The following is a 55724-nucleotide window of genomic DNA, read 5'->3' as shown; positions in this document are numbered from 1 at the left end:
CTGCACCTGCTGACGGACGGGTACTGGCTTTGGTATTCGGACCTGGCGCACTACGTCGAGCACTACCACGTGGCGCTTGACCCGCGGTTCATCACGCACGCGCAGGCCAACGGCTGGACGGTCCCGCAGCTCGATGACGCCGACCTGCTCGCGTTGCAGGCGGTTCTTCTCGGCGACGATGTGAACTGAGCCAATCACCTACGAGCCGGTCGTGTGTCCCTCTGCCGAGACCTCGATGAGCGACCGGGGGCCTGGCCGAGCAGCGGGAAGGACCAGCAGACGGAGCGCCCGGGCGAGACCACGCTCTTCCGGCGCCGGCACCTGGTCTTCACCGCCCACCTGCCCGACGCCCTGGCGGAGGCCGTCGCCCGGGCCGAGCAGGACGACCCGGATCGCGCGCCGGTGGTGTGGCTGCCGGCAGCCGACGCGGCCGGGCTCCATCCCTACCTGGCCATCGGCACCGTCCTCGACCAGACCGTCCGGCCCGACACCTCCGCCGTCGGCGGCGGCCCGGTGCTGCTCCCGGCGATGACCGACGCGTCCTACCAGTGGCGCTGACCCCTTGTGCCGAGTCGCGGTAGTTGGCACCGAACGGCGCCGACCACCTGGTGCTCGACATCGGACGGGACACGCTTGTTGTCACTGGCGGGACACGGCTCTTGTCACCGCGGGCCGATGGTGATGACGCTGCCTGAAATTTGAATTTCCCCACCCCGCGCTGAGTGGGGGGACAGACCTGCTGGTCTTGGTTCCCCAGCGGACGCCTGGCTAGGCCCTCCACTCGGGAAGCTGCGATGGGACCCCAAGTAGCTCTGCGGAGTGTTCCGACTCCGTGGCATCCGGACACGGAGCCTCCGCAAAAACCCGTTGGGCGGACCGCAGCGACCACTGCTAATCTTCCGGAGGCCGTGCAAGAGAACGAGGAGGTGGTACCCGTGAACGTATTCACATGGGTGCTCTCCTCCGGGGTCACGGTCGGGCGATAGGTCGTCCGGGAGCGCCGTCTCTTAGCACTCCCGAAAGGCACGACCATGCACTTCACTTCTGAACAGCGCCTCGACGACGGCGTCCTCGAACGCGAGTTCATCCTCGGTGAGATCCCCGGCATCCTGTGGACGCCCGGATCCGCATCCGCACCGGCGCCGCTGATCCTGCTCGGCCACCCTCCCCTCGGGCTGCGCAAGATGTACCCCCGACTGGTGGCGCGGGCCCGGCACGCTGCGGCGGAGGGTTTCGCGACGGCCACCATCGAGCTCCCCGGGAGCGGCGACCGGCCTCGTTGGCCCGCCGTAGAGCAGGCCCGCGCTAACCTGCGGCGGGCGATGGAGGCCGGCGAGCCCGTCAGCGACGAGATCGTCGACGCCCTCATCCTTCCGCTGGTCGACAAGGCGGTCCCGGAATGGCAGGCCGCCCTGGACGCCCTCCTCACGCTGCCCGAGATCGGCGGCCCGGTCGGGTACTCGGGGGGAGTGATCTCCATCGGGATCCGGCTGGCGGTGGTCGAGCCGCGTATCGCGGCTGCCGGTCTGTTCGCCGGTAGTTTCGTGCCCCGCGCCATGTTCGAGGAGGCTCGCCAGGTCACCATTCCGCTGCACGTTCTGCTGCAGTGGGACGACGAAGGGAACGACCGACAGGCGGCCCTGGACCTGTTCGACGCCTTCGGCTCCAAGGAGAAGTCCCTGCACGCCAACATGGGCGGGCACACCGGCGTCCCGCAGTTCGCGGGGGACACCCAGACCCGGTTCTTCACCCGGCATCTGCGCTAACCACCGGCCGGCCCCGCCGTCGGCCAGCAGGAGACGGTAGGCGGCGCCGGACAGGACGCTTCGCATCGAGGACAGGCCCCGACCCTTCTCGATGGCGGTGGCCAGCAGACACCGCCCCGACCGGCCAGTACCAGCCGGTCGGGGCGGCGCTCGGCCACCAGCGCCTCCATCAGCTGGACCCACGCTGTGAGGCAATCGGCCCGTACCTTGCGGATCGCCGGGCACCGACTCGACCACCAGCGCCACGGCGATCCTTCAGTGACGCCTCAACCAACTGGGGAGCGAACAGCACGCCTGGCCGTATTCAACCGTCCTCGTCAATGGACAGCGCATCTGTCACCGAGCCCGTGGCGCTGGCCTGTGGCGATCGTCCGCGCGGACGATCGCCGGCGCCCGTGGTGTCAGAAACCGCGTCCAGGTGACGCCTACCGTGTCCCGGCCCACCCCTGCGGATGTCCCCGCCGGGGACCGCCGCGCCGGTTGCTACTGGGCGTTGCTTCTCGCGGTTGCTTCTCGGGGTTGCGCCAACCCCTGCCGCCGGAGAGGGACCTTCCGCAGTTCAGAGCCCGTTTGTCCATAGGCCGGCGACAGTCGACTACTTCTCCCTGGCCCCTTGCGGCCGCAGTGCCGGGACAAGCCCAGGCGCTGGAGCCGTGCCGGACGAAGAGCAGAGGAAGAGCTGGAGAGGAATGGGCGCGCAGAGCAGGAGCGGAGACGAGATTCCCGGCAACCTGATGCTGCGCGCCGACGGCGTTGGTGGTTGTCCGCTGCGCGGCGGTCCGGCGGCCCCGCTTCGCGGCGCCACCGGCGCGAGGGGAGGGCAGGGTCGGGGAGGAGGGGCGCGGCGGCCGGGTGCTGCGCTCTCACGGCCTGGTGCAGGGCGCCGGCCGTGACTTCCGGGTGGTGGGTGGCACGCGCGGCCCGATCGCCCGCCCCGTTTACGTGGTGGTCGTCCCCGCCGCCGCCGTGCAGCTGGTCGCCGAGAACGCGGATGCGATCGAGGCTGAGCTCGCCGCGATGGGCCACTCGTTCACCGTGTCCGTGCGCCACGACGACGACGGCCGGCCCTCCGTCGAGATCATCGACGACGTCAAGGCCGTGCGGGTGCGCGAGAGCGCGCAGCCGGCCGCCGAGGACCAGGTCGAGGCCGTCGCCCGACCAGGCCGACCAGGCCGACCAGGCCGACCAGGCCGGCGAGGACGCCGCGGACACCGGCCGCCCCGCCGAGCAGCTGGCCGCGCCGCTGGTGGACCGCAAGGGAACCGCGATCGAGGCCGGCGCGATCGTCGCGATCCACTTCCCCGAGGGCATGCACGCCGGTACGGTCGAGACGGTCGACACCGAGCGCGGCCGGATGGTGGTGACCACGGCCAACGGCTCGCTGTGCTTCAGCCGCCACCAGGCCACCGAGTACGTCGCGGTGCTCGACCTCGAAGCCGCGCGGCGCCGCATTGAAGCCGAAAACGCCCTCGGCGAGTTCACGTGCTGGTAGACCATCACCAACGTCGAGGGCCGCGAGCTGTGCCGCCCCGTCATGGCGGACGGTCACGAGTCGGCGAAGGAGACCGCCAAGCGCCGCCACCCGATCGTGCGGGCGGTCGCGCGCCGGTACGGGATCAGCTCGCAGTGCCTGCGTACCGGTCAGCAACACGCCGCCCGGGCCCGTCAAACGGGGCTTCGGCGGTCCGGCGTTCGCCACTGCGGAGGCCGGAACGCCGCAACTGACCGAGACTCGGCGCCCCCGGCGACCTCCTCGTGCTGGCCGAGGAGACCGGCCAGAGTCCCGGCCTGACGCTGCTCACCGCCCTGTTCCTGGCCGTGGCGGCCACCGCCCTGCTGGTGCACCCGTGCGCCGCCACGGTGCGGCGTGGCAGCCTGCGGGCCGCGACACCCACGAGCGCCTGGCGGGAGGCCACCGTGAGCTGCTTCGCCGCCGCGGCCGCGCTGCACGCCTTCGGGCTGCTGGAGTGACGGGTACAGCATCGAGTTCGTCCCCTCGTTCGCGAACCCCGGTCTGGCGCTGTCCCTGGTCGGTGCGGCGGTCGCCGTGCTCCTCGGTGCCATCCGGCACGGGCAGTCGCGCCGGAACAAGTAGGCGTCGGCCAGGGCTGCTTGACGTATCCGGGGCGAGGAACATCCGGGGCGGAGTGTGCGCCGGGCCGACGGCGGAGCACATCTCGGCAGTGTGCTGATTTGACCAACTCTTGGTCCGGGAAAGGTGACTTGCAGATATGCGGGCACCCGCATGAGGTCGACGCGGGCCGGGCGTGCGGAGGCGCTCCGGTGCCGGACGCGGCGTGAAACGGCCGGAGGTGCCGGAGTCCGATTCGGCGGGAGCTCCTGACTTGGAACCGCGACGAATTCGCAGAAATCGCCTTCTGGGAAGGTCAGTTGGCCGGGGCGACGGGATTCGAGGCTACGAAGCGCAGAGCCTCGATCACCGGCTGCACAAAGAAATCCCAGCGGCTTCTTCAGTCGCCGCGAAGACGTCCCGGACATACGCTGGTGCTATTGACGGCGGTCGTGTGGCCGCCGGACAGAGCGATTTGTCGCCGATGGCATCCTGGCCATCGCATGAGCCAGGCGTGCGGCCCGCTTCCGTGACGGCCGTGGTCCGCGCCGGCACTTGCTGCTGCTTTCTGTGCGACCAGGGGGGTCGCAATGAGAAATCCAACTCGGGTGCACCATCGCGCCGCGAACATCTTCGCAACGGCGCTGATGACCGGAGGCATGATGCTGGCGACGGTTGCCACCGCGACCGTCTCCCATGCGGCGGAGTTCCCCGCCGCCCAGATCAGCCCCGGCGACCAACAGGCCATCCTCTCCGAGACCAACAGCGTTCGCGCCCAGGCCGGCCAGTCAGGTCTGACCTGGGACGGCGGGCTTGCCTCCGCGGCACAGTCCTGGGCTGACAACCCGGCATCCACTGCGGGCGGCTCGTTGCACCACGGGCCGACAGGCAACGCCGCCGAGAACATGTCGAGCGCCGGGCCGCGCCAGGCCACGGGGCACTGGGCCAGCGAGAAGAGCGCCTACGACTCCGATCCCAACCATGACCCGTACGCCAACCAGGCGGGGTACTACCGCTGGGGTCACTACTACAACATGATCAACCCTAGCTACAGCAAGATGGGCTGCGGAGCGAAGAGCGGCGTCACGGTGTGCCGGTACGCGCCCTGAGCCACCCGGCACCTCCGGACGCGGACCGGGTCGTCGCCGTCGACTCCGCCGTCGTCCGATCGCTGCTGGCCCGGGCAGCGAGCCCGGGTCAGCCTTCCCCTGGCAGGCTGCGCCTGGGTGCCGTCCGGCTCGCTCCGGCTCGGCCCGCCGTGCTTCGTCCGGGCCGGGCCGGTGGGTCGTCCGGGTCAGGCCGGTCGTGGGTTGCTGGGCGGCTGTCAGGCCGCCTTGGAGGTGGTCCTGGAGGCTCGCTTTCCGGGTGGTGGTGCGGGTGGGAGTGTCAGCCAAAAGGCCTGTGCGTCAGCCGTACACCGGGGGTAAAGTGTGCTGATCATTTGTGGAGATCATGAAGCAGTCGGGGGCGGCGTGCAGGGTGGGCGGGCAGCGGCATGGAGCGCGGCGTCAGTCGTGCTGGTCGTCTCCTTGGCGGCCTGTGGCGGCGGTGCGCGATCGGCCGGCGCCGCGGTGACGTCAGCGGCTCCGCGGATGACCGCAGCTGCGACAGCCACGGCGTCGGGCTCTGAAAATGCGGGCAGGTGGCGGTTGACGGCGATGCCGACGCTGCCCGGCGGCTACACCATCAGTGTCATCACGACGTCCGAGGTCGACCCCGACCACCGGTCGAAGCCGGCACCGATCGGCCGGATAGACGACGCACTGGAGGTGGGCTACTCCAGTCAGGCCGAGAACGCCGGCCTGGATGTGGACGGCTACTGGGGCTCGTTCAATGACCCGGGTGCCATCTTGGCCAACTCCGCCTCCCACGGCATCGACGCCAAGCACATCTGGGCGCAGCCGTTCACCGTTCGGGATGCCGAGGATCCTCATGACACGGACGGCAAGCTCGGCTGCGGGCTCGAGAGTGACACGACGTTCGCTCAGTAGATGGCGTGTGTATGGGCCGACCACTCGACCGTCGGCATCGTCTTCTTCGCCATGTCCTCCGTCGACACGCCGTACCCCATCACCGAGGACCAGGCCGCAGGGATCACCCGCACCACCCGTGACGCCATGACCATCGCCCGGTAGCGATACTCGTCCCCGCAGCAACCTCGGCTTGGAGGACGTGCTCGCCACCGTGTGCGACTTGGCCGTGGCTTGGGCCCTGGTTGTCCCGGGCCCGTCCGGTCTGCTGCCGCTGTCGGGTGTTGTGGGGGTCAGCGGAGGGCGTGCTGGTGGGTGGCGAGCAGGTGCGCTACGAGGATGAGGAAGAGTCCGATGGTGATGGTGGAGGCTGTGCCGAGTACGGCCCGGACGGCGAGGGTCCTGAGGGTGGGGCGGGGTCGGCCGGCGGGGGTGCTGGTGGAGTCTGGGGAGGTGCTGGGCTCGTGTGTCATGCCGGTTCTCCGGGGTGTGGTCGGCTGGGACTGGGGACCTCTGGAGGGTAGCCGGGCCGTCAGGTGTGCTGGGGGCGCACGGTCCCGCGCCAGCCTCGAGTCGTCCGTGCCCGGCGGTGGTGGGCAACGGACGCATCACAGGCGGGCTGCGGAAAACACCACCGCTGCACAGTGGCGAGGTCGGCCCGGCAACCGTGGTGGTCGCCGCGCGGAGCACCTTGGAGGTCACTACCGGCCTCGCCCCCCCCAGTTCAGCATCCTTGAGCTGCACGTGATCGGCCCCGCCGGCGACGCGATCCTCACCGAGGAAGCCCACGGCCTGGCAATCCACCGCGCCCACACCCTCGTCCCCGGGGCTTGTGTGCGCTGACGTGGCAGGGGCGGAGGCGGTACTGGTGGCGCGGGGTGTGTGTGACCGTGGCTGGCGGGGGCCCGGGGTGTCGATGGCGGTCGACGGCTCGACGGCCCGTCAGGGCCCGCCGAGTAGCGGAGGGCGGGGCCACGGGCTGCATCATCCGATTCGCCTGCCTGATAGCGGGACGCCGTACTGGATCGTGGCCGCTGGGCCCGTTGGGGATGATGCCGTCCCGCGATCACTGTCGTGTCGTGTGAGCGGGTCCACTCGCGGAAGCGTAAAGTTATATTCTGATCACAATGGGTGATGCAAAGTCTCACCTGGATGTCCGGGCTCTGTCCCATTGAGATGTCAGGCGCGTGGGATCCACGATGCACGATCTACTGGCAGGGGGCGAGCTTCTTGGTGCCACCGGCCGGCGGCGCCTCGCCTTCACCGTCCGGATGAAGGCCAACCAGTACGTCTACTCGGCTGGCTCCGAGCAGGACTCCGGCGGCATCCGCCGCGGCTTCGTCCCCCGCGCCGATGGCACCGAGGAGCGCACCTGCGGATCCGCCTCCACCGGCGGGTTCGACGCCGCCGAGTGGTCCCGGCGCGTGGCGGAGCGCCATGGCGACGTCACTGAGGCGATGAAGGCCTGGCTTCCTGGGGACCGCGAGCCTCCGGCCGGCGCCGGGGTTCCTGGGCGGGTCATGGCAGGGGGTCGGCGAGGTAGTGCTGGATGGTGGGGGCGAGGAGGTCGGTGACGGCGTCGGCGGGGAGGGCGGCGATGTCGCCGACCCGCCAGATGTAGCGGTTCATGACCATGCCGTCGATCTGGGTGGCGATGAGGCTGGCGCGCAGGGTGCGTTCGGAGTCGGGCAGGTCGTGGGAGACGACGGCCAGGACGAGTTCGGTGAACAACTGCCGCAGACGCTGGAGGGCGGCGGGTTCCTGTGCGGCGGTGAGGATGATGGAGCGCAGGACCTCGGCGGAGGCGGTGTCCTCCCACATCTGCAGGGCGGCCTGCACGAACGCGCGCCCTCGCTCGGGCAGGGGCTGTTCCGCGGCGGTGGCCACGGCCGCGCCGAACGCCTCGGGCGGTTCCATGACCGCTTCCAGCAGCCCGGTCTTGCCGCGGAAGTAGTAGTGCACCAGGCCGGGGTCGACGCCTGCCTCCTGGGCGACCGAGCGCAGTGAGGTCGCGGCGTAGCCGCGGGTGGCGAAGGATCTGCGGGCGGCGGCGATGATCCTGTCCGCCTGCTCTCCGCGTTCCCCTCGGGGGCCTCGCCCAGTCACACCGCATCACCTTCCATGCCAGTTCGGAGAGGACTTGCCTTGCCGTTCGCGACAGTTTCATCATACGCTGAAACTAGTTTCCACATGTGAGGAAATTAGGAGTTCTGCCATGCGCACGTTCAAGGATGAGTGGATCACGGCGTCCGACGGTGTCCGGATCTGCGTCGACGTGTACCTGCCCGACGGGGACGGCCCGTTCCCGGCGCTGTACGCGGTGGCGCCGTACCCGAAGGACCTGGTGCACCTGCCGGCGGTGCCGGTGTTCCGGTTCGTCGAGATCGGCCCGCTCGACTACTGGACCGGCCACGGCTACGCGGTCGTGGTCGGCGACCAGCGCGGCACCGGCAGGTCCGAGGGGGAGTTCGAGCTGTTCGGGCCCGCCGAGCAGTGCGACCTCTACGACACCATCGAGTGGATCGCCTCCCGGCCCTGGTCGACGGGGAAGGTCTCGATGATCGGGGAGAGCGCCTACAGCGTGAACCAGTGGCTGGCCGCCGCGCAGCGCCCGCCGCACCTGACCTGCTTGCTGGTCTACAACGGCTTCACGAACTTCTACCACGACGCGGTCTACCACGGCGGGGTCTATTCCATGGGCTTCCTCACCTTCTGGTCCACCGACAACATCCGTGCCAGCGGGACCATCGGCGGCGGCACGCCGCCCCGGCCGGGCGGCATCACCACCGACATCATCGGCATGACCCTGGACCGGCCCGTCTACGACGACTGGTGGGATCAGCGAGCGGTGAAGGTGGAGGACATCGACGTTCCGGTCCTCAACATCGCCTGGTGGCACAACATCGGCGTGCACCTGCGTGGTCAGCTCGACGGCTACGAACGGCTCAAGGGCACCGACAAGCGCCTGGTGGTGCTGGCCGGCAGCGACAGTCAGGAGCGCTACTACCTCGACAGCCAGGAACGCTACTACCAGCCCGAGTTCCTCGACACCTACGTGCGGCCCTGGTACGACCACTGGCTCAAGGGCGTCGACAACGGGGTCATGGACGGCCCGCCGGTCCGCATCCAGGTCGCCAACGCAGGGGGCCGGCTGCGCGAGGAATCCGAGTGGCCGCCCCGGCGCGCCACGGCGACGGCGTTCTACCTGAGCCCCGAACCCGCGGGCGCCGTCGACTCACTCAACGACGGCAGCCTCACCACCACTCCGCCCGCTCGGCTCACCGGGCAGCCGACCGTCTACGACTACCCGAATCCCGAGTGGACGGTGGGCACCACCGTCATCACCGACGGCATCCCACAGCCCACCCGCGGAATCCTCACCTTCACCACTGCGCCCCTGGAACACGACACCGAGGTCACCGGGAAGATCACCCTGGTGCTGTACGCGGAGTCCGACCAGAGCGACACCGACTTCCACGTCAAGCTCTCCGAGCAGAAGGCCGTTCCGAAGCTCAAGGAGACCCTGATGCGCAGGGTCGCCAAGAACGTACCGCCGCCCTCCGCGATGGTCACCCGCGGCTGGCTGAAGGCCTCCCACCGCACCCACCCGCCCCAGCCGGTCGAGCCGGGGGCCGTCGTCCGCTACGAGATCGAGGTCTGGCCGACCTCCTACCTGTTCCGCAAGGGCAGCCGCATCCGCCTGGAGATCGCCAACGGCGACTCCCCGGTCGCCGACGGCCTGTTCCACCACTACTACGGCCACCAGGTGGGCCGCGACCTCATCCACCACGACGCCGACCACCCCTCCCACCTCATCCTGCCCCTCATCCACTGACCTGGGCCCCGACGGAGCAGCCACCGTGGCAACCACCCCGCCCTCACCGAGACCATCCACCCCTGCCTCAACCGGGACCCCGAGCCGGCTGGTGCGCTCCACCGCCATCTGTGTCGGCCCCCTCGCGAACCTCGCCTATGTCACCGCCCTCACCGACATCGCCGGGTACGACCTCAGGACGCCCGCAGTGTTCGGCCAGCCGCCCAGTCCGTGCTGACCAGCCTGGTGAGCGCCTCCTGCGTCATCCCGCCGCTGCTCGGCTGGGCACTGCTGGAGCTGCTGGAACGATTCGTCCCACGCCGGGCCACCCCCATCTGGACCGTGCTCGCGGTCCTGACGCTCGTCGGCGGCCTCCCCTACGACGAGGCCGGCATCACCATGGCCGACCAGCTCCTGCTGGCCCTGATACACCTGATCGTCGGCGCGGCCGTGATCCCCACCTTCGTGATCACGTCACTGCGCCGATCCTGACCCACGGCCCGAGCCGACGAGCGCGCTGCCCGTCCTACCCGAACCCATCGCGGCGCATCCCCGCGAGTCGCCGCCCGCACCAGTCAGACGCCTTGCACCGCAACCACCTGGAGACCGCCATGACCATGGCCTACCTCGCCAACCGCGACCAGCATCAGACCCTCGAATGGCTCGACGGCGGGCTGTTCACCATCCTGCTCGACAGCCAGGCCACTCAAGGACAGCTCACCGTCGGACGGTTCGACGTCCCCAAGGGCGAGGCCCCGCCCTTCCACGTCCACACCCGCGACGACGAGGTGTTCCTCCTCCTCAAGGGCGAGGCGCTCGTGTGGGTCGGCGACGAACAGCACGAACTGTCCGAGGGCGGCATCGTCTACCTGCCCCGCAACATCCCCCACGGCTACCGCATCACCTCCGACCGCGCGGACCTGCTCCTCATCGCCACACCCGCAGGCATCGAGGAGATGTTCCGGCACGCCGGACGCGACATCACCACCTCCCGCCCCGAAGGATTCAAGCTCGGCAAGGACAAGCTCGCCGAAGCCGCCGCCCTGTGCGGCAACCTCATCCTCGGGCCGCCTCGCTGACCGGTTCACCCGTGGTCGGCGACGCGCCATGGTGTTTGCCGCCAACGCCATTGCGAGGGCGCGGCTCTAACCCCGATCCATCGTGACGGTCCGTCGATTCAGGCGGACTCCGGGGATCGTTGCAACGTATTGGTTGAGCAGGCCGCGAGCAGTTTGGACAGACGCTCGGTCAGATTTCCGTCCCACCAACGGCCCGCTGATCAGCGTCCTGTTCCGCAATCCCTACTCCAGCATGGGCAGCCTGATCGCAGCCTGGACATAGCGTTGGCTGTCCGGCTTCCTTAGGTGTGGAACACCCCCGCGTCCTGCGGCTCCCGACCACGGAGCCGCAGGACGCGGCGTTTCACAGGTCGGCCCACAACCACCGGTCCGAAATCACGTAACAGCACGGACTTCCGATACGGTTCCAGCGTGACCTGAGGACCCGAACCCCCTGGTGCTGCTCGGCCATCGGCCGCGTCTCGACCACGAGGCAGTGCCTCGACCGGCAGCCGGACGCGATGGTCGGCCTCGGGCTCCCGAGAGCGCGGACGTTCACGGACAGGAAGACCGGCGCCTGGACCGACCGGGTGGCCCGGCCTGGACGCGCTGCTGAAGTGTGCCCGGCCCAGCGACGCCGTGGTCGTGGATACCTTGGGCCGGCTGGGCCGGAACCTGCGTGAGGTCCGGACGTTCACCGCTGACCGCGCGGCCCACGCGCGAGCCGTTGCGCAGGCCACCGGGCGGCGCGTCGGCCGGCCCCGCGCGCACAGCGACGAGACGATCGAGCATCGCGGGTTCCGGTCAACCATCCGCCCAGGTCGCAGTCTTGGTCGCCGGTCTCCGGCCGCGCCTGGCGCCAGCCCGGGGCCTACGGCTGCACGGGGCACCAGCGGCATCGTGATCTCTCGTGCTGCCGCGCCTGGCCCACCTCGCCGCGACCAACACGGTGGCGTTCCTGCGCCTACTGTCGATGGGCGACCGCGGGAAGGACATCGGGATCCGTGCGCCACGAACACACCTGGAGGCCGCGATGCGGAAGGTCGTGCCGCTGATCGTGGTGCCGCACCGGTGAGAGAGAGGTGGGCCCTCCGGGGCCGCCCAGCCGGACCTGCCCAGGTGCCTCGGCACCGACTGGAGGCTATGTGCCCGGCGGGCCTGCCACTCGCTGCGACAATGGATCACCGCATCATCGCAATACCGCTCGAACGTGATCTGCGGGAAGGTCCGCGCCGGCCCGGCCGGCGCCTCGGGCGTCGTCGGAGCCGCCGTCGTCGTGGGGCGGGCCCGGGCGTCGTGCCGCGGGCATCCGGCCCGGACGACGGCCGGGCCCTCGTCGGCGCGCCCGGCGTCTCAGTCGGAGACGCGCTGGAAGCGAAGGACAGCGTTCACCGTGGTCACGCCGCGCATCATTCCCGCCGGGTTCAAGGTCAGCCCGAACTCCTGGCGGTCCACGGTGAACTCGGTGGTCAGGGTGGCCGTGTCAGCGCCCGCCTCGGTGACGGTGGCGGTCAGCGCCAGTGGCCGGGTGGTGCCGCGCACGGTCAGGCTGCCGTTGACCTCGACGGCGGCGTCGCCGCGCGGGGTGACCTCGCGGACCTCGTAGACGATCTCCGGGAACTCCTCGACGGCGAGGAAGTCGGCCGAGCGCAGATGGGTGTCGCGCTTGGCGTTCTTGGTGTCGAGAGAGGCGGAGCCGACAGTGATGGTGCCGGTGGCGGTGCCGTCCGGACGGACCTCGCCACCGCCGGAGAGCGTGGTGAAGTGCCCCTTCACCGTGACCAATCCCCACATCGTCTTGTGCCGGATGGCGATGGTGGAACCCGCGCGATCCAGCTGGAAAGCGCCCGACTTCACGGCGGCGGTCATGGAGACTCCTAGGAGATCAGTGGTCCAAATTTGTACGACCTACGCTAACACGCACTCGTGCAAATTTGGACCACTGTTATCCTGGGCACATGCCCGACCGCATCGTCTCCGCCCGTTCCTCCCAGACCAGCGACGCCTCCGGCTGTCCGGCTTCGGACGGGGAGGGGTTGCTGCCGACGGAGCTGCGGACCTGGATGCGGGTGCTCGCCGCGGCGGGCGCCGTCGAGCAGCAGCTGCGCAAGCACGTGAAGGAGGCGATGGGGGTCTCGCACGACGAGTTCCTCATCCTGTGCCTGCTGGCCGACCAGCCGGGCAACACCCTGCGGATGACGCGGATCGCCGAGCTGCTCGGCCGCCCCAAGACCCGCCTCACCTATCAGGTGGCCTGCCTCCAGCACGCGAACCTGGTCGTACGCGAGTCCGTCTGCGGCGACCGGCGCGGTGTGGCCCTGACCCTCACGGACAAGGCTCGGCGGCTGCTCGCCGAGCACTCCTCCACCCTGGCCGAGACGATCGACCAGGCCCTGGCCGACTCCCTCGGCCCCGCGCACTGCGAGGCCCTTCGCAGCCTGCTCGCCCAGGCGTCCGTCGCGCCGGTCGCGACGCCGGACCCGCACTCCCGCACGGGCGATCCGAAGACGGTCAGCTGACATCCGTCCGGCGCCTTGGCCTGCCCGCGACCTGGCGGGTCTCCCTCGAGGCCAGGACCGAAACTCGATCAGCTCGGCCTTCTCGGTGAAGCCGATCGTCGAGCGCTCGCCCCGCTCCAGGTGTTCGAGCACACCCTTCGCCGATCGCTGGGGGTCGAACACGGGCGTCCACGGCCGCGGCGGGGGCAGCTCGCTCTCGCCGATCGTGAACGAGAGGTCGGGCAGGAAGTAGTGCCGGCGCAGGCCGGCGCGGTTGGCCACGGCGAAGTCCGTTCGCCCCTGACGCTTGTGACCGCGGTCCGGGTACGGGCCGGTCCGGCGGCACTCGATCACCCCGGCACCATGCCCGGAACATCGTCGAAAACACGTCAGAAGAGGGTCTGACGCCAGGTTCTCCGACGCATGTCGGCTGGGATCCAGGGGCTGTCCGGACACTCGTACCGCGGAAAGGGGCTCCTGACCTCGTTCGCCTCCCGTGTCCGCGTCAGTTCGGCTGACCGGAAGCCGGAGGGCCTCGCCCGGTCATGCCACATCACCTTCCATCCCAGTTGGGAGAGGACGCCCTTGTCGTCCGCGATAGTTTCATCATACGCTGAAACTAGTTTCCGCATGCAAGGAAATTAGGGATGGTGTCATGCGTGTGCTCGGGGAGGGGCGGGGCGTCCGACGGTGTCCGGATCTGCGTCGACGTGTACCTGCCCGACGGGGACGGCCCGTTCCCGGCGCTGTACGCGGTGGCGCCGTACCCGAAGGACCTGGTGCACCTGCCGGCGGTGCCGGTGTTCCGGTTCGTCGAGATCGGCCCGCTCGACTACTGGACCGGCCACGGCTACGCGGTCGTGGTCGGCGACCAGCGCGGCACCGGCAGGTCCGAGGGGGAGTTCGAGCTGTTCGGGCCCGCCGAGCAGTGCGACCTCTACGACACCATCGAGTGGATCGCCTCCCGGCCCTGGTCGACGGGGAAGGTCTCGATGATCGGGGAGAGTGCCTACAGCGTGAAGCGTCTGCAGCGAGAGGTCCGGTCCTTCATGCCCCACATCACCATCGACTACTCGCCGCACTTGACTCAGGTCTTCGACCGAAGGGCGTTTGTGAAGGACCTCCACCCGATGGTGCTCCAAGAGACAGGCTCCACCGGCGTGTGCAAGACCGTCTGTCGCCCGGCTGCCGAAACGTATGTGGGAGACGGGGACGATGGGCATGTGGGCTTCGTCCACGTGGACGTGGGGCTGCTGTCAGGGCGCCCGCACAGCCTGAAGATCCGGTTGTCCGAAGCGGTGCTGGCGTTGCTCGGCAAGCACCTGCGACCAGGGGAGGAGAAGGTGGTGATCTCCTCGGTGGAGGTGCGGGACCTGGCCGACGCCTATCGCTTGCGCCACTCGTGGGCGTAGAGCGTCCTGCTGACCGAGGAGCAACTGGCGGTGCCCGCCGGGCTGGGGCTCGACCGTGCGGGCGCCGAGCAAACACCCACCAGGTTCATGGCGTACAGGATGCTCACCAACACCCTCACGGCCATGGGATTCCCGACCGGACACCAGGTCTGGGACCGGATACGACTCGGCTGGGCCGCGGTCGGGCCGGAGACGCGGGCGGCGAGCGACGCCTTGTGTCAGCCTGCGGGCGGTGTCACCTGTGGGACGTGGCCAGCGAACGCAGCCGCACCCGCCGCACCCGCGGCGTCGCTGCCCAGTCCCTCCTCCTCGCCTTCCAGATCGCCCACGCCAACCAGCGCAAGCTCGCCAACTGGCTCGACACCCTCCAACTTGCCGACCAACCCGCCCGACGCCGCCGCCCCTCCAACCGCAACAAGCCCAAGAACGCGCGCCACTGGACCCCGAAGGGCTATCTGCCCGACACCCCGCATGGCGGGTGATCCACCCCACCCCCTGAACCCACCCTGACCAGCCTCATTGGGTCGACCTGGAGGCCACCGGAAGGGTGCGCGAGGAGCTGCGCCTGCTGGACCAGCGCAAGCTCTGGTGCCTGACCGCAGCCGGCCGCCGCGAAGCCGCCCGGCTCCTCCCGGCCGGGGCAAAGCTGTCCGCGCTGCGCCCCGAGCGGGACGGCCCGTCGACCACGTTCTTCGAGCACGTCCTGGACGTCGTCGCCACCGCCGGCCTCCTCGCCCACGCCGGCTTCGGTCACCTTCAGGCGTTCTCCACCGAGGTCGAGCACGCGATCCCGCACCGCCGCTCACTCTTCACCGGCCTCGTGCTGCGCGACCCCGGCGCCGACTTGCCGGTGCTCCTGGTCGGGGTCGACCGCGATAACGAGGGCGTCGGCACGCTCGTAGAGAAGCTCACCTCCTACCGCACCCGGTCCGACCTGCGGCTGTGGCCCACTGTCTACCCGGCCACCGGCCACGAGGGCTACCCGCCCGTCGCACTCGTCCTCACACCCGGCCGCAAGCGCCAGCGGCCCGGTGACAAGCCCCTCAGTGAGGAGGAGAAGGCCGCCAAGGCGGAGCGCGACCACACCCGGCTGATGGCCGGTCTGGACGAGGTGGAGTCCGGCTCGGCGGCGTACTGGTCCGCCCGCCGCCTGCCCGAGTGGAGGGGTGGCAACTACCACCAGGCGCTGCCCGTGGTCGCCGCCACTCTGCAGCTGCTGGAGGCCCACGGCGCCGACAGGCGGGTGTGGCGGCGCTTCGGCCGAGAAGGCCTGCACACTCTCACCGCTGCGCTCGACAACCCGGACGGCGACCGCCTCCTGGCCGTCGAACGCGAGCGGGCCCGTATCGCCCGACGGGCACGGGAGGCGGCCGAGGGCGAGGCGGGGCGCCCGGCCTGCCGGCGGTGCGGGGCGAAGTTCGACGATGACCGCTGGCAGCTGGTCCGACAGTACCCCGCGAGCGACGACCGGCTCTGCGACGACTGCCGCCAGGCCGATGCCGACCAGCGGGCGCGGGAGGCCGCCGAGCGCGAGCGAGCCGAAGCCGAGGCCACAGCTCCGCCAAGGCGAAGCGCACCGGCCCTTGGTGGCGTCGCTCCTGACCTGGCCTCACTCCCTGGCGCAGGCCGCTGCGCTGGGGAGTTTGGCCACCCCCGCCGACCTACGCTGGTGAGTTTCACCGGCCGGTGGTGAGTTTCGCCCTGGGGCGCTGGTGGGTTCCGGGTGTCGGTGCAGGTCGGCGGCCGGTGAGAACGGTCGGGGCCGGACTGTTCGGGTGGCGGCCAGGTTCGGCGGGATAGCGGGGCGGGCAGAGCCTGCGACATGACGACACCCTCCACCAGGCGCCGTCGGCACCGTCCGGCCGCGCCCACCGTCCCCGCACCGGATGGCCGCCGGCCCCGGTCCGGCCGGGCGGCGGGTGCTGCGGACCTGGTCGAGCGAGCATCTGACCCCGGGCGGGGTGGTCGTCCGCACGGCCTGGCATGAGCCGGCCTGTCCGGCCTGGACCCGGTGGTGACCATCGGCCCGGACACGGGCACGGGGTCGGTCCGGTGTGCCGAGACACGCTAGTTGTCACTGTCCGTGGAGCGTGGCCTGGGTGTTTGGTCGAGCTGGGAACAGGCTGGTCGGCACCGTTTGGCCGTCGTTGTTGTCACCTGCGGTGCTTGGTCGGTCTTGTTGTCACCGGCGTCGGGCAGACGCCAAAGCCACGCAGGCGCTCAACTCTTGACGGCCTCTGCGATCTGCAGTGCAGCCTGGGCGGGTGTGAGGTGTGTGGTGTCGACGACCTCGGCCTCGGCGTGCAGCCATGTGCGGGCCGCCTCGGCGTAGGGCTCGAGATACTTGAGGCGGAACGGGGAGTTGGGGCCAACAACAGTGTCCCCCGCGATGCGTCCGCGGAGGGCGTGCTGGTCGGCGTGGAGGACGAAGTGCCGTACCGGGATTTCATGTTGGGCGAGGCCCGTGCTGATCTCGCGCCAGTACTGCTCGACCAGGACGGTCATGGGCATCACCAGAGTGCCGCCGGTGTAGTCGAGCACGCGGCGGGCGGTCTCGACCACGAGCGGCCGCCACGGCGGCCAGTGCTGGAAGTTGTCCGTCACGGGTAGCCCCGGCGTGATGTCCATGAGTGTCTCGCCGACCTTCTCGGCGTCGAACACCCGTGAATCCGGGATCAGCTGCTGCACGAGTGCGCTGGTCGTCGTCTTGCCCGCCCCGTGGGTGCCGTTGAGCCATACGATCATGGGCCCGACGCTAGCGCTTTGCGGGCGGTGGGTACCGGCGCAGCAGCGATTCGGGACGGCTTCGGTACATTCCAGGGTGGCATCAACCACCACGATCAGGTGCCACCGACTCGAAGTGTCCTGTCGCGTTGAGCGTGTCTGTGGATCTTGTGCTGAGCTGTGGGGCTGCCAGGTCGGGTGAGAACCCTCGGCGCGGGATTGAGAAAGCACCGGAGGCCGCCACCACGGGGGCGGCGGCCCCCCGCGTTCTCTGGCCTTCGCAGCGAGCAGGGGCAACGGCCCCGTGGCCCCTACCGGGGCCGGGGCGGACGCAGCCTGGCCCTGTCGGCCAGCTGCAGCAGCACGGCGTGCTCCTGGGGCTGGACGAGCAGGTGACGGCCGGTGGTCGGAACGTGGCGGGCGAAGTGGGCAGCGGCGCGCTGGAACATAGCCCGTCAATACTGCTACGGGCAGATGAAGTAGTGGCCGCTGGCCTGGTTTGGACTGTCGTTGCCGTTCAAGGGCGTGAGGTACACCGTCTTGTCGGAGACTGGCAGTTCGATCGACGTGTTGAAGTTCTCGCTGAAGTCGACCGTCTGCACCTGGGTCTCAAGTCCCACGTTGCCGCTGCAGTGGTTGATGTCCTCGCTGTAGCCCATGCTGGGGGCATGGAAGTAGTTGCGCTGGTAGAGCCCCGCGCAGGGGCCAGCACCGTGGCCGCACTGTGCATAGGTGTGCGCGTTCAGCGGCCAGGACGTGCCCGGCCCGAAGAGGCCAAAGTCCACGGTTGCATTCGCGCACTGCACGATGATGCCGTCCTGGATGTTCTGGCAGTACGCCTCCACCTGTGCTTCAGCCCAGTACTGGCCCTGGACCCCTTCCGGGTCGAGCCCCGTGACGATGTCCGCGCAGACCACGCCCTCCACGGTTCCGTCGTTGCCGATCACGGTGCACTGGTGTGCGAAGCCGCCCTGGCTCGCGTACAGGATCGGCGGGAGTGATGCCGCGTCGGCGGGGCCGGCAAGGCCCAGGAAGGCCATGAGGACGGCGGCTACTGGTACGGCGAGGTAGGGCACGAGACGCTTCATCAGTCCTCCATGTTGAGGGTGATGGTGCCTAGGTGTTCGGGACACCGGCCAAGCCTATCGGGATTTCACAAGGGTGTAGCTCTGCCGTAGGGAGATCGTTGGTCATGCCGTAAGCCAGGTGCCGTGGCCATGTATCGCGCTCAGGCTGGCCAGGAAGCGCGAAAACTCTGGCCACCAACCCTGGAAAGTGGCCATCTACCGTGCAAAGTCACATGTCCCAGCACATCCGGGTGGGTTGCTACTGCGGGTTGCTTCTGCCGGTTGCTACTGGGCGTTGCTTCTCGGGGTTGCTACTCGCGGTTGCGCCAGCCCCTGCCGTCGGAGAGACCGTTTCCGCAGTTCAGAGCCCGTTTGTCCATAGGTCGGCGACAGTCGACTACTTCTCCCTGGCCCCTTGCGGCCGCGGTGCCGGGACAAGCCCAGGCGCTGGAGCCGTGCCGGACGAAGAGCAGAGGAAGAGCTGGAGAGGAATGGGCGCGCAGAGCAGGAGCGGAGACGAGATTCCCGGCAACCTGATGCTGCGCGCCGACGGCGTTGGTGGTTGTCCGCTGCGCGGCGGTCCGGCGGCCCCGCTTCGCGGAGCCACCGGCCAGGAGGGAACAGCGAGGCGAGAGGAAGGGCGGGGGAGAAGAACGGGGCACCGGGGCCGGGTAGGGTCGCCGGATGCACGACCAGCACCAACCGCACCGACCACACCACCGCAGCCGGCCCGGGCGCGGGTTGGCGGCCTTTCGCGGGGTGGACGAACCGCATGGCTTCCCGTTGGCCGAAAGTGTTGGTTTGGCAAGGGCGTTGGGCGATCTCGGCATGATCTGACGTCTCGTCGGGCTATAACCGTACTTCCGACTTGCGTCATGGGGGGAAACCATGAAGATCGCACGTACGCTTGCGTGTTCGCTGCTCGTCCTGGCCAGCGCCGTGGCCACCGCGTTACCCGCCGCTGCCGCTCCACCCGCCGGCGAGGACGAGGCGGTCCAGCTCGAGGTCGAGGGCATGGTGCCGGGCTCCACCAGCCTGGTCAACGTCGAGTGGAGCCCGAGCGGCACTGCCGCCACCAACGGCCCGACCCAGATCACCCTGGACGTGCCGACCGGGTTCAAGGTCCTGAGCACCCAGATGTACTCGTGGCCGGGCGACTACACGTGGAGCTCCGCGATCTCGCCCGACGGCCAGCACCTCACCGCCACCTACGTCGGCACCCGCGACCAGGGCTTGCTGACGTACATGGCCGTGTATGTGTCCACCCCGACCACGGTGCCGCTCGGGGTGTTCACCGCGACCGTTTCGCACCGGGACGACACCAACCCGGCCAACAACGTCGCCAGCGAAACCACCACGCACGCCCAGGTGACGCCGGTGATCCCGCCCGCGCCGAAGGTCAGGTGGGTGGACGGGTTCTTCGGCCCGGGCGCCGGCGGCACCCCGGTGACCATCACCGGCGAGCACCTGACCGACGCCATGGTGCTCTTCGGCGACACCCCGGCCGCCAGTGCCTCGTGCACCGACACCAAGTGCACCGCGACCACCCCGGGCGGCCTCGGCGTGGTACCGGTCAGCGTGGTCACCCCCGGCGGCACGGTGAACGACGCCGGCCTCTTCGGCTACTACGGCCCGCCGCCCGCGGCACCGGCCCCGGTCTTCGGCGCTTTCTACATCCCCGGCAGCATGAATCCCAGCGGCCCCCTGTGGAGCGGCCCCGCGGGCGACAGGGTCTGGCTGACGGGCAACAACCTGACCGGCGGGCGGGTGTTCTTCGGGGACGTGCCCGGGATCGACAGCTCCTGCGGCCCGTCCTTCTGCACCGTCACCTCCCCTCCCGGCACCGGCACGGTCGACGTCAGGGTGGCCACCTTCGGCGGGATCAGCCCAGTGACGAGCTGGGACAAGTACACCTACACCGGCTGAGGTCGGCACCGAGCGCGCGCCGCAGGCCCAGGACCGAACCCGGCCCCTGGCCGACGGGCGTTGTGGGACCGGACGGTCGCAGTGCTCGCGGCCGCCGGCATCGACGCCGTCCAGGCCGGGGACGGCCGGCCCGGCGTCGCCCTGGAGCTGGGCCCGCGCGGACTGGCGGTCGCGGTGGATCCAGGAGATCTCGACCAGGTCGTTCCAGCCGGGCAAGCGGACCCAGATCTGGCGCAGGTCGTGGGGGTTGTGGTGGATCTCCCATCGGCCGCCACGTGCGGCGATGGGGGAGGGTTGGTCGCGGCAGGGGCCGAGGAGGTCGTGGTCGTAGGTGCGCTGGCCCAGACGGATGCCGTGGTCGTTGATGGCGAGCCAGCGCACCGGCAGCAGCTCCAGGTAGTCCCGCCTGGTCAACGGGACCGCCACGTACCCGCAGACGGCGGTCAGCGCGCCCCACATCTCATTCGGCGTCAGCCGGGTCCTGGGCAGCACGGGGTGGCGCAGCCCGTTGTGGGGGCGGTGGTGCCAGTGGACGAGCCATTCGTCGAGGAGGTCCTGCAACTGCCCGACGCTGTAGCAGGCGTGCTGTTCGACGTCGCGGCCGCGCTCCATGACACCGGGATCTCCCTGCTCCCCAAGGCCCCCATTCCGACCCGGGTGCCGAACACCTCCGGGGTCTTGATCACCCGGATCGACCTCGCCGCCACGCAGACCGTGCTCCAACGCGCCATCATGAAAGCGGACATCAGTCGCGCCGCCGGCAACGCCTCGGTCAGTGCTGTCTCCTACAACTGGGACGACGCCCGCGCCCGGCGGGATGCCTGGCGCGCCGACGACCTGGAGTCCCAGCGCCGCCAGGCCGCCGCCGCCCGCGCCTTCGTCGAGCGCCCTGGCGTCAGCACGCTGGTCAATCCCTGTCCGCCGCTCGGGTCGCTCATCTATCCGTCCTGACATGGTCATTGACGGTTTCATCAGTTCGCTGACCCGGCGACATCGCCTTCGCTGACCACCACCACGCGGCCCACGGCAACTTCCGCAACTGGGCCAGTCTGACCGCCCACACTCACACAGCCCTCCAGCGCACCGGCCGCACCCGCGTCGACCAGGAGGTACTCCGATGGGCCTCCAGCCGCCTCGGCCCGACCGGCTGACCGGCACCGCCCACTGAGCGCTCGGACGGCCTTGGAAATCGAACGAGGGCGCTTAAATTGAAGCGCCCTCGTTCGATTTGTTGCCCAGGTGCCGGGCCGCTCCGAGTGCCTGTCCCAGGTGGTGGCGCTTTGGCTGCCCCGGCCGGCATTCCCTCACCGAGGCGCTGGACAACCCCTCCACCCGCGTCGCCTACGCGCCGGCGCCAGGTGGCACGTCGCCGAGCAGAACGTCGACTACTGGGCGTGGGATCCGCAGCTGAGCCTGCTGGGAAACACCGGCGCGAACAACAGATGGGCCCCCACCGCGGCCCGGGGCGGCGACGGCCGCCTGGAGGACTTCGTCATCGCCACCGACCGCAGCCTCTACGTCTGCGCGCAGAAGAAGGTCAACGTCTCCGACTTCGCCGACGCCGCCCAGCTGGGCGGCAACCTCCTCGGCCTGCCCGTGCCGGCGAAGTTCCACGACAACCGCATCGTGGTCTTCCACCGCGGCTCCGACAACGCCATCTGGGCCTTCCAACAGGTCTTCGCCTAGAACCCCCGCCTGCACCGCAGGCCCCAGACCGCCGCGGCGACCGTGCAACCGCCCGGTCGCCGCGACGCCCCGACAAGCGGTCGCTCGAACGTCGGACCGCGATCAGATCGCCGGGAACGGCTCGACACCCAACTCGGCCAGGCGCTCGCGCTGTGCTGAGGACCCGCCAGACGATGTGCCGGCGTTGGCGCTCCAGCCAGCGGCCGGCCCAGTCCCGTGGCGAGCCATCGAGGGTCGGGGGTGAGGGGGCGGGGCGATCCGGCGGCCCGAGACCGAGGCCGCGGCGAAGGCCGCCGCAGGAGCGAAGCTCGCGGGCCCCTGGTGGCGCCGCTCCTGACCCGGCGCCGGCCGGGCCTGCTCTCCCGTAGCGGCCGGGCCGTGTCCGACAGCGGTTCTGGACGACGGCTGGGGTGGGTGGGGTTGCGCGCGGGCCGTCCCCTGGTGGGGAACGGCCGGTGGCTGGGGGGTCGGTGAAGTCTGCGCTCAGCCCAGTTGCTGGGCGTTCAGGCTCGTGAGGTGTTCGTGGGCGGGGCTTTCCTTCGCGTAGAGGACCTGGATGTCGAGGGCGAGGTCGGTACCGGGGTCGATGGTGTGTCCGCCGCCCGCCGGGGAGCCGAGCAGGACACTGCCCTCAGTGCCGTCCCGCAGGATCTGGCCCCAGAACACATCGGTGAACCCCTTGTACAGGGCAGTCCCCTCGGGCAGGTCACCGAAGCCGAGCGCCCACTTCACGACGCGCGTCTCGGCGGCACGCACCGTGATCCGGTAGGAGTAGATCCACTTCTGGGTCTCCCAGTCCTGCCACTTGCTCAGGAAAGACTGCTCGACGATCAGGTTCCCCAGGAAGGGAGCCGCCAGCGCCGACTGCGGCTGGTCGTTCCAGCTGCCGTTCGGACTGTCGGCCATCGCGATCCGCGCCAGGTTCGCGATCGAGGACCTGCGGTCCACCGGCAACGAATGCCCCCGCTGGTCAGCGGCAGAGAACAGCGCGTTGTCCTCGTCGGTACGGTTGACGACGCTGCTCACCCCGTCGCCGCTGTGGTCGAAGCCGTACACGGAGAAGTCGTTGACGGACGTGCCGACCGGGATGACCAGGATCTTGTCACCGACTCCCGGGGCCTGGCCGATGTTGAAGTTGGTGGCGCGGTAGAGGCCGAAGCTTCCCTCGGGGCACGCCTCTTCTCCCTGGCCGTAGATCAGCTGCGCTTGCTCGTTGCTCACCGTGGCTGCCTTCTTCCTGTTGACGACTGATGGGCCCTGACAGGAGTGGTTGGACCCCTGCATCCGCTGAATTCCTTCGGGCCGTTGGCGTAAGACCGGTGCCTGGCGACCCGAGACGCGGCCACGGAAACCCCATCGATACTCTGAGTGAATGTAGCATCACCATTTGTAGTCGAAGCTTTGCGTCGCGTGGTCACTTCGCTTCCGCTTGGCCGGTTCCAACGGCTCAGTTGACGCAGATGAGTCACCCGAGCACGGCGCTATGCGTGGCGGACGGGCGCTTCGCAGCCCGGGGCCCCCGGTCCGGTGACCGCCCGACCAGACCGCTGCGAAACCGACGCCACGATGCCGTTCTCGGACGAGCGGTGGGCCGGGCGCGAGCGGGCCGCCGCCCGGGGCGATGACGGGCTGTGCGCCGGCTGCGCCCCGGGGCGGCGTCGAACAAGGCGGTCCGGCAGGCGTTGCGCGATCTCGCGCTGCACGGCCTGGTCGCCTCTGACGGCAACACCAAGGACCGGCAAAGACGCTGACCTGCCTGGCTGATGCCGAACCGAGCGCTTGAGGGCTCGAACCGAGGGGCGGGTTCGAGGCCGGTTCGGGGCGGCGGGTCGAGGGGAGATACCGTCACCTGGTGCTGTTCCGTATTCTCCTGACCCGGCGCTGGCTGGTCCTGACCCTCGTCTTTTTCGCGATCACCCCGGCGATGGTCCTGCTCGGACGATGGCAGTACCACCGCTATGAGCAGACCAACCGGCAGAACGCCGTGACCGCCGCCGCGATGAAGGCGCCGCCGGTCGCGATGGACGTCATCTCGCACCCCGGCCGGACCGTGCCTAGCACGCAGACGTACCGCCCGGTCACCGCGACGGGGCGCTACGACCCGTCGGACGAGTTCGTGATCCGCCATCGCACCGCGGCGGACGGCGACACGGTCGGCTACTACGTGATCACCCCGCTGGTCACCGACGCGGGCAACCTGGTGCTGGTCAACCGCGGTTGGGTCAGCTCGGGCGCGGACGCCACCGTCTACCCGACGGTGCCGCCGGCCCCCTCCGGCGAGCTGACCGTGACCGGCCGGCTGCGGCCCGACGAGACCTTCAAGACCACCGGGATCCGCGAGCCCGCCGGCCTGCCGGACCGGATGTTCATGCGGATCGACAGCGGCGTGCAGGCCGCGCGGCTGAAGCGGCCGGTCGTCGCGGGCTACCTGGAACTGGTCTCCACCAGCCCCACCCCACCGGCCGCCGACGAGGCCGAGCTCGTGCCGGCCCCCAACGTCACCACCACCAACGACGACGCGGTGGTCGGCCAGGGCGTCCACCTGCCCTACGCGATCCAGTGGTGGCTGTTCGCCGCGCTGATCCCGACCGGTTGGGTCGTCCTGCTCCGCCGCGACCTCCGCGAGGCCCGCGAGCAGCAGGCCCCCGTCCCGGCCGCTGACTTCGGCGCTTCGGGGTGATGGATCGGCGCGTTCTACTGGCGGACCGTCGCAGTGACCGGCGCAGCCGTTCCCAAGATCTGCCACTGCCGTCACCTTCAAGCGCCGAGGTCAGTAGCTTGGCTCTGTCGGTGATCTTGGGGATTCCCTGGCTGGGTAGCGTGATCAGTGGGCAGGCTCGTGGCTGTGGTGCAGGCCGACCTGGTGGTGAGGTACGCGTTGTCCGTTCGTCCCCGTTCCCGTGAGCAGGTTCCCGCTTCGACTGTGCGGGTCGCACGGGCGACCAATCCGATGCGCCGGGCCATGAGGTCGAGCGTCAGCTCCTCGCCGAGGTGCTCCTCCTGACCGAGGCCCTGGACAACCCGGACAACCGTGCCGCCTACGCGCGGTTCTCAGGGGGGCGTGGTTCAGCCGCACAGGGCCGCGTCGACGGCGTCCTCGGCTGGCCGCAGGTCCGCCATGCTGGTCGGGTCGACGGTCGTCGCGACGCTGGCGGCGCGTCCGTCGTCGGTGGCGGCGCTCCAGGTTCCGTAGCCAGGGATGCTGCCGTCGTGCCACCAGACGGTCTTGTGGCACGACAGCTGTGTCCTCATGATCCCCAGTCCGTAGTCGTAGCCGGGCACGCCCGTGGGGACGGTGGTGCGCATCTGCTCGAGCTCGGGGCCGCTGAGGAGGTGGCCTTCCTTCATGAGCTCGGAGAAGAACCGGGTGAGGTCGGAGCTGGTGGAGACCATCGCGCCCGCCGCCCAGGCCGCGGAGGGGTCGATCTCGGTGACGTCACGCAGCGATCCGTCCGGGCCGTCCTTGTGGTAGCCGTGGGGGTGGGGCCCTCGAAGGGTGGTCTCGGCGGGGGCGGGGAGGTAGGTGTGGCGCAGCCCGATCTTCTTGATGATGCGCTTGTCGAGCTCCTCGGCAAGGGGCCGTCCGGTGACCTTTTCCACGATCATCCCGGCCACCAGGTAGTTCGTGTTGCTGTACCCCCAACTCGTCCCCGGGGCGAAGACGGCTTCGTGTCGCAGCGCGATGTCCAGGGTGTCGCGGGGAGAGAGGTAGCGGCGCTGGAGGATGTCGTCGGTGACGTCGTCCTCGTAGTCGGGAAGTCCGCTGGTGTGCTGCAGGAGCTGACGCACCGTGATGTGGCGCCCGTCGATCCCTTGCCCGCGCAGGAGGCCGGGCAGGTAGGTCTCGACCGGGTCATCGAGGCGGATCTTGCCCTCGCCGACCAGTTGCAGCACGACGACCGCGGTGAACGTCTTGGTGACGCTGCCGATCCGCACCTCGCCGTCCCGGGGCACCTTCGCACCGGTGGCCAGGTCCCCGACGCCCGCGGCATAGGTACGGGTGTGGCCGGCCTGGTCACGGACGGCAGCCAGAGCGCCAGGCACGTGATCGGGGCTCACCATCGCGTTCAGACGCTGCTGGATGGCGTCCGGCCTGGCGGCCCCCGGGGCGGCGACGGCGGACGGGGCGAGTGCGCCGAGGGCGAGGGCTCCGATGGCCACGGCGACGGCAGTGTGAGTCGTCCTGCGACGCAGGACGTGGAACCGAAGCGGCGTACGTGAGTTCATGGAATGTCACCTCTGATGGTGTGTGCGGTTTTGGTGTTCGCCGGGGTTCCCGGCGCGGTCAGTGCCCGGAGAGGTTGCGGCGGACGCACTCGACGTACTGGTGGAGGCCGTCGGGGCGGTAGCACTCCTGGGTGTGGTTCGCGTACCAGGCGATGAAGGCGGCGGCCAGGACGGACACCGCGATCGCGGCGAGCGAGAGCAGCAGGCCGACGAGCGCGCGGCCCCGGCCGGTGCCGGTGCGTCCGGACACTCGCAGGGCGATGGTGCCCGTGACCAGGCCGGCGGCGCCGAACAGGCCGCCGACGACCGCGAACGAGGTGAACAGGCCGAGCGTGCCCAGCACCACGGTCACCGTCGCCGGGGTGTTGCGTGCTGCCGCGGGCCGGGCGGCCGTCGTTCCAGGGGTGGGCATCCGCTGTCCTTCCGTGATCGGCCCGGTCGCTCCGGGCCTGACCGATCCTGGAACACGGCGCCCCGTGCGCGCCTCCCGGGCGGGAGGGAAACCGTGCTCCCCCGATCGGGGGAGGAGGCCGGCAGTGCGGGACGTCATACTTGGCGTCCATGACCTGGGGAATCCGGCCGTTGCTACGCGGCTCCACATACACGGGCGTGCTGTTCGCGTTCCTCGGTGCGGCGGCGAGCGCGGTGCTGCTGCCGTTCGCCGTGCTGCCCGCGCTGCTGTGGGAGTCCGGCCCGTACGGGGTGCGGGCCGCACTGGTGCTGGTGGTGTGGGCGGGGCTGATCGCCGCGGCCGGGCTGGCCCGCACCACCCGGCGGGTGCTGATCGCGGGGGCCCGCCGCCTGCTGGACGCGCCGCTGCCGGAGTCGGCCGGGCCGCTCGGCGTGGACCGGCGGCGGACCCCGCTGTGGCTGCTGCTGCACGTCGCCGCGGGCTGGACCGCGACGTTGACGGTCAACCTGCTGCTGCTGACGGCGCTGGCCCTGCCGGGGCGCTGGCTCGGCGACGAGGCGGAACTGTCGCTGTTCGGCCGGACGCTGCGCTCCGGGGACGGCTGGGCGAGCTGGGCGGCGGCCCTACTGTGCGTGCTGCTGGCGGCGCTGGTGTGCGTGGCGGTGTCGGGCGTCCTGCGCCGACTGGCACCGCGCCTGCTCGGCCCCTCCCCGGCCGAACGGCTCGCGCTGGCGGCCGCGCGGGAACGGCGGCTGGCCGAACGCAACCGGCTGGCCCAGGAGTTGCACGACTCGATCGGACACACCCTGACGGCGGCCACCATCCAGGCGGCGGTGGTCGGTGAAGTGCTCACCAGCGATCCAATGGCCGCCCGGGCCGCCCTGCGCAGCATCGAGGAGTCGACCCGGGCCGCCTTGGAGGACCTCGACTACGTCCTGGGCGTGCTGCGCGAGGAGGCTGCGGGCACGGCACCCGCCCGGACGCTGGCCGACCTGCCCGAACTGCTCGACCGGCTGCGGCACACGGGCACGGTGGTCGAGCCCGACCTGTCAGGCGACCTGGCCCGGGTGCCGGCGGCGCTGTCGCGGGCGGCCTACCGGATCCTCCAGGAAGGGGTGACGAACGCGCTGCGGCACGGCGCGGACGGTCCGATCCGCGTCACGGCGGCGCTCTCGCTGGACGGCCTGGCCCTGGGCGTGGCCAACCGGACCGGCCGCGGTCGGAGCGGGCGGGCGGCCTTCCCGACCTCCGGCCACGGACTCCCGGGCCTCGCCGAACGGGTGCGCCTGCTGCACGGCGAGTTCCGGGCCGGGCCGGACGGCGCCGGCCGCTGGGTCCTGGAGGCCCGCCTCCCCGTCCGGACTCCCGCATGAGCGCCACGCTGCTGATCGCCGACGACGACGCGGTGACCCGCAGCGGCCTGCGCGTCCTGCTCGCGGCGCAGCCCGGGATCACCGTGGTCGGCGAGGCCGCCGACGGCCTCGAAGCGGTCGAGGGGGCCCGGCGGCTGCGGCCGGACGTGGTGCTGATGGACGTGCGGATGCCGCGCTGCAACGGCATCGAGGCGACCCGGCGGATCCTCGCGGAAGTACCGGACCCGCCCAAGGTCATGGTGATCACCACGTTCGAGAACGACGGCCACGTCACCGCCGCGCTCGGCGCCGGGGCCAGCGGGTTCGCGCTCAAACGCCTCCCCGTGCCCCGGATCGCCCAAGCCGTTCGGACCGTCGCGGCGGGGGAGGAGATCCTTTTCCCGGCCGACCTGCGCCGTATGGTCACCGCCCGCCCGCTGGACTCCGTGAAGGCCCTGCCGGACGCCGGCCTGACACTCCGTGAGGAGGCCGTGCTCCGGCTGATGGCCACTGGACGCTCCAACCCCGACATCGCCCACGCGCTCACCGTCAGCCCGGAGACCGTCAAGACCCACGTCGGGAACATCCTGACCAAGCTCGGCGCGCAGAACCGCACCCACGCCGTGGTGATCGCCTACGAATCCGGCCTGGTCGTCCCAGGGCTGCCCGGCTGACGACCCCGCCGGGCACCCGGGCCGGGCGTGGGGTTCGGCCCCCTGCCCCGGGGAGGCCGGTCCGGCAGAGCGCCCGAGTATCTGCCACACCGCGCCAAGCGCGACGTACACGCCGGTACACCTCACGGGGGAAGGAGCACCTACGTGTTCGGACGCAGGCCTGCCCGTCCAGCAGCCCTGGCCTGATCGGGGCCCACACAGCCTGGTCGCCGGCACCGCCACTGAGCTGTCGCGGCGGGCTTTCTGGTTGTTGAGCCAGGTGCCCAGCGACAGCCCGTCCGCGGTCTTGTGCGTGCGCGGGACCTTCGCGTGCCGCTCTCGCTCGACGAACGCGGCCAGCGCGGCCAGGCCCTGCGCGAACCGGTCTGCCCGCGACACCTTCGGCTTCGCCGCGGCTGCCACCCGCGCGGCCGCCGGCTCCTGGTCCTCCTCGATCCCGACCGCCGCCAGCAGGTCCCGCTGCTCCTGGCCGAGTTCGGTCCAGCCGGCCCGCCGGGTGCGCACCCACCGGCCGAGCTGCCCGCCCTCGAACGCGGTCTCCAGCGGCAGCACGGCCCAGTCGACGTGGCCGTCGGACTCCGGCCACCGCTGCCGCGCGACCGCGTAGGTCCACTGCCGGGTGATGGGCCATGCCATGCCAGATACCACCAACGGATTGATCTCCTGCCGCTGCGCCCGGTGGGCCGGATCCAGTGCTGGGGGCTTCTTGTGGGGTACTTCGGCGGCTGTGCGCGGCCTGGTGCGCCGGGCCTTCCGGCCCGTGTCCCGGCCGGGTCCTCTGCCGGGTCGTGCGGTGGTGACTGGCGATCACGGGGCTGTGCCTGGTCGTTGTGGTTGTGTCTCCGCGGCCCCCGTGGCTCCCCGCAGCTGGCACGGCGGCTGCGGGGGCTGGGTGGGTTATGGGGTGCAGATGGCGTAGGGGGTGACGGTCGTGTAGTTGGTGTTCTGGTTGTCGGCGAGGATCTGCCAGGTGTTGCCGGCGGGTCGGTTGGTGACCTGGACGGGTGGGACGGCGCCGCCGCTCTGCTGGTATCCGCCGCCGGTGATGACGTGGCCGGTGGGGCAGGTGGCGGTGGCCACGACCGGGACTCTGGCGGTGGCCACCGCGATGGGGTTGCTGCTGGAGGTGACCGTGGTGGTGACGGTGGCGGTGGCGGTGTCGATCACCGACACGGTGTTCGAGCCGTAGTTGGTGACGTAGGCGCGGGTGCCGCCCGGGCTGAACGCCACCCCTTCGGGGGAGAAGCCGACGGGGATGGTGGTGGTGACGGTGTTGGTGGCCGTGTTGATCACCGACACGTTGTTCGAGCCGTTGTTGGTGACGTAGGCGGTGGTGCCGTCGGGGCTGACCGCCACCGCGTACGGGAGGGTGCCGACGGGGATGGTGGTGGTGACGGTGTTGGTGGCCGTGTTGATCACGGATACGTTGTTCGAATTGAGGTTGGCGGTGTAGGCGGTGGTGCCGTCCGGAGTGAACGCCACCCCCTTGGGGAGGGAGCCGACGGGGATGGTGGTGGTGACGGTGTTGGTGGCGGTGTTGATCACCGACACGGTGTTCGAGCCGCTGACGTAGGCGGTGGTGCCGTCCGGGTTGAACGCCACCCCTTGGGCGGCGCTGACGGGGATGGTGGTGGTGACGGTGTTGGTGGCGGTGTTGATCACCGACACGGTGTTCGAGCCGCTGTTGGTGACGTAGGCGGTGGTGCCGTCGGGGCTGACCGCCACCCAGTTGGGGCGGCTGCCGGCGGGGATGGTGGTGGTGACGGTGTTGGTGGCGGTGTTGATCACGGTCACGTCGTTCGAGACGAAGTTGGCGGTGTAGGCGGTGGTGCCGTCCGGGGTGACCGCCACCCAGTTGGGGCGGCTGCCGACGGGGATGGTGGTGGTGACGGTGTTGGTGGCCGCGTTGATCACCGACACGGTGTTCGAGACGTAGTTGGTGACGTACGCGAAGGTCCCGGACGTCGCGGCCTGGGCCGGCGTGGCCGCCGTCACCGGCAGTGCCACGCACCCCAGCAGGACCAGCCCCGCCACCAGGGCGCGTGCGCGCGCCGCCCACCGCGGGGGCCGGCTCGGGCCCGTATCCTGCCGGTCGGGGCCGGGCAGCCGTCGTTTCCCACAACTGATCATCGCCGCACCTCTCGCTCGAAGATCCCAAAAGGGTGGCGACGCAGGCCCCGGGCCGGAACGGCCCGTGCCATGACGAACAGACGCGACCGCCACGGCCGGCCCCGCAATCGCGGCCACCACCCGTACCCCCAGTCGCGTGCTCTGATGCCTCACCGGCCCGCGGCTGCGCCACCGCGCTGACAGGACCCCAAAAGAGCACAGGCCACCGCGCGTCAGCGTAAGCACCGCAGTATGAAATATGGCGGTTCGACACCTTTTCGTCCGAGTGATCCGGCCCGCGGGCGAGTATGTGCGGCCGCCGGTGGTGTACCGGTCTGCGGCAGGGGCGCGAACTCCGCCAGGCAGGTCAGAGACGTGCCGACCGGACCGGCAGAGGCCCCGAGATAGGGACTGGTTAGCGGACGGGATTACGGACCGTCCCCTGTCGCGGGAGGGGGTGCTGTCGCGCCCTGTGACCTGCGCGGATAGGCGCTTACCCCCATGCGAGGTCGGGGCGCGACAGCTGCGCGCGACAGGGGCCCTGGGCGTGGCTGCGGGCTGGGTGTCATCGCGGTGCGGCCAGCTGGCTGCGCGCCGCCGGCCGGTCGATGATCCGGGCCTGTACCTGCTAATCCCAGCGCATGCCCAGCCAGGTCAGGCGCTGCGCGCGTTCGGCGGGGACCGGGCCGGTGATGTGACTCATCCTTCGCACCGGCTCGCGCGGGGCACTGCGACACACGAGGTTTCTCGCCACCTCGCTACCTCGAAGTGATCGGATCGGGGTATCTAATTGTGGTTTGTCATGATTTTCCGTCAGGTGTCCTGTGGTGCTTGTGTCTTGTCGCGCGGGGGGTGCGGGGCGCTTTGTTGTGAGGAGAGGTGAACCCGCGGATGAGTGCTGGTACTCGTGGACAGGGCGATCTGTCGTGGTACCGGGTCGGCCGTCAGTGGCCCGTGGCCGTGTTCAACAGGGCTCTGGTCGGTGGGACGGCCCCGGTTGGTGCCGTCGGTGCGTCCGATCCGGTTGGCTTGGGTGGACGGCGTGGGGAGCGCGGTGTGGGGGTGGCGTCGGTGGGGTGCGCGGTGCTGTCCGGTATGGCGCTGCTGGCGGCCACGGCTCCACCGGTGGCCGCCGCGCCGGTGGGGGCCGTGCCGGTGCGGGCGCAGCGGGCTGATCCGTCGCAGACCTTCACCTTCACCGGCGCTGCGCAGACCTTGACGGTTCCGGCGGCGGCGGTGGTGACGATCACCGCGGACGGCGCCGGTGGCGCCGACAACACCGGCACCGCCTGTTCCGTCACGGGGGCTGGTGGGGCGGGGGCGCGGGTGGTGACCACTCTGCCGCAGACCGTCGCCCCGACGACGTTCACCGTCAATGTCGGCGGCACCGGCGGCAAGGGTTGCAACGGCACCGGGACGGGGGGTGCCGGCGGCTTCAACGGCGGCGCCCCTGGCGGGAGCTTCCCGCTCACTGGTTTTCATTTCGAAGGTCCGGGTGGGGGTGGGGCCTCCAGCGTCAGCACGGGCGGCTCCTTGCTGGTGGTCGCCGGGGGCGGCGGCGCCGCCGGCGGCACCGGCGCGGGCTCCACTGGGGGGAACGGAGGCAACGGGAGCAACGGCACGACGGCGGATGCCGTCGGCGGTAACGCGGGAAGTGCCACCGGCCCTGGGGCCTCGCCGGGGCTGGGTGGTGTCGGTGGCAGCACCAGCACCAGCACCGGGGGTGTCGGCGGGGCCTCCGGCATCGTTGCATCCTGTGTGGTCACGAATGGTAAGCCGGGGGGCGGGTTCTCCGGTGCCACGGTCGGGACCGGTGGCGCCGGGGGCAGCTTCGACGGCGGCTGCGCCGCCGCTGCCATCGGTGGTGGCGGGGGCGGCGGGGGTGGGTACTTCGCCGGCGGGGGCGGCGGCAGCGCCGCCGTCAACAAATTCGGCATCAGCGCGGGTGGGGGCGGGGGTGGTGGGGGCAGCAGCTTCGCCACCCCCACGGGCACCGGCACGTCCTATGCGCTTTCGACGATCGGGACGGCGAACCACAACGGCCAGGTGACCATCTCCTACACGCTCCCGTCCTTGACCATCAGCAAGACCCACACCAAGCACTTCACCCAGGGGCGGGACGGCACCTACACCATCACCGTGGGCAATGCCACCGGGGCCGCGCCGACCAACGGCAGTACGGTCACCGTGTACGACACCCTCCCCGCCGGGCTCCGCGCCGACAGCATCACCGGTACGGGATGGACCTGCACCCTGAACATCCTCACCTGCACTCGTAGCGACGTCCTCCCCGCCGGGAGCAGCTACCCTCCCATCACCCTGAAGGTCGACGTCTCCTGCAGGGCCCACGCCGAGGTGACGAACCGCGCCACCGTCCTCGGGGGTGGCGACACCAGCAGCCACACGGCCGCCGACCTCACCAAGATCAAGCGCCACGGGCACGACGAGCACTGCGAGCGCCACGACCACTGACAGCCCAACCGCCTGTGCCCAACGGCGGGGCACGTCCATGAGGCCCGTGTCCCGGCCGGGTCCTCTGCCGGGTCGTGCGGCGGCGAGTGGCGATCACGGGGCTGTGCCTGGTCGTTGTGGTCGTGTCTCCGCGGCCCCCGTGGCTCCCCGCAGCTGGCACGGCGGCTGCGGGAGCTGGGTGGGCTATGGGGCGCAGACGGCGTAGGGGGTGACGTTGGTGTAGTTGGTGTTCTGGTTGTCGGCGAGGATCTGCCAGGTGTTGCCGGCGGGTCGGTTGGTGACCTGGACGGGTGGGACGGCGCCGCCGCTCTGCTGGTATCCGCCGCCGGTGATCACGTGGCCGGCGGGACAGGTGGCGGTGGCCACCACCGGGACCCTGGCCGTGGCCACCCCACGGGGGGCGATGCCAGAGGAGAGGGTGGTGGTGACGGTGTCGGTGGCCGTGTCGATCACCGACACGGTGCTCAAGTTGCTGTTGGTGACGTAGGCGCGGGTACCGCCCGGGCTGAACGCCACCGCGAACGGCGAAAGGCCGACAGGGATGGTGGTGGTGACGGTGTTGGTGGCCGCGTTGATCACGGACACGGTGTTCGAGAGGCCGTTGGTGACGTAGGCGGTGGTGCCGTCCGGGCTGAACGCCACTCCCTGGGGGACGGAGCCGACAGGGATGGTGGTGGTGACGGTGTTGGTGGCGGTGTTGATCACGGACACGTTGTTCGAGAGGCCGTTGGTGACGTAGGCGGTGGTGCCGTCCGGGCTGAACGCCACCCCTTCGGGGTTGCTGCCGACGGGGATGGTGGTGGTGACGGTGTTGGTGGCGGTGTTGATCACGGACACGTTGCCCGAGCCGAGGTTGTTGACGTAGGCGGTGGTGCCGTTCGGGCTGACCGCCACCGCGAACGGCGAAGTGCCGACGGGGATGGTGGTGGTGACGGTGTTGGTGGCGGTGTTGATCACGGACACGTTGCCCGAGCTCTCGTTGGTGACGTAGGCGGTGGTGCCGTCGGGGCTGACCGCCACCGCGAACGGCGAAGTGCCGACGGGGATGGTGGTGGTGACGGTGTTGGTAGTGGTGTTGATCACGGACACGGTGTTCGAAGCGAGGTTGGCGACGTAGGCGGTGGTGCCGTCCGGGCTGACCGCCACCCCTTCGGGTTGGGTGCCGACGGGGATGGTGGTGGTGACGGTGTTGGTGGCCAGATTGAGCACCGACACGGTGTTCGAGACGGCGTTGGCGATATAGGCGAAGGTCCCGGACGTCGCGGCCCGGGCCGGGACGGCCGCCGTCACCGGCAGTGCCACGCCCCCCAGCAGCACCAGCCCCGCCACCATGGCGCGTGCCCGTGCCGCCCACCGCGGGGCCCGACAAGCGCCTGCATCGTGCCCCGCCGGGCCGGGCAGTCGTCGTCTCCCACAACTGATCATCGCCGTACCTCTCGCTCGAAGAACCCAAGGATGTGGCGACGCAGGCCCCCGGGGGCCGGAACGGCCCGTGCCATGACGACAGACGCGACCGCCACGGCCCGCCCCGCCACGACAGCCACCACCCGGGCCCACAGCCGTGTGCCTCACCGGCCTGGGGCGGGCTGCGCCACCGCGCTGACAGGACCCCAAAAGAGCACAGGCCACCGCGCGTCAGCGTAAGCACCGCAGTATGAAATATGGCGGTTCAACACCTTTTCGTCCGAGTGATCCTGCCTGCGGGCGAGCATGTGCGGCCGCCGGTGGTGTACCGGCATGAAATTGCCACGCGGGGCCGCACGCCAGGCGGCGAACCCGACTCGTCACAGGACAACACCGCCCGGGCCACAAAACCCCTGACCGGACGGCCTACCAGGCCACGCCCAAAGCCTCCAACCGCCCGCGCTGCTCCTCGCTCAGCTTGTCCCGCCAGGCGCGCTGGTTGCTCAGCCAGGCGCCCAGCGACAGCCCCTCCGCGGTCTTGTGCGTGCGCGGCACCTTCGCGTGCCCCTCCCACTCGACGAACACGGCCGGCGCCGCCAGGTGCCCGAACCGGTCCGCCCGCGACACCTTCGGCTTCGCCGCAGCCGCCGCCCGCGTGGCTGCCAGCCCCTGGTCCTCCTCGATCCCGACCGCCGCCAGCAGGTCCCGCTGCTCCTGGCCGAGCCCGGCCCAGCCGGCCCGCTGCGCCCACACCCACCGGCCCAGTGCCTCGCCGACCAGCTGCCATCGGATGGCCAACCGCCGCCCTGAGTACCCAAGCTCTCAGCCGGGCGGGCACACTGGCGCGGTGAACGATGCGAATGCGGTGGTCAACGGTCTGGTCACGGCTGGTCTCGGCTTCCTCGGCTTCTTCCTCGGTTCCCGTGCCCGGCGTCTTCTACGGGCGCGGAGGCTACGCGAGGCCGACGGACGTGAGGAGCCGCGATGCCTGTGAGGTTGCGTTTCGCTGTCGTCGTGGGCTGCAACGGCTTGTCGAGGCGGCCGGCGGGATGATGCCTGGTCAGCGGCGGCATTAGCGAGTACGACGTCATCGTGGTGCGGTTTTGGGCGTCAAGCCGATGTCGTGTCCGCTGGCCGGCGGGATGCAGCTTCCCACGGGGCCGGGGCACGCGGGTGGCCCGGGCACAGGCTGGCGGCGACGGCCTGGAGCGCCTCTCGGCGGGCACCGGGCCTGCGCGGGTCAGCGCCAGTCGAGTCCGAGTTCGGCGAGCGCGGTCAGCTGCGCCTCGGTGAGCTTGGTCCGCCAGGTCTTGGTATTGGAGATCCAGACCCCGAGCTTGACCGGTACGGTGTCGCCGCCCCCAACCGCCGTCCGGCCCGGCCTCTTCCAAGTGGGCTCCGGGGCCTTGCGGCCCCGGAGCGGGTGGGGGCGCTGCAGCCACAGCAGGCCCCGGATGCCGGGCGCGCCCAGGAGAAGCCGACCGAGCCTGACGGGTCGCTCCGAGAGGAGCAGGTCCTCAGGCTCCCCGCTGTGGTCTGGGTCGTGATCCTTGTGGTGCTGATCGCCGCCATGGCACAGCAGGCCCGCGCCCACGGGCGCCCGGACGCGGCCGAGCGACTGGTCGACCTGCTACGCGGGGACGACTCAGCGGGTGACCGGCGCGACCATGCCCGGCGGCCGGGGGCCCGGGCAGGGCGGGAGTACCGGTTGCTCAGTTCGCCCAACTTTGGTGTCACAAAATAGCGTTGTCACCGAAGTTGGGACAACGGGTCAGGGACCGGCTGCCGGTCCTCTTCCACCTGCTGTGGTCCGGAGCCCTGGTCACGGATCTGGTGGGTAGGCTGATGCAGACGGACATCCAGATCGGGCCGACGGGTCAGAAGCCGCTGCCGCTGCCGGCGTCTGAAGCTCCTGCCCGGCGGATCTTTCCGGGCGCACGCAACTGGCATCTCGTCGGAGCGCGTCTCGATGTGCGGCAACGTCAGAAGTCGTTGCCCGCAGTGGTCATACGAGGTCGAACCGTGTGGCCGAGAGGATCAGGAGCCGTTCCATGTCGGATGAGATCACGGTGCACCCCGTCGCCTGGCCACCTGCCCCCATCAGGACCGATCGGCTCGTGCTCCGCGAGTCCGAGGCCCGGGACCGTGCCGCGTTCATCGAGTTGTTCGCCTCGCCAGAGGTGGGCACCTACGTCGGCGGCTCCCGACCGCGTGACGAGCTCGAGCGCGCGATGCCCGAGGTGCCCGGGCAGCGCTTCGGCTTCTTCGTGGTCGGGCTCAACGGAACAACGATCGGCATGATCACGCTCGATCGGCGCGACCCGGAACGCAAGGGCCACATCCGTCCGGAAGGCGGGGAGGTCGAGCTCGGCTACATGTTTCTGCCGCAGGTATGGGGACGCGGGTACGCAACTGAGGCGTGCGCGGCGACGCTCAACTGGTTCGCCGGCGCGCTTCCCGGCGAGCCGGTGGTGCTCTCCACCCAGACCGCCAATGAGGCCTCGATGCGCGTCGCGGCGAAGCTGGGGTTCACCGAGGTGGAGCGGTTCGAGGACTACGGCGCCGAGCAGTGGCTCGGCGTGTGGTCCCCGGGCACGCCGTCCGATTGAGCTCATGCCCGACAGCGCGACGGATCCACGGGGCCACCGATCGGTGGCGCACCGCTTGCGCCAGTGCTTTCCAACTTCGCTGTCACAAACCGGTACTGTTCCCAACTTCGGTGACAACCGTCCCAACTTCGCCGTCACAGGTCAGGGGCAGTCGGCCAGCGTGTTGCCGTGGATGGCGGCGAGCGCCAGGACGCTGTCGACGCTCTCGCCCCCGCGAAGGCGGCGGCGCACGTGCATCCCGTCGACCACGACGTTCAAGGACCGCACTGACAGCCCCCGCTCGAGGCAGTCGCCTGCTACCGAAGCGCCGTGGACGCCGAGCCCCGCCATCCACTCCTCAAGCTCCAACAACGAGCAGCCCGAGCGCACCCATTGCCGAGCGACCTCCACCGCCCGGGTCGGAGCCAGGGACGGGCAGCAGGCTGTCTCTCATGCCATGAGCCGCGAGATTCTACAGTCCCCCATCAGGCCCGGGACAAGGTCAAGGCCGACGTCGCCTGCTTGGCCCTGGTGGCCGGCTGTTCTGCGCGTTGAACACTCGCCGGCGACTGGCCGAACCGCACTCTGTTAGAGCATGTAACTTTCGCTATTGACTCTCGCAGATCAATGGTGTTACAACTTCTAACGAACGCGAACGGGTCACTCGGCCCGGGCGGTATGCCAGCACCCGAAGGAGAACGTCACCATGAAGCTCAGCTCGCCCCGCGCCATGACCACGCTGATCGGCGCAGCGGCGGTCGCCACCGCGCTCACCAGCACCGCCGCTGCCGCGCAGCCCGCCAAGCAGCACCTGCCGAGGATCGTCTCCAGCTGGGCCGCCGCCTGGAACGGCACTGACCCCCAGGCGCTTGGCGCCCTGTTCGCCACAGACGGCACCTACACCGATCAGGCTGTGGGCGTCACCTTCCATGGTCGCCAGGAGATCTCCGGTTGGAAGGCCCGCGCCGACAGCAGCATCGACAACGTTCACGTCACCGTACGAGCCGCCTACCACGACGGCGATCACATCACCATCGAGGCCATCTACTCCGGCCACCTCAAGGGCGCACCCAAGCCCTTCGCCGTGCCGATGGCCACCCTCCTCGACCTAGACAGCCACCGCCAGATCACCTCCAACCAGGACTACTACAACCTCAACGCCGTCCTCACCCAGTCCGGTCTGCCCACCAACTGGACCCCGCCCACCTCCTCATGACACTGCCAAGCCGCCGAGACCGGGGCACTCACAACCGACTCCCCGGGCGGGATCGGCCCGGTGACGTCCTGGACGACGGAGGTCGAGTTCGCATTGCCGGGCAGTAAGCGCAAGGTGCGCCCGGACACGGTGTTCCAGGCCCCGGAGATCGGGGTGCCGGTACTCCTGGTCGAGGTCGACCGCTCCACCATGTCCAAGGCCCGGGTCGCCGCGAAGTTGGGCCCTGAACCCGGATGTTGGACGCCAGAGACACTTGGATCTTGATGGTCCAGGTGGACAGGAGTCCCGCACAGATGGTGATGAAGCACTACCCGCCGCGGTTCAAGGTGGACGCGGTCGCGTTGTACCGGTCCCGGCCGGGCGCGACGATCAAGTCGGTCGCCGAGGATCTCGGGGTGAGCACCGGGACTCCGCGCAACTGGATCCGGGCCGCCGACGGACGCCGTCCCGTCTCGCACTCAGCTGCGGGCTCCCTCGCGCCGGCCCCGGACGGAGACACGGTCCAGGCCGAGCTCGCGGCCGCACGCAAGAGGATCCGCGAGCTGGAGGAGGAGCGCGACATCCTTCAGGAAGACCTCGCGGCCGTCGGCCAGCACCAGGCGCGAGGCAAGCCCCGGCGTGTACCCGCCGCCGGCCGTCGAGTCCCGCACCACACCGGTGTTCAAGCGGGCTTCTACATACGACCGGATCATCGGCGGCATCGAGTCCCAACTCGGGCGCACGGAAGTCGAGTTCATGTAGCAAGTCTAGGGAGTGCGAGACCGCCGGATGACTGAGTCGATGCCGAGCGCCGCCAGCAGGTCCCGCTGCTCTCGCCCTGATCGCTCTCCGCCGCCGGACGGCCGCCCCACACCCCTACCACCGCCACCGCCCACAGGGCAGCGGATCCTCTCCAGCCACTCCCCGTTCGAGCGGATCCCCCTGTTCGAGCCCTGCCGCCGAAACCGAGGTGCGACCATGGCCGCCATGACCGACCTGCGACTCGACGCCCCTGAGTCTCCCGCTCTGATCGCCATCCAGCAACGCACCGGCATGGCCGACGAGATGTGGCGCGAGATCGCCCCGCTGCTCGCCGACGAGGGCATCACCGAAGACACCGACCCGACCGACCTCCCCACGCTCCAAGCCGCCCTGGACCGCGCCGTCGCCCGCTACAACACCGCGCTGTTCACCCCTACCGGACGAGCCCGCAGCGACGCGGCCGCGCTGCTGCGCCAGGTCGTCGCCTCGATCGCCGCCGACGAGACTGAGCACGCCGCCCGCCTACTCGACTCCCTCGGCCCGGACTCCACCGCCGAACAGCCGGTCACCACCTCGCACGCCGCCGGCCTGGCCCTGTCCCTGCTGGGCGCCTGGTCGGCCAACACCACCAGCGACATCCCCGCCGGCCTGCTCCAAGGCACCGCCCTGCCCGCCGGACACTGGCGCGGCGAGCGGGCCGCCCGCGACATCCTTGCCCTCGCGCGCAAGGGCCGCGCGCACCGCTCGGTCCAGAAGCTCATCGTCCAGCACGGCGGCCACCACGTCACCGACGGCGCCGCCCTCGCCCTGGCCGCCACCGTCCAGACGTGGGCGCAGCGAACCGGCACCCCGGCCGCCGACGTCGCCGAAGCAGCCATCGGCTGACTGCCGATCTTCCAGCGAAGCCCCATGACGGACGCCGATGGGCTCTACGGTCCCGGCGTCGCCAAGACGAGGAGAGAGTGGCGCATGATCGAGCGCTTGCGGGAGTTACTGGGCCTTCCCGCCCAGAAGGCGACAGAGGACCGGGACCCGGTCTGCCGGGAGCGAATGGTGAAAGCATCCGGAGTCACCTACGCCGAACTGGTCTGTACGACAGCGACCTGGAACGAACTGGCGGAGATCTGTACCCCTGGCGGAACCGCCCTGTTCGCCAATCAGAACCCGCTGCGACTGTGCACGACCCGTGAGAGCGATCCCGAGCCTGGCATGCTCCGCGCGTCCCTACCAGTGGCGCTGACCGGCGGGGTGATGTTCGGGGAACCGGCCGCGCCGGTGGGCGCCGCGCGCCTGCTTAGCCAACGGGTGGGCGCCTCGTTGACCAGGGTGAATCGGCCAAGCGGCGCTACGGCTTTCGCCGGGCGACATCACCACGTCGTTCAGGCGGTTCGGCCCGTCGCGTACTGGCCGAGCGGTGTGTTCAGGCTGGCCAACCAAGCAGCCATCGCCGCGGCACGTCGCCGAACTGTCACCGCTCGTCCTGGCAGCGGTCCAGCGATGGCGGTGTGGGGACCAACCGTTCGGTCCGAGCCGCCGGGGCTGACGGGCTGTCGGTGGCTCTTCGACATGCATCTGCTGAGCGACAGGCGCAGGCTGGAAGGCGTATTGCCGGTCGACGCCCTGGTCTGCTGGTGACGCCCACGTGCGTAGGGACACGGATGATCAGCCATCGAGGCCCGATAGCGGGATGGAGCACAAGGCGTGATGGCGCTGTGCCGGCTTGCACCGGGCGCTACCAACACGAGGGGTAACGATGGACGAAGCTGTACGCAACAGGCTGCTCGGGCTCCCCTCTGGGATCGACCGCAGGACGCGGCAGCCGGTGCCCCTTGAGCGTGTGCTCGGGCAGCCGGAGACGGTGGCCGCGCCACAGACGGTATCCACCGAGGAGTGGATCGCGCTTGTGCGTGCGCGGTGGTTGGCGGGCGAGTGGCACGACATCCTCTACGGTCACACAGAGGTCGACCTCACTACCGCTATCGCGGAGCTGGAGGCGCAGAGCGCCATGGGAAAGGACCTGCTCGAGATCGTGCAAGGCGCGATCGAGATGTCCGTGGAGGTTGTCCAGGAAAGTCGCTCCTCGTAGATTCTCCGACCCGCGCAGGCATGCCCGGGGGATCGGAGAGAGTGCTTCAGCGACGATGAAGAAGCTGTTTTTCGGACAGTGAGAAGAAGTGACCTGGGATGGATTTGTACGCTGCCGCACTCGGGTCGGGATCGTACCTCTCGGTGGGCTCCGACCCGGCATACGACTTCTGGATCGGCGATTTCTCCGTCGCGGCGATGGTCATGATGGATGCCGGTGGTCCAGTCGTCTCACGCATCGACCAGCAGGGCGGATTCTCGCTGACCGTGAACCCGGACTCGAGCATCACGTTCCTCACCAGCGACGGTTCCGTCACTTACCAGCTTGGGAGTGGCCCGACGCTGATCTTCGATGGCGCCTGTCACACGCTCGTCGCCATTCGCCAGGGCGTCTCGATGCAGATCCTGTTCGACGGGGTGGTGCTGCATTCGGGGGCGGGCGGTCCGCCGCTCAATGTGAACAACTCGTCGCCGATCCTGATCGGTGCGAACTCGAGCGACCAGAAATTGGTCGGCATGGTGATGAACGTGGGAGTCTGGAACTGTGCGCTCCAGGGCGACCAGATCGTACAGGCCTCGTTCGCCCATAACGTGCAGGAAAACGAAACTCTGCGAGGTTACTGGACTCTCGACAACACCTTTGCGGACCTGTCGCCCAACAACAACGGGGCCGTGGAGGTCGGATCCGTCGCATTCCTCCCCTGCGTCAGCTGTGTGTGGACGAGCGGGGCGAATGGTTACGATTTCTGCCAGATGAGCGTGGGCGGCGCCCAGGGTGAGTCGATCAGCCAGGTCCGCGCCATCCAGGTGGAGGAGGGCGTGCCCGCCTTGTTCTTCTCGATCATGTCCGACGGCGACCAGCCGGCGTTTCCCGCCGGCTCGTACGTGATGCTGATCGACCCCGCGAACCAGGTCTACGACCAGGACACGAACAGCGACGGGGTGTTCGTCCTCACGCAGGACGGACAGCCGTGGGCCGTCGCGGTCGTGAACCCACAAGCGGGCCACTGGGTGGTCTCGGTCACCGCCCCGCCCTCCGTCGGCTTCGTGCTTCAACTCCAGACCTGCCCAACGAGCGATGTGGTCCAGACCATTGAAGATGCTCTCTACCCGCTCTACGGACCGGCTCCCGGTATCGCGGAGGGAGACGTCACAGGCTGGTTGAGCGTACTGGTGCAGGTCGCGGTCGCGGTGGTCGTCGGGGTGGCGGTGGCAGCGATCACCGTGCTCAGCGGCGGGACGGCAATCCCGGCGATCCTCTACGGCCTTATGGCCTTCGCGAGCGTGACATACGTGGAGGCGAATGTGGCCATAGGGCAGCTCGACCACAATGACCTGTATCAGGCCTCGATGCAGGTCGGCGGCATGGCGGGCTTTCTCGTCTCGCCGGACATGCTGTTGCTCATCGACGCGAACACCGACGACGATAACGCCACCTTGTGGATATACGAAGCGCGGGAGGAATATCTCTACCCGGCGGTGACAACAAGTATTTTCAACAAGAACCAAAAGCGCATCATCGGCCAGGACGACAAGCGAGATAAAGTGGAGGAGGCATTGCTGTCCTTCAACGGTGGCTATGTCACCGCGGGTGGCCACGGACAGTCGTCCATCCTGCAAGGATGGTACAAGGAAGGGAACTCGGGTCCACTCGCCGAAGTCTTGAGGGTGGGAAAGTATGACCCTGCCGAGGTCGCCGGAAAGATCATCCACATGCTTGCCTGTGATTGCGGCTACTCCCTGGGTCTCGACGTTGTCGACAAAGGAGCGGTCGCATTTTTCGGATACTCCGACAAGTTCATCAATCTCAAGGATTGGCACAGGGAGTTCTGTCGCCCTGACATAGAGATAGACCTGGCCCTGATGGGGCAAGCCACCTGCGAGGAGGCCTACCAGGCGGCGATAGCCGTGTACAACAGCAAAATTGGCTGGTTCCAAGGGCGGGGCGATGTGGATGCGGCCTCCTTCCTTCGGAAGGACCGTGACCGACTCGTTGCACCCTCCACAGACCCTCGCTACGGAGACAAGAACGCCCGCCTCGCCGGCCCCAGACCGTGATCAAAGCCACCTATGTATCGATATCCGTACAGGGTGCTCGAATGGGATGTAGTCATGAGCCGGGACGTCGTTGGAACCGGTGGGGCGGGGTGAGCTGACGTGCTGGCCGATCGGTGTGCTCAGGCTGGCCAAGTGGCGCGGAAACGATGGCCACCAACCCTGCAAAGTGGCCGACTGTGATGCAAAGGCACAAGGCTGCGGCCGACCCGATACGTGTTGCCTCTGAGGTTGCTTCTGGAGGTTGCTACTCGGGGTTGCTACTTGAGCTTGCTACTCGGGGTTGCGTCAGCGGTGCCGCCGGAAGTGGCGTTTGCGCAGCTCAGAGCAGTTTGTCCATGGGTCGGCGGGCGCCGACTACTTCTCCCTGGGGCACCTCAGTGGGTGCTGGGTGAAGTCCGGCACCGGAACGTCGAGGAAGAAGAGGAGCAGGGGAGTCGGCGCGCAGAGCAGGAGCGGAGACAAGATCCCGGCAACCTGATGCTGCGCGCCGACGGGGTGACGGGTTGTCCGCTGCGCGGCGGCCCGGCGGCCTCGCTTCGCGACGCCACCGGCGAGAGAGTTGGGAGCGGGGCGGGTGGGGGAGGGCGTTGTGCTCCCGACCGCGGCCAGGCCGTCACCTTGATGGTCACCCCGGGGCTCGCGCCGATTCCTTGATGTCCCGCCCCGGACCCTGGGCCGGCCATCAAGGAATCGGCGGCGCTGCCGGTCAGCGCCCGACGCTGGTCAGCTTCCACCAGGGCATGGCCTCGGCGTCCGGATCGACCAGCGGCCACCAGACCTGGCCGTCGTAGCCCTCGATCTCCAGGTCCTCCAGTCTGGCGACGCCGGCCGGGACGGTGGCGAGCATCCTGGCGACGTGCCGGTCGCGGGCGTGGAGCTGGAGCTGATCGACCCGGTTGAAGAAGCCGGTCTCGCCGCCGACGGTGCTTGCGGCGTGCCGCTCAAGGCCCGCCCGTCTTGGCCGGGGTGCCGTTCGGCCCGTCGTCCTGGTGCGCGTTGCCGTCGGTTGGGCCGGGGTGCGTATCGGCTCGTCGCGGTCCCGTCGGCCGCTGCCAGGGTGCCGGTTCCCATGCCCGGCCGCCGGCCCGGGTGCTGTCGGCGCGGTGCGTGCCGGGCTCGGCGCCGGGCTGTGCCCGCGGTTCCGCCTTGCCGGCCTTCCGCCTGCCGCCGGGCCTGGCGCCATCAGCCCTCGCGGCAGGCCGGGCCGGGCGTGGACGCCGTCCGCCCGATCCGCGACCGGATCGAGCAGCGCATCCGCGGCCTGCTCGCCGAGCTCGGCATCGGGCCGGTCGCGTGACCGCCGCCGCGGCGTGATCCGGGTCCTGGCCGACAGAGTCGGCGATCGGCCCGCATGGTCGTGTGGCGGGCGGGGCACCCGAGCAGGCCGTCCAGGTACTCGCGGGCCGCCTGCGAATCGATGCTGCGCTGCTTCCGGTGGTTCAGCTGGAGGTAGGAGCAGATGTCGTCCTCGGGCGTGCCGGTCTCCAGTGGATAGGCGGCGTGCACGCTGGCCGCCAGGCCCAGGAAGTCCGCAGCGTCGGTCAGCCGGTAGGACGGCATCCGGCGCCGGCCGCCGTGCGGTTGGTTCGGCGCTCGTTGAACGCCACCCTGCTCAGAAGGCTGGGCTCACCCAGTGCGCCATGACCCCGGTGCGTCCGTCGTCCTGGCTGACGATGGTGGCGAAGCCGACTCCGTTGAGGTGCGCGTGCAGCGTCACGACGTCCCCGGTGTCGAAGGACTGCAGGAACGTTTGCCCGGCGGTGAGCTGGCCCGCCGGAGGCACCGTCCCCTGCCACTCAGGGAACTGCATGCCGGATACTGCCTCACTGCCGCGCATGATCTCGTTGTTCTTGTACAACGCTGTTGTGACCCACAGCGACCCCCGCTCGTTCCACTGGAACGATGCGCGGGCGTGATAGGAGACCGCCCACACGCCGGGGAAGGGGATCTTGAGTGCCGGGACCTCGGGAACCAGCGCGTAGGTGGTGGTGAGGGCGCGGCTGTTGAAGCCGAGCGGACCGGTCTGAACCCATAGCTGGCCTCCCTCTTGGGAAGTCTCGGTCTGGGAGGTCTCGGTGGTCGTGGATGTCATGCCTGTCAGGCTAGGAGCATTTGGGAGGGAGGTGCCTGACGCCCCGTCCGAATGTCACCCTTACAGATGATCACGTCGGGCGCATCAGCGTCTCCGCGGCGCAGCTTGAGCTCCGGCCTTGACGATCCAGCGGGCCCACGTGCTGAACCTGTGACCCAGGGGCAGGGGCGCGCGTCCTATCGGGCGTCGGCGATCGCCCGCAGTTCGTCGTAGGCGTCGAGGAGCTCGTCGTCCTGCGGCCGCCACAGCCGCCCGCACGGCTCGACATTGCCGAACCTCTGGTGCCAACTACGGTCGAGGGTGACCCACACCGCCGCGCCCGGCGGTTCGAACTGGTCAGCGGTGATGTCGGCGATCAGCCGGTCCATCTCCAGCCAAGCGTGGCTCTCCGGCAGCGCCGGCTTGTATGGGCGCTCGCCCGCGAGGGCCTGCCGCCGGTCGCCCTGGTCTTGGAGGCCGGCCGCAAGCGCGACCGGCCCGGAGCGAAGCGGCTCACCCCGGCGCAGAAGGAGGAGAAGGCCAAGCGGGCCCACCAGCGCCTGCTGAACCGCATGACCGGGGTCGAGACGGGCTCCAAGACGTCCTGGCACGCGCCCGCGTACGGCGGCCGCGGCATCACCGCCCAGACCACCACCAGGCGCTGCCGGTCGTGGCCACCACCCTGCCGCTGCTGCGCCGCCACGGGGCGGTGTGGCACCGGTTCGGTCGGGACGGCTGGCACACCCTTGACCAGGCGCTGGCCAGTCCGGACGGCGACCGGTTGCTCGCCGCGCCTCGGCCTCGCCGACCGGGACCGCCGGGAGCGGGGGGCCGCGGAGCGCGAGCAGCGTCGGCCGGCCTGCAATCGCTGCTCGGCGCCGTTCCCGGACGAGCGGTGGGGGAGCGCGAGCAGGCCGGCCCCTGGGGCGACGACGGGCCGTGCGCCGGCTGCCGCCAGGCCGACGCCGACTGGGAGGCGCGGGAGGCCGCCGGGCGCGAGCAAACCGCCGTCCAGGCCGTGGCCGCCGAACAGGCGCGCACCAGTTCGTGGTGGCGCCGGTCCTGACCTGCCCTCACCCGCCTGGGCCCGCCGGCGGTGACCACCAGCCCGGTTGCCGAGCCGGTCCGGGTGCGGGTCTGCGCGGTCCTGCTCCACGACAGCCTCATCTGCCTGATCCGCCGCCAGCGTGGTCCTACCCAGCGATGCACCCAAGGGGCCCGCAGCTAATCAGCGGTCGAGTCGTCGTGAGACCCCGGACGGCCGGGTGCCGGGAACCATCGCGCGCAACCGCCTGAAAGCCATACCCGACGTCTCTGGATCTCTGGACCTTACGACAGCCCTTCTGACCCACGTACACCCAGATCGACGCCCAGGTGCCGCTGCCAGAGCAGATGCGTCGCGTGCGCGCGGGCGACAGTCGGCAGCCTGGTCGCCGCCCCCAGCTCACCGAGCCGCAGCGGCGCCACTGCCAGCAGCTCTCCCTCCAGACCGAGCCGGTCCGACAGCGGACGGCGCTGGGACGACAGGTGATCCAAGCCGCAGCGCTGTCAGAGACCGCGCATGACCACTACTCAACGTGACTGAGCCTGGACACGTCAGTTGGAACCAGTGAGGGTCGGTGAGCTGTGGTTTCTGGTCCGTGGGACACGCTTGTTGGCACCAAGTGGTCACGCTTCTTGCAACCAACCGTGAGTTGTCAGCCTTCTTGGCACCCGTCACCGCCGCACAGCCGGTGCAGGACCGCGCGGCTCTCGTCGTCCGCGGCGCGGTAGACCAGAAGCCGCAGCTCCGGGTCCTCCAGCGGGAGCAGAACCTCGAAGTCGACGGCGATCGTCCCGACGGCCGGGTGCCGCAGCAGCTTGCGGCCGCGGCCGTTGACGCGGACCTCCCGCTCGGCCCAGAGCCGGGCGAAGTCCTCGTCCTGCGCGGTGAATTCGGCGATCAGCCCGGCCAGTGCCCGGTCCTCCGGATGGGCGGCCCAGGCCGCGCGCAGATGGGCGACGCCGTCCCGCAGCACCCCCTCGCGGTCGGCGTAGAAGCCGCGCATCGGCGGGTGCAGCAGGCAGAGCCACATCGCGTTCCGCCGCTCCGGCGGAACGGCGTCGAACTCCGGTAGCAGCCGGGCCATTTCGGGGTTCCAGGCCAGCAGGTCGTAGCGGTGGTCCAGCAGCGCGGCGGGCAGCGGGGAGAGTTCGTCGACCAGGTGGGCCAGCGACGGCGCCGGGCCGGTGGCTGCCCCGCCGCGGGTGCCGCCGGGGCGGCGCCGTCCGGCCAGGTCGAAGAGGTAGTCGCGTTCGCCGGGTGCCAGCCGCAGGGCCCGGGCCAGCGCCGCCAGCACCTCTGCGGAGGGCCGAAGCCCCCGGCCCTGCTCCAGCCGGACCACGTAGTCGGTGCTGACCCCGGCCAGCTCGGCGACCTCCTCGCGGCGCAGTCCGGGTGTCCGCCGGGCCCGCCGGTGCGCGGGCAGGCCCAGCCGGTCCGGGTCCAGCCGTTCGCGCCTGCTACGCAGGAAGGCGGCCAGCTCCTCGGTGGTGTCCACGGTTCGTGTCGTCATGACCGGTCCAACCGCCAGGGTGGGACCGGCCTTCCCAGGAAAGTCCCTCCCTTATCCGGGGCCCGCCGCCGCCGCAGACTCGGTCCCGGCAACGGAACACGAACACACGCGAGCACAGGAGAACCTGATGGCACTGGCCCTCGACGACTACCGGCTGCTGGGCCGCTCGGGACTGCGGGTCTCACCGCTGGCCCTGGGCACCGCGACCTTCGGCACCGAATGGGGGTGGGGTGCCGAGCGGACCGAGGCCCGCAAGCTGTTCGACCGCTACGTCGGGCTCGGCGGCAACCTCCTCGACACCGCCGACACCTACACCGACGGCAGCTCCGAGCGCCTGCTGGGCGAGTTCGCCCACGAGGAGCGCGAACGCCTGGTGCTGGCGACCAAGTACTCGACCCTGCGCCGCCCCGGCGACCCGAACTCCGGGGGCGGGCACCGCAAGGCGCTGTTCGGCTCGGTGGAGGGCAGCCTGCGGCGGCTCGGCACCGACTACCTCGACCTGCTGTACCTGCACGTCTGGGACTTCCGGACCTCGGTGGAGGAGGTGCTGCGCGGCCTGGACGACCTGGTCCGGCAGGGCAAGGTGCTGTACGTGGCGATCTCCAACACCCCGGCCTGGCAGGTGTCCCGGATGCAGGCGATCGCGGACCTGCGCGGCTGGTCGCCGCTGGTCGCGCTGCAGCTCGAGTACAGCCTGATCGAACGCACCGCGGAGCGCGACCTGATCCCGATGGCCCGGGAACTGGGCCTGGGCGTGGTCCCGTACTCGCCGCTCGGCGGCGGGGTGCTCAGCGGCAAGTACGGCCGGGACGACGTGGGCGCAACGGGCGCTGGCCCCGACGGGAGCACCCGCCGGAGCCACAATCTCGCCCTGGGCACCCTCACCGAACGCAGCCTCGGCGTGGCCGAGGTGGTCCGGGAGGTGGCCGGCGAGCTGGGGTACACCCCGGCCCAGGTGGCGCTGGCCTGGACGCTGCGGAAGCCGGGCGTGACGAGCACGCTGCTCGGCGCCCGCACCCCCACCCAGTTGGAGGACAACCTGGGCGCCCTGGCGGTCGAGCTGACGGACGCCCAGCTGGCCCGGCTCGACGCGGCGGGCGCGATCGCCCTCGGCCAGCCGCACGAGCTGCTGGCGAGCGAGCCCATCCGCCGGGTGACCACGGGCGACCTGCGGATTGAGACCCGCCGCTGACCCAGCCGCCAGCGGCGGGAGCTGGAGTCCGGAGCCGCGGTCGACTCACCGTCCGGGCGAGCCACGTCCGGATCGCTTCCGCGTCGGCGACGGTCGAACTGGTTCCACCTCTCGTGACCAGGTTCCAACCAGCGTGTCACGACTCAGTGACTCGACCGAAGCCCGGACCACCGCTCGCAAACTACAGCTCGCATTCGCAATCTATCGATCGCAGTCACAGGCGACGCTGCGCCGAACTAGCATCCCGATCATGAGTTTCTCCCCCGGGGCAGAAGTCGATGGCCGAGCCGATGCTGTTCGGCGCGCCGACCTGCACTGTGTGCGGCACGGAGATGGAGCCGAGCGCCACGGGCCGCCCGAGGAAGTACTGCTCGAAGGCGTGCTCGTCGAGGGCGGACCGCGCCCGGGAGAAGGAGAAGCAGGAGCGGGCGCTCACCGCGGCCGCCGAAAACCCCCGGGGCGAAACTCCGCCCCCGGCGGACCTGCCCGCCGACGGCCCGGCCGTTGAGCTGCTGGAGCTCGGCGGGGCGCTGCGCCGGCACGACGAGCGCTTCCTCCTCCAACTGGAGCGCGCGGAGCGCGAGAGCGACGGGGTCCTTGCCCACCAAGCCTTGGAGGAGATCCTCCGTGCCGCCGACGACCTGGCCGCGCGCCACCGCGAGCTCGCCGAGCGGATCCTGAGCACCCACTCCACCCAGACCGCCGGCCCCGACGGAAGCGCCCCGCAGCCCCCGGTTTCGCCCCGGGGTGAAACCAGGGCCTCGTCCGGCACCCCCGTGAGCACGGACGTACCGGCGCCGTCGGCCGCGCCCGCAACGGGGCCGGCGACCGGCGGCCCCGGTCCCGCAGGCCGGCCCGTGCCGGTCGCGCCCCGAGGCGAAACTCCCCCCGCCCGCGGGCCCCGGCCCGGCCGCAGGCCTCGCCGACGCCCGTTCATCCCCGGGGGGAAACACGGCCCGCCCCGCAGCCGGCCACCTCGGCGCCCGTTGCTCACCGGGGCATGGTTGCCTGCTCGAGCGGTCTTCGTCTACTCGACATCGTGTGCGGGGCGTGGCGGGTGAACGTCCCGGGCCGAATGCCCAGGTCGATGATGGGGTGATGGTGCTGGGGTTCGGCGTGTGGTGAAACTCCACAGCGGTGGTTTGCCTTCGATCGGGTGTTGCCGTGCGGCGTGTCGGTAGCGCACCGGGGGTGGACAGCCTGGCCTCAATGAGGCCTGTTGTGAAGCAGACGGACACCGACCGGTGTGGGGGAGCGGTAATGCCTGAGCCGATGAAGCCGCTGCTGGACCGGTCCGCCGCCGAGCAGGCCCGCCGGGAGCGGGAGGGGGCGGAGCGCGAGCGGTGCCGCCCGGCCTGCAGCCGCTGCTTGGCGCCGTTCCCGGACGAGCGGTGGGACGAGTGCGAGCAGGCCGGCCCCTGGGGCGACGACGGTCTGTGCGCCGGCTGCCGTCAGGCCGACACCGACCGGCTGGCACGGGAGGCCGCCGAGCGCGAGCGGGCGGAGGAGGGTTTGACCTGGGCGTGGTCTCACCCTTCGACTGCACCGAGATCATCGTGGAGGCTTACCAGATCTTCTCCGGAAACGGAGACAAGAAGAATGTCCTCTGCCGACACTTCCGGGTCGGCGTCAGTCCGTTGTGCCGTACCTGAGTCCGTCCAGGGTGAGGTCGAGGAGGCGTTCGGCCTGCTCGCGCTCCTCGGGCTTGCCTGAGGCGAGGGCGACGCCGGTGAGTGCGGCGAACATGGCGGCTGGGCTGATGTCCGATCGGATGGTCCCGGCGGCGGTCGCTGCGTCCAGGAGCGAGGTGAGGGCGTTCATGATCAGCTCGCGGCTCTGGGCGTAGGGGTTGACGCCGGAGTCGACAACGGCGCGAAGGGCCTCGGCCATCCCCAGTTTCGCGGTGGCGTAGTCGATGAAGCGCCCCATCCAGGCGCGAAGCGCCTCACGCGGTGGCATGGCTGCCAGGAGGTTGGGGGCGGCGTCGCACAGTCGGCTCAGTTCGTTGCGGTAGGCGGCCTCGATCAGCGCCTCCCGGGTGGGGAAGTTCCGGTAGAGGGTGCCGGAGCCTACGCCCGCCTCCTTGGCGATGCGCTCGAGGTGTGCCTCAAGCCCCTCTTCCGCGAAGACGCGCACGGCCGCGGAGAGGATCTTCTCCCGGTTGCGCCGCGCGTCGGCCCGCAGTGGGCGCTCGGTGTCCGTGGTCACGAGAGGGTCCCTTTCTCACCAGAGGTTGCTAAGTGGAGGCGTCCCCACTTACAGTCGAAGAAGCGGCGGCGCCTCCACTTCCGAGTGTAGAGCACAACCCGCCGTCGTCCGCAGGGTGCGGACACACACTCAACCCCGAGGAGAAAACGATGAGTCTCCCGCTCGAAGGCAAGGTCGCCGTGGTCACCGGCGGTGCGTCCGGCGTCGGCCTGGGAATCGCCCAGGAATTCGCGGACCAGGGCGCCCGCGTGGTCATCACCGACCTCCAGCAGAAGCCGCTGGACGAGGCGGTCGCCCAGATCGGCCCGAACTCCTCGGGCATCGTGGCCGACGTCACCGACCTCGCGGACATGGAGGCGATGTACCAGGAGGTCATCGCACGGCACGGACACCTCGACACGGTCGTGGCCAACGCCGGCATCGGCGCCCACGCCGCGCTCGGCGCGATCACCGAGGAGCAGTTCGACCGGACCTTCAACGTCAACGCGAAGGGCGTCCTGTTCACCGTCCAACCGGCGATCGCGCTGCTGCCGGATGGCGGCACCATCGTCATCATCGGGTCGACCGCGTCCATCCAGCCCCCGGCCGGCATGGGCCTGTACGGCGGCTCCAAGGCCGCGGTACGCGCCTTCATCCGGTCCTGGATCCAGGACATCAAGGGCTCCGGCATCCGCATGAACGTCCTCAGCCCCGGCGCCGTGGACACCGAGTCCCTGCGCAGCGCCCTCGCCATGGCGCAGGGCGCCGACGCCGTCCCCGCCGCGGTCCAGAAGATGGGCGAGGGCAACCCCACCGGCCGGATCGCCGACCCCCGCGAGATGGGCAAGGCAGCGGCCTTCCTGGCCAGCGACGCCTCCAGCTTCATCACCGGCGTCGAACTCTTCGCCGACGGCGGCATGGCACAGGTCTGAGCAACCAAGCCGTGACACGCGCGCCCGGCGACAGGCCCGCCGGGCACGCGTCACCCCCGCCCAGCCCCTCCACACCGCCTTGGAGCGTGCCGGCTTCTACATGCGACCGACGACGACTACCAGGCCGTCCGCGACCTCACCCAAGGCCTCGACCCCGCCCCGCTGCGCCAGGTCATGAGCTGGCTGGAGCGCACCCGCACCGCCGCCCTCGCACTGCGCGGCACCGAGCAGGCCTCGGCCGCCCGTCTGACGGTTCGCCGTAGCGGGCTCTGACGGTCCGTGTCCGGTGAAAGCTGTCGACTGTGGTGTTCGGCGGGCGTTGGACGGGGCGCTCCCGGGCCGGGCTCCGCCCCGGCCTGATGGCGCAGGGTCGGACATGGCTTCGGGCCGCGGTTGCCGCCAGCCCGAAGTTTCGGACGGTGCGTCAGATCGCCGATAGCCTACGGCTGGGCCGGTGCGGTGAGCGTGGGGAGCACGAGTGAAGATTACGACGTTGCGGCTGAGCAACTTCCAGTCCTTCGAGCGCCGCGACTCGGTTCCGCAGCTTCTCTAGCTCCTGGTCGAGGCGCGGAGAGACCGGACCGAAGCGGGACTTCCTGGGTGCCCCGGGAAGCGGCTCTCCCCCGGGAGGGTGGACGAGGTCGACATAGGCCGCCAATTGTCTGAGCGGGGAGGTTGGTGAAGGGTTCTTGGTCACATGCGGCAAGGTAACGGAACCTGCCTGGCCGAAGGACAGCAGGGCGACCGAACTCCCAACGGGGGGTCGTCCGTTGCGCGGCCGGACGCCCACAGGCCCGAGCCGATGGAAACGCAAGCCCCCGGGCCTGAGCAAGGCGACTCACCCCAGGCGGCGGCCGCATGGAACGCAGCTCACCCGTTCGGGGAATCCATCAGCTTCCGCGGCGGCGCGGCTCTGCGCCTGCGGCCCCGGCTTGCGGCACAGTCCGGCCATGTTCGAGAACGACCCGATGCCCGAGCCCCTGCGCCGCGCCATCCGTGACGGTGAGACCGGGTCCACCTGGCACTTCATCGCCCAACAGCGCGTCTGCCGGAAGGCCACCGGCGAGGAAGAACGCCCCGCGACCGAGGCACAGACGGTCCTGCAGGCCTTCCGCTATCCCCACGCCGACGACCCACGCGCCTTCGACCAGCTGCCCGCCGCCATCGGCGACAAGGCGCGCCACATCGCCGCGATCCTCGAAGAACAGCCCGCGTACACCTGACGGCCGCAGCACCGATCCGCGCGTCGGCACTCCCCGACAGTCGGCACCGCCGGGCCATCCCGCGCGAGCTGACGGGCGAACAAGCCGTCTCCTCGGCCGACGATCGATGGATGCCGCGCCGTGTGGAACCTCCTGCCGCACGACACGAAACGGAGCACCGATGTCCGACGACCCCGGAAGAACGCCCCACCCCGAACACCTCCTGCCGCCACGAAGGAGACGCCTGATCCGCGCGCTGACGGCGGTGGTCCTGCTGATGTCGGCGACCTTCTGGACCGAGGCCGTCGCGGTATCGACAGCGTCGCCCGACTCGCCGCCGTCCACCGCCGCTCAGGAAGGGGGGATGACCGCTGGAGCGCCCTTCCGCGACCCCGTCGACACCGAAACCCACCAGGATCTGACCATCACCCTGGACGCGGCCTCGACGCGGTTCGACCTGTCCGGACGCAAGGTGTGGGGCCAGTCGTACAACGGTGTGTTCGTTGCCCCCACCATCCGCGTGACACCCGGTTCGATCGTCGTCGTCCATCTGGTCAACCACCTGCCGGTCGCCACCAACCTGCACTTTCACGGCCTGCACGTCTCACCGTCGGACCACTCGGACAACCCCTTTCTGTGTGTGTCTCCGGGCAGCTCCATCACCTACTCGCTGGCCATCCCGGCCGAGCATCCACTCGGCACGTACTGGTATCACAGCCACGCCATGAGCACCGCCTGCCCGCCGTCCGGCTCACCGGCCGCGCGGGACATGTCCGCCTCCGACTTCGTCCCGGGCGACGTGGAGAACCAGATCTTCGCGGGTCTGTCCGGTGCGCTGCTCGTCGGCGACGACCGCACGCTGCTCCCCCGGCCGCTGCGGCACATCCCCGCACACACCTTCGTTCTGAAAGACGCACAGATCGACGCCTCTGGTCACATCGTCCAGAACACCGCCACCACGTCGATCGACTCGAACGCGCCGACGGTGCGGCTGGTCAACGGACAGCTGCGGCCGGTCCTGTTTATGAAGCCGGGGCAGACACAGCTGTGGCGCCTCGTCAACGCGGGAGCCGACATCTTCTACCAACTGCAGCTGGACGGCCGTCACTTCACCGTCATCGGCGAGGACGGCACTCCCGTCGCGCGGACGACCACCGCCGACACGCTCCTGCTGCCCCCGGGCAAGCGTTACGACGTGCTCGTCACCGCGGTCGGTGGCCCGCGCAAAGCGATCCTGCGCACCACCGCGTACAGCAACGGCCCCCAGGGGGACTCCTACCCCGACGTGGCCCTGGCCGACATCGTGGTGGCCGGCCACCCCGTGCACCGGCTGCCCACCGTCTCCGGCGCCATGCCCACCGCACCGAGGGACCTCTCCCCCGCGCCGATCGCCCGGCACCGCTCCCTGGACCTGTCCGAGAACGACGCGGGGACCGTCTTCTACATCAACGGCACACAGTTCTCGATGGACACCTCCGTCTTCGACACACCCGCCCGCCTCGGCACCGTCGAGGAATGGACCGTCCGTAACCTCAGCGGCGAGGACCACCCCTTCCACCTGCACACCAACCACTTCCAGGTGATGTCGGTAAACGGCATGCCCCAGCCCTACACCCACCAGCAGGACATCGTCTTGGTGCCGCACGCCGTGAACGGCGTGCCCGGAGAGGTGGTGTTGCGAGTCCCCTTCACCGACTACACCGGCAGATGGCTGTTCCACTGCCACATCGCGGCACATGAGGACAACGGCATGATGAGCTTCATCAACGTCGTCCCCTGAGCAGGGCCGATGGCCGGTGGCACATGCGACCCCGACGGCCAGGCCCCGGCCGCCGCGCCGCGAGGGCGCGTCCGCAAGACCCCCAAGGCCAACCCGGGCGGCTCCTCCAACGACCTGCGCGCGGACGTCCTGCGCGCCGTCGCCGTCCTGAAGATCGTGACCGGTCACCAGCTCTGGCGCCTGGTGCGGCCGAACGCGAAGGAGAACAAGTTTGCCCGCGCCACGGCCGACCCCGGCCGGGTTCCGCCCCGCAGGGCGAAATTACGCCCCGCACCGGCGACCAGGCCGAGCCGCCGCCGGCCCCGGTCTGGCCCTACGACGGTGACCAGCTGCTGCGCCCGCCGCTGCGCCCTGGCCTGCGGGGCCTGGGCGACCACGACCTAGGTGTATTGACCACGGAGGTTGGTGACGGGGTTCACGGTGATGTGATCTTGAAATGAGTGAGGGCCTTCTGGCTCGGTGTGGATTGCGACAT

General features: G+C 70.1%; 56 protein-coding genes and 2 pseudogenes (1 of these 58 running past the window's edge). 37 read left to right on the top strand and 21 right to left on the bottom strand.

Going from position 1 to position 55724, the window contains the following annotated elements:
• The 8 genes from ACIGXM_RS31850 to ACIGXM_RS31815 all read left to right on the top strand — a co-directional run.
• A protein-coding gene (locus ACIGXM_RS31850) for a hypothetical protein (RefSeq protein WP_396567043.1) crosses the window boundary here: on the top strand, window positions 1–189 show its 3' end. It extends 210 nt beyond the left edge of the window; the window shows 189 of its 399 coding nt (coding positions 211–399); its start codon lies beyond the left edge, outside the window; it ends in the stop codon at window positions 187–189.
• Window positions 190–213: 24 nt separating this feature from the next.
• A complete protein-coding gene (locus ACIGXM_RS31845) occupies window positions 214–558 on the top strand; it encodes a hypothetical protein (protein WP_396567041.1) in 345 nt (114 codons plus the stop codon).
• A gap of 473 nt (window positions 559–1031) precedes the next feature.
• The gene (locus tag ACIGXM_RS31840) at window positions 1032–1766 is read left to right on the top strand and encodes a dienelactone hydrolase family protein (RefSeq protein ID WP_396567039.1); all 735 of its coding nucleotides are present in this window, start codon (window positions 1032–1034) and stop codon (window positions 1764–1766) included.
• A 1246-nt stretch (window positions 1767–3012) separates the two neighbouring features.
• Window positions 3013–3258: a hypothetical protein gene (locus ACIGXM_RS31835; RefSeq protein ID WP_396567038.1), complete on the top strand. Its 246-nt coding sequence runs from the start codon at window positions 3013–3015 to the stop codon at window positions 3256–3258.
• A gap of 263 nt (window positions 3259–3521) precedes the next feature.
• Entirely contained in the window at window positions 3522–3737 is a 216-nt protein-coding gene (locus ACIGXM_RS31830) for a hypothetical protein (protein ID WP_396567036.1), read from the top strand.
• Window positions 3738–4427: 690 nt separating this feature from the next.
• Window positions 4428–4946, top strand: a complete 519-nt coding sequence (locus ACIGXM_RS31825) for a CAP domain-containing protein (protein WP_396567034.1) — start codon at window positions 4428–4430, stop codon at window positions 4944–4946.
• 405 nt (window positions 4947–5351) lie between these two features.
• Window positions 5352–5828 carry a hypothetical protein gene (locus ACIGXM_RS31820; RefSeq protein ID WP_396567032.1) on the top strand — a complete coding sequence of 159 codons (477 nt, stop codon included), beginning with the start codon at window positions 5352–5354 and terminating at the stop codon, window positions 5826–5828.
• Window positions 5829–5972: a hypothetical protein gene (locus tag ACIGXM_RS31815; RefSeq protein ID WP_396567030.1), complete on the top strand. Its 144-nt coding sequence runs from the start codon at window positions 5829–5831 to the stop codon at window positions 5970–5972.
• A gap of 128 nt (window positions 5973–6100) precedes the next feature.
• Here the strand turns inward: ACIGXM_RS31815 and ACIGXM_RS31810 are convergent, their stop codons facing one another.
• Window positions 6101–6280: a hypothetical protein gene (locus tag ACIGXM_RS31810; protein ID WP_396567028.1), complete on the bottom strand. Its 180-nt coding sequence runs from the start codon at window positions 6278–6280 to the stop codon at window positions 6101–6103.
• Window positions 6281–7325: 1045 nt separating this feature from the next.
• Window positions 7326–7913, bottom strand: a complete 588-nt coding sequence (locus ACIGXM_RS31805; protein WP_396567026.1) for a TetR family transcriptional regulator — start codon at window positions 7911–7913, stop codon at window positions 7326–7328.
• Window positions 7914–8022: 109 nt separating this feature from the next.
• Between ACIGXM_RS31805 and ACIGXM_RS31800 the strand changes: the two genes are divergently transcribed.
• From ACIGXM_RS31800 to ACIGXM_RS31785, 4 genes are all read left to right on the top strand, one after another.
• Window positions 8023–9642 (top strand): CocE/NonD family hydrolase, encoded by a 1620-nt coding sequence (locus ACIGXM_RS31800; RefSeq protein ID WP_396567024.1) that lies wholly within the window; start codon window positions 8023–8025, stop codon window positions 9640–9642.
• A gap of 210 nt (window positions 9643–9852) precedes the next feature.
• On the top strand, window positions 9853–10113 hold the full coding sequence (locus ACIGXM_RS31795) for a DUF6069 family protein (protein ID WP_396567022.1): 261 nt from the start codon (window positions 9853–9855) through the stop codon (window positions 10111–10113).
• A gap of 125 nt (window positions 10114–10238) precedes the next feature.
• Complete coding sequence (locus ACIGXM_RS31790; RefSeq protein ID WP_396567020.1) at window positions 10239–10700, top strand: cupin domain-containing protein; 462 nt, start codon at window positions 10239–10241, stop codon at window positions 10698–10700.
• Window positions 10701–11589: 889 nt separating this feature from the next.
• Window positions 11590–11754, top strand: a complete 165-nt coding sequence (locus ACIGXM_RS31785) for a hypothetical protein (RefSeq protein WP_396567018.1) — start codon at window positions 11590–11592, stop codon at window positions 11752–11754.
• A 278-nt stretch (window positions 11755–12032) separates the two neighbouring features.
• On the opposite strand, the gene ACIGXM_RS31780 is transcribed toward ACIGXM_RS31785, so the two are convergent.
• Complete coding sequence (locus ACIGXM_RS31780) at window positions 12033–12548, bottom strand: YceI family protein (protein WP_396567016.1); 516 nt, start codon at window positions 12546–12548, stop codon at window positions 12033–12035.
• An 89-nt stretch (window positions 12549–12637) separates the two neighbouring features.
• Here ACIGXM_RS31780 and ACIGXM_RS31775 point away from each other — a divergent pair, with 89 nt between their 5' ends.
• The 4 genes from ACIGXM_RS31775 to ACIGXM_RS31760 all read left to right on the top strand — a co-directional run bounded on the left by ACIGXM_RS31775 (window position 12638) and on the right by ACIGXM_RS31760 (window position 16282).
• The gene (locus ACIGXM_RS31775) at window positions 12638–13198 is read left to right on the top strand and encodes a MarR family winged helix-turn-helix transcriptional regulator (RefSeq protein WP_396567014.1); all 561 of its coding nucleotides are present in this window, start codon (window positions 12638–12640) and stop codon (window positions 13196–13198) included.
• Between the two features lie 626 nt (window positions 13199–13824).
• On the top strand, window positions 13825–14589 hold the full coding sequence (locus tag ACIGXM_RS31770) for a CocE/NonD family hydrolase (RefSeq protein ID WP_396567012.1): 765 nt from the start codon (window positions 13825–13827) through the stop codon (window positions 14587–14589).
• A 248-nt stretch (window positions 14590–14837) separates the two neighbouring features.
• The gene (locus ACIGXM_RS31765) at window positions 14838–15071 is read left to right on the top strand and encodes a hypothetical protein (RefSeq protein WP_396567010.1); all 234 of its coding nucleotides are present in this window, start codon (window positions 14838–14840) and stop codon (window positions 15069–15071) included.
• 65 nt (window positions 15072–15136) lie between these two features.
• On the top strand, window positions 15137–16282 hold the full coding sequence (locus ACIGXM_RS31760) for a hypothetical protein (RefSeq protein WP_396567008.1): 1146 nt from the start codon (window positions 15137–15139) through the stop codon (window positions 16280–16282).
• A gap of 527 nt (window positions 16283–16809) precedes the next feature.
• On the opposite strand, the gene ACIGXM_RS31755 is transcribed toward ACIGXM_RS31760, so the two are convergent.
• From ACIGXM_RS31755 to ACIGXM_RS31745, 3 genes are all read right to left on the bottom strand, one after another.
• Window positions 16810–17334 carry an ATP-binding protein gene (locus tag ACIGXM_RS31755; RefSeq protein ID WP_396567006.1) on the bottom strand — a complete coding sequence of 175 codons (525 nt, stop codon included), beginning with the start codon at window positions 17332–17334 and terminating at the stop codon, window positions 16810–16812.
• Window positions 17335–17624: 290 nt separating this feature from the next.
• Window positions 17625–17762, bottom strand: a complete 138-nt coding sequence (locus tag ACIGXM_RS31750; protein WP_396567004.1) for a hypothetical protein — start codon at window positions 17760–17762, stop codon at window positions 17625–17627.
• Window positions 17763–17777: 15 nt separating this feature from the next.
• Complete coding sequence (locus tag ACIGXM_RS31745; protein ID WP_396567002.1) at window positions 17778–18401, bottom strand: hypothetical protein; 624 nt, start codon at window positions 18399–18401, stop codon at window positions 17778–17780.
• Window positions 18402–19268: 867 nt separating this feature from the next.
• Between ACIGXM_RS31745 and ACIGXM_RS31740 the strand changes: the two genes are divergently transcribed.
• From ACIGXM_RS31740 to ACIGXM_RS31730, 3 genes are all read left to right on the top strand, one after another.
• A complete protein-coding gene (locus ACIGXM_RS31740; RefSeq protein WP_396567000.1) occupies window positions 19269–20306 on the top strand; it encodes an IPT/TIG domain-containing protein in 1038 nt (345 codons plus the stop codon).
• A gap of 528 nt (window positions 20307–20834) precedes the next feature.
• Window positions 20835–21257, top strand: a complete 423-nt coding sequence (locus ACIGXM_RS31735; protein WP_396566998.1) for a hypothetical protein — start codon at window positions 20835–20837, stop codon at window positions 21255–21257.
• Between the two features lie 288 nt (window positions 21258–21545).
• Window positions 21546–21992: a hypothetical protein gene (locus ACIGXM_RS31730; RefSeq protein ID WP_396566996.1), complete on the top strand. Its 447-nt coding sequence runs from the start codon at window positions 21546–21548 to the stop codon at window positions 21990–21992.
• A gap of 483 nt (window positions 21993–22475) precedes the next feature.
• Here the strand turns inward: ACIGXM_RS31730 and ACIGXM_RS31725 are convergent, their stop codons facing one another.
• Window positions 22476–23213 (bottom strand): hypothetical protein, encoded by a 738-nt coding sequence (locus ACIGXM_RS31725; protein WP_396566995.1) that lies wholly within the window; start codon window positions 23211–23213, stop codon window positions 22476–22478.
• Window positions 23214–23844: 631 nt separating this feature from the next.
• Here ACIGXM_RS31725 and ACIGXM_RS31720 point away from each other — a divergent pair.
• Window positions 23845–24672 (top strand): SURF1 family protein, encoded by an 828-nt coding sequence (locus tag ACIGXM_RS31720; RefSeq protein WP_396566993.1) that lies wholly within the window; start codon window positions 23845–23847, stop codon window positions 24670–24672.
• Between the two features lie 386 nt (window positions 24673–25058).
• Here ACIGXM_RS31720 and ACIGXM_RS31715 read toward each other — a convergent pair whose 3' ends face one another.
• Together ACIGXM_RS31715 and ACIGXM_RS31710 are read right to left on the bottom strand one after the other, a co-directional pair.
• Window positions 25059–26153 carry a serine hydrolase domain-containing protein gene (locus ACIGXM_RS31715; protein ID WP_396566991.1) on the bottom strand — a complete coding sequence of 365 codons (1095 nt, stop codon included), beginning with the start codon at window positions 26151–26153 and terminating at the stop codon, window positions 25059–25061.
• A 124-nt stretch (window positions 26154–26277) separates the two neighbouring features.
• Window positions 26278–26631 (bottom strand): DUF4190 domain-containing protein, encoded by a 354-nt coding sequence (locus tag ACIGXM_RS31710; protein ID WP_396566989.1) that lies wholly within the window; start codon window positions 26629–26631, stop codon window positions 26278–26280.
• Between the two features lie 149 nt (window positions 26632–26780).
• Between ACIGXM_RS31710 and ACIGXM_RS31705 the strand changes: the two genes are divergently transcribed.
• A complete protein-coding gene (locus tag ACIGXM_RS31705) occupies window positions 26781–28004 on the top strand; it encodes a sensor histidine kinase (RefSeq protein WP_396566987.1) in 1224 nt (407 codons plus the stop codon).
• Window positions 28001–28657 carry a response regulator gene (locus ACIGXM_RS31700; RefSeq protein ID WP_396566985.1) on the top strand — a complete coding sequence of 219 codons (657 nt, stop codon included), beginning with the start codon at window positions 28001–28003 and terminating at the stop codon, window positions 28655–28657. The genes ACIGXM_RS31705 and ACIGXM_RS31700 overlap by 4 nt, the downstream gene beginning before the upstream one ends.
• A gap of 243 nt (window positions 28658–28900) precedes the next feature.
• Here ACIGXM_RS31700 and ACIGXM_RS31695 read toward each other — a convergent pair.
• Window positions 28901–29293: pseudogene (locus ACIGXM_RS31695) on the bottom strand (Helicase associated domain protein); the annotation flags it as partial.
• 261 nt (window positions 29294–29554) lie between these two features.
• Entirely contained in the window at window positions 29555–30664 is a 1110-nt protein-coding gene (locus ACIGXM_RS31690) for a beta-propeller fold lactonase family protein (protein ID WP_396566983.1), read from the bottom strand.
• A gap of 1158 nt (window positions 30665–31822) precedes the next feature.
• Between ACIGXM_RS31690 and ACIGXM_RS31685 the strand changes: the two genes are divergently transcribed.
• Window positions 31823–33238 (top strand): hypothetical protein, encoded by a 1416-nt coding sequence (locus tag ACIGXM_RS31685; RefSeq protein WP_396566981.1) that lies wholly within the window; start codon window positions 31823–31825, stop codon window positions 33236–33238.
• Window positions 33239–33421: 183 nt separating this feature from the next.
• Here the strand turns inward: ACIGXM_RS31685 and ACIGXM_RS31680 are convergent, their stop codons facing one another.
• Entirely contained in the window at window positions 33422–34570 is a 1149-nt protein-coding gene (locus ACIGXM_RS31680) for a beta-propeller fold lactonase family protein (RefSeq protein WP_396566979.1), read from the bottom strand.
• Between the two features lie 498 nt (window positions 34571–35068).
• Entirely contained in the window at window positions 35069–35440 is a 372-nt protein-coding gene (locus ACIGXM_RS31675; RefSeq protein WP_396566977.1) for a helicase associated domain-containing protein, read from the bottom strand.
• Window positions 35441–35489: 49 nt separating this feature from the next.
• Here ACIGXM_RS31675 and ACIGXM_RS31670 point away from each other — a divergent pair, with 49 nt between their 5' ends.
• A complete protein-coding gene (locus tag ACIGXM_RS31670; RefSeq protein ID WP_396566975.1) occupies window positions 35490–35636 on the top strand; it encodes a hypothetical protein in 147 nt (48 codons plus the stop codon).
• A 246-nt stretch (window positions 35637–35882) separates the two neighbouring features.
• Here the strand turns inward: ACIGXM_RS31670 and ACIGXM_RS31665 are convergent, their stop codons facing one another.
• On the bottom strand, window positions 35883–36236 hold the full coding sequence (locus ACIGXM_RS31665) for a hypothetical protein (protein WP_396566973.1): 354 nt from the start codon (window positions 36234–36236) through the stop codon (window positions 35883–35885).
• A 457-nt stretch (window positions 36237–36693) separates the two neighbouring features.
• Here ACIGXM_RS31665 and ACIGXM_RS31660 point away from each other — a divergent pair, with 457 nt between their 5' ends.
• From ACIGXM_RS31660 to ACIGXM_RS31630, 7 genes are all read left to right on the top strand, one after another.
• Window positions 36694–37251 carry a GNAT family N-acetyltransferase gene (locus ACIGXM_RS31660; protein ID WP_396566971.1) on the top strand — a complete coding sequence of 186 codons (558 nt, stop codon included), beginning with the start codon at window positions 36694–36696 and terminating at the stop codon, window positions 37249–37251.
• 685 nt (window positions 37252–37936) lie between these two features.
• Window positions 37937–38446, top strand: a complete 510-nt coding sequence (locus tag ACIGXM_RS31655) for a nuclear transport factor 2 family protein (protein WP_396566969.1) — start codon at window positions 37937–37939, stop codon at window positions 38444–38446.
• 233 nt (window positions 38447–38679) lie between these two features.
• Window positions 38680–39222, top strand: coding sequence for a transposase (locus tag ACIGXM_RS31650; RefSeq protein WP_396566967.1), 543 nt, complete (start codon window positions 38680–38682; stop codon window positions 39220–39222).
• A 190-nt stretch (window positions 39223–39412) separates the two neighbouring features.
• The gene (locus ACIGXM_RS31645) at window positions 39413–40072 is read left to right on the top strand and encodes a hypothetical protein (RefSeq protein ID WP_396566965.1); all 660 of its coding nucleotides are present in this window, start codon (window positions 39413–39415) and stop codon (window positions 40070–40072) included.
• 84 nt (window positions 40073–40156) lie between these two features.
• Complete coding sequence (locus ACIGXM_RS31640) at window positions 40157–40822, top strand: hypothetical protein (RefSeq protein WP_396566963.1); 666 nt, start codon at window positions 40157–40159, stop codon at window positions 40820–40822.
• Between the two features lie 118 nt (window positions 40823–40940).
• Window positions 40941–41273 (top strand): hypothetical protein, encoded by a 333-nt coding sequence (locus ACIGXM_RS31635; protein WP_396566961.1) that lies wholly within the window; start codon window positions 40941–40943, stop codon window positions 41271–41273.
• Window positions 41274–41371: 98 nt separating this feature from the next.
• Window positions 41372–43330 (top strand): LamG domain-containing protein, encoded by a 1959-nt coding sequence (locus tag ACIGXM_RS31630; protein ID WP_396566959.1) that lies wholly within the window; start codon window positions 41372–41374, stop codon window positions 43328–43330.
• 706 nt (window positions 43331–44036) lie between these two features.
• On the opposite strand, the gene ACIGXM_RS31625 is transcribed toward ACIGXM_RS31630, so the two are convergent.
• Window positions 44037–44177 (bottom strand): hypothetical protein, encoded by a 141-nt coding sequence (locus tag ACIGXM_RS31625; protein WP_396566957.1) that lies wholly within the window; start codon window positions 44175–44177, stop codon window positions 44037–44039.
• 351 nt (window positions 44178–44528) lie between these two features.
• On the opposite strand from ACIGXM_RS31625, the pseudogene ACIGXM_RS31620 reads away from it, so the two are divergent.
• A pseudogene (locus ACIGXM_RS31620) lies at window positions 44529–44627 on the top strand (phosphotyrosine protein phosphatase); the annotation flags it as partial.
• Window positions 44628–44942: 315 nt separating this feature from the next.
• Here ACIGXM_RS31620 and ACIGXM_RS31615 read toward each other — a convergent pair.
• The gene (locus ACIGXM_RS31615; protein ID WP_396566955.1) at window positions 44943–45422 is read right to left on the bottom strand and encodes a hypothetical protein; all 480 of its coding nucleotides are present in this window, start codon (window positions 45420–45422) and stop codon (window positions 44943–44945) included.
• Between the two features lie 176 nt (window positions 45423–45598).
• Window positions 45599–45790 (bottom strand): hypothetical protein, encoded by a 192-nt coding sequence (locus tag ACIGXM_RS31610; RefSeq protein WP_396566953.1) that lies wholly within the window; start codon window positions 45788–45790, stop codon window positions 45599–45601.
• A 281-nt stretch (window positions 45791–46071) separates the two neighbouring features.
• Here ACIGXM_RS31610 and ACIGXM_RS31605 point away from each other — a divergent pair, with 281 nt between their 5' ends.
• Window positions 46072–46467, top strand: a complete 396-nt coding sequence (locus tag ACIGXM_RS31605) for a hypothetical protein (RefSeq protein WP_396566951.1) — start codon at window positions 46072–46074, stop codon at window positions 46465–46467.
• A 263-nt stretch (window positions 46468–46730) separates the two neighbouring features.
• On the opposite strand, the gene ACIGXM_RS31600 is transcribed toward ACIGXM_RS31605, so the two are convergent.
• Window positions 46731–46937 carry a hypothetical protein gene (locus ACIGXM_RS31600; RefSeq protein WP_396566949.1) on the bottom strand — a complete coding sequence of 69 codons (207 nt, stop codon included), beginning with the start codon at window positions 46935–46937 and terminating at the stop codon, window positions 46731–46733.
• Window positions 46938–47098: 161 nt separating this feature from the next.
• Entirely contained in the window at window positions 47099–47956 is an 858-nt protein-coding gene (locus ACIGXM_RS31595) for a helix-turn-helix domain-containing protein (RefSeq protein ID WP_396566947.1), read from the bottom strand.
• 127 nt (window positions 47957–48083) lie between these two features.
• Here ACIGXM_RS31595 and ACIGXM_RS31590 point away from each other — a divergent pair, with 127 nt between their 5' ends.
• Window positions 48084–49148, top strand: a complete 1065-nt coding sequence (locus ACIGXM_RS31590) for an aldo/keto reductase (RefSeq protein ID WP_396566945.1) — start codon at window positions 48084–48086, stop codon at window positions 49146–49148.
• A 214-nt stretch (window positions 49149–49362) separates the two neighbouring features.
• On the opposite strand, the gene ACIGXM_RS31585 is transcribed toward ACIGXM_RS31590, so the two are convergent.
• Both ACIGXM_RS31585 and ACIGXM_RS31580 read right to left on the bottom strand, forming a co-directional pair.
• On the bottom strand, window positions 49363–49584 hold the full coding sequence (locus tag ACIGXM_RS31585) for a hypothetical protein (protein WP_396566943.1): 222 nt from the start codon (window positions 49582–49584) through the stop codon (window positions 49363–49365).
• A gap of 1193 nt (window positions 49585–50777) precedes the next feature.
• On the bottom strand, window positions 50778–51356 hold the full coding sequence (locus tag ACIGXM_RS31580) for a TetR/AcrR family transcriptional regulator (RefSeq protein ID WP_396566941.1): 579 nt from the start codon (window positions 51354–51356) through the stop codon (window positions 50778–50780).
• Between the two features lie 149 nt (window positions 51357–51505).
• Here ACIGXM_RS31580 and ACIGXM_RS31575 point away from each other — a divergent pair, with 149 nt between their 5' ends.
• The 3 genes from ACIGXM_RS31575 to ACIGXM_RS31565 all read left to right on the top strand — a co-directional run bounded on the left by ACIGXM_RS31575 (window position 51506) and on the right by ACIGXM_RS31565 (window position 55249).
• Complete coding sequence (locus tag ACIGXM_RS31575; RefSeq protein ID WP_396566939.1) at window positions 51506–52267, top strand: SDR family NAD(P)-dependent oxidoreductase; 762 nt, start codon at window positions 51506–51508, stop codon at window positions 52265–52267.
• Between the two features lie 950 nt (window positions 52268–53217).
• Entirely contained in the window at window positions 53218–53490 is a 273-nt protein-coding gene (locus ACIGXM_RS31570; protein ID WP_396566937.1) for a hypothetical protein, read from the top strand.
• A 160-nt stretch (window positions 53491–53650) separates the two neighbouring features.
• Window positions 53651–55249, top strand: coding sequence for a multicopper oxidase family protein (locus ACIGXM_RS31565; protein ID WP_396566935.1), 1599 nt, complete (start codon window positions 53651–53653; stop codon window positions 55247–55249).
• Window positions 55250–55724: the final 475 nt, after the last annotated feature.

This window comes from Kitasatospora sp. NPDC052896, from assembly GCF_044547075.1.
Classification (GTDB): domain Bacteria; phylum Actinomycetota; class Actinomycetes; order Streptomycetales; family Streptomycetaceae; genus Kitasatospora.
Note: the sequence above shows the minus strand (reverse complement) of the source record. Positions and strands in the feature narration are given on the sequence as shown.

Coding starts and splice junctions, on each gene's coding strand:
- ACIGXM_RS31645 (WP_396566965.1), top strand. CDS start 39,413: ATGACCGACCTGCGACTCGACGCCCCTGAGTCTCCCGCTCTGATCGCC.
- ACIGXM_RS31630 (WP_396566959.1), top strand. CDS start 41,372: ATGGATTTGTACGCTGCCGCACTCGGGTCGGGATCGTACCTCTCGGTG.
- ACIGXM_RS31575 (WP_396566939.1), top strand. CDS start 51,506: ATGAGTCTCCCGCTCGAAGGCAAGGTCGCCGTGGTCACCGGCGGTGCG.
- ACIGXM_RS31615 (WP_396566955.1), bottom strand. CDS start 45,422: ATGACATCCACGACCACCGAGACCTCCCAGACCGAGACTTCCCAAGAG.
- ACIGXM_RS31770 (WP_396567012.1), top strand. CDS start 13,825: ATGGTGTCATGCGTGTGCTCGGGGAGGGGCGGGGCGTCCGACGGTGTC.
- ACIGXM_RS31775 (WP_396567014.1), top strand. CDS start 12,638: ATGCCCGACCGCATCGTCTCCGCCCGTTCCTCCCAGACCAGCGACGCC.
- ACIGXM_RS31700 (WP_396566985.1), top strand. CDS start 28,001: ATGAGCGCCACGCTGCTGATCGCCGACGACGACGCGGTGACCCGCAGC.
- ACIGXM_RS31800 (WP_396567024.1), top strand. CDS start 8,023: ATGCGCACGTTCAAGGATGAGTGGATCACGGCGTCCGACGGTGTCCGG.
- ACIGXM_RS31655 (WP_396566969.1), top strand. CDS start 37,937: ATGAAGCTCAGCTCGCCCCGCGCCATGACCACGCTGATCGGCGCAGCG.
- ACIGXM_RS31650 (WP_396566967.1), top strand. CDS start 38,680: ATGTTGGACGCCAGAGACACTTGGATCTTGATGGTCCAGGTGGACAGG.
- ACIGXM_RS31740 (WP_396567000.1), top strand. CDS start 19,269: ATGAAGATCGCACGTACGCTTGCGTGTTCGCTGCTCGTCCTGGCCAGC.
- ACIGXM_RS31750 (WP_396567004.1), bottom strand. CDS start 17,762: ATGTTCCAGCGCGCCGCTGCCCACTTCGCCCGCCACGTTCCGACCACC.
- ACIGXM_RS31640 (WP_396566963.1), top strand. CDS start 40,157: ATGATCGAGCGCTTGCGGGAGTTACTGGGCCTTCCCGCCCAGAAGGCG.
- ACIGXM_RS31780 (WP_396567016.1), bottom strand. CDS start 12,548: ATGACCGCCGCCGTGAAGTCGGGCGCTTTCCAGCTGGATCGCGCGGGT.
- ACIGXM_RS31680 (WP_396566979.1), bottom strand. CDS start 34,570: ATGGTGGCGGGGCTGGTGCTGCTGGGGGGCGTGGCACTGCCGGTGACG.
- ACIGXM_RS31755 (WP_396567006.1), bottom strand. CDS start 17,334: ATGATCGTATGGCTCAACGGCACCCACGGGGCGGGCAAGACGACGACC.
- ACIGXM_RS31745 (WP_396567002.1), bottom strand. CDS start 18,401: ATGAAGCGTCTCGTGCCCTACCTCGCCGTACCAGTAGCCGCCGTCCTC.
- ACIGXM_RS31635 (WP_396566961.1), top strand. CDS start 40,941: ATGGACGAAGCTGTACGCAACAGGCTGCTCGGGCTCCCCTCTGGGATC.
- ACIGXM_RS31825 (WP_396567034.1), top strand. CDS start 4,428: ATGAGAAATCCAACTCGGGTGCACCATCGCGCCGCGAACATCTTCGCA.
- ACIGXM_RS31660 (WP_396566971.1), top strand. CDS start 36,694: ATGTCGGATGAGATCACGGTGCACCCCGTCGCCTGGCCACCTGCCCCC.
- ACIGXM_RS31610 (WP_396566953.1), bottom strand. CDS start 45,790: ATGGACCGGCTGATCGCCGACATCACCGCTGACCAGTTCGAACCGCCG.
- ACIGXM_RS31565 (WP_396566935.1), top strand. CDS start 53,651: ATGTCCGACGACCCCGGAAGAACGCCCCACCCCGAACACCTCCTGCCG.
- ACIGXM_RS31815 (WP_396567030.1), top strand. CDS start 5,829: ATGGCGTGTGTATGGGCCGACCACTCGACCGTCGGCATCGTCTTCTTC.
- ACIGXM_RS31705 (WP_396566987.1), top strand. CDS start 26,781: ATGACCTGGGGAATCCGGCCGTTGCTACGCGGCTCCACATACACGGGC.
- ACIGXM_RS31570 (WP_396566937.1), top strand. CDS start 53,218: ATGTTCGAGAACGACCCGATGCCCGAGCCCCTGCGCCGCGCCATCCGT.
- ACIGXM_RS31840 (WP_396567039.1), top strand. CDS start 1,032: ATGCACTTCACTTCTGAACAGCGCCTCGACGACGGCGTCCTCGAACGC.
- ACIGXM_RS31590 (WP_396566945.1), top strand. CDS start 48,084: ATGGCACTGGCCCTCGACGACTACCGGCTGCTGGGCCGCTCGGGACTG.
- ACIGXM_RS31595 (WP_396566947.1), bottom strand. CDS start 47,956: ATGACGACACGAACCGTGGACACCACCGAGGAGCTGGCCGCCTTCCTG.
- ACIGXM_RS31790 (WP_396567020.1), top strand. CDS start 10,239: ATGGCCTACCTCGCCAACCGCGACCAGCATCAGACCCTCGAATGGCTC.
- ACIGXM_RS31710 (WP_396566989.1), bottom strand. CDS start 26,631: ATGCCCACCCCTGGAACGACGGCCGCCCGGCCCGCGGCAGCACGCAAC.
- ACIGXM_RS31625 (WP_396566957.1), bottom strand. CDS start 44,177: ATGCTCGCCACCGTCCCGGCCGGCGTCGCCAGACTGGAGGACCTGGAG.
- ACIGXM_RS31810 (WP_396567028.1), bottom strand. CDS start 6,280: ATGACACACGAGCCCAGCACCTCCCCAGACTCCACCAGCACCCCCGCC.